Here is a 56,539-nt window from a genome sequence, read left to right on the forward strand (position 1 = left end):
CGGATGGCCCGGCGCATTCGGATAAGCCCAAGATGGCCCCTATGCTGCGCCTGCACAACGGATCCTTGCGGATTGCTGCCATGCAGCAACCGCATAAGAGCGACCGGCGTCCTATGGGGGTTCCGCATCGGTCATGACGGCGATGTGACAAGGATCTCGCGTGGATGCCTTGTGTTTGCATACGCGACGCCGGAAAAAAAGGCGCGGTCGGCCGGATGGGCGCCGCGATGCCGGTTTCCCTGGCAGACCCCGGACGATCGCCCTCGCCGACACTTGTTCTGGCGGTTCCGCGCCGCCGGCATGACATGTCCGTGAATCGGAAAGCTGCCCTTGGGGAAATCCTTTTCCCCGGTTCTTGCGGCGCAGAACAGCGCGTATAACCGCAACTTGACGTGACATGCCGTCCCGCCGGAATATGCTTCTCGGGTCAGGGGGCGAAGATCGGCATGGATGCTTTTTCATCGGATGTCCGGGCGGGCCGGATGATCGGCGCCGCCGCGCGGCGCGGCAGGCGTTGGCAGGGTCGGCTTGCCGCGGGATTTCTGGCGGGCCTTCTTGCCGCAGGGCAGGCTGCGGCGCAGGCCGGCGCACCTGTGGCAGGGACCGGGACAGGAATGCCGACGGCGCAGGAAATCTGGCGCCACCTGCCTGACCGTCCGGCCGAGGCCACCAAGCCGCCCGGGGCCGAGCCCGTGCCGGTCGCGGATCCCGCGCCCGCCGCCGTGCCCCGCCCGGCGCCGCTGTCGCGCGCGCGGGTGGTGATCCACCGTTCACGGTCGTCGGACCCTCGGGCATCGCGGGAGCTTGCCCGCCGCCTTCGCGAGGCGGGAGCGGGCCAGGTCGAAATCCGGGACGTTGGCTTTCGGATGGCGCGGCCCAGCATCCGCTATTTCCACGCCGGGGATCGGACGGTTTCCGACGCCGTAGGGGATCTTGTGGATCCGGGGCGCCGGGACAATGTGGCCGATTTCACCCATTTCAGACCGCTTCCCCGTCGCGGCACCATCGAGGTCTGGCTGCCCTGACCCGGATCAGCCCGGCGGACAGATGTTGACGGCCGTCCCCCATCCCTCGCAGCGGCGGACCAGGGCATCGGGCAAGGGCCGGTCGATGAAGATCGCGTCGATTTCCGCCAGGCTGGCGATGCGGGCGGGGGCGGACCGCAGCAGCTTGGAATGGTCGGTCACGACAAAGGATTGCCGCGCCTGGCGCAGGATCGCGCGGCTGACCCGCACCTCGGCCAGGTCATAGTCCAGAAGATCGCCGTCATCGTCCAGGGCCGATGTGCCGATGATCGCGTAATCGACCTTGAACTGTTCGATGAACTGGGTGGCCAGATCGCCGACCAGCCCGCCGTCCGACCGCCGCAGCGCGCCGCCCGTCACCATGATCTCGCATCCCGGATTGGCCAGCAGGATGTTGGCGACGTTCATGTTGTTGGTGACGACCGTGATGTTGGAGTGGTTCAAAAGAGCCTGCGCCACCGCCTCGGTCGTGGTGCCCAGGTTCAGGATCACGCTGGAGTTGTCGGGAATCGCGGCGGCGCAGGCGGCGCCGATGGCGGCCTTGGCGTCGGCATTCATGCGCCGCCGCGCCTCGTATCCCAGGTTGACCGTGCCCGGCCGGGGCACCGCGCCGCCATGCACCCGGTCCAGCAGCCCCGCCTCGGCCAGGTCGCCAAGGTCGCGGCGGATCGTCTGCAAGGTGACGGCAAAGCGGTTGGCCAGATCCTCGACCACGACCTTGCCGTCCGCGCGGGCCAGTTCCAGAATTTCGCTTTGCCGGATGTTCAGCGCCATCGTCGTTTTCCCCGGATCTGCCGCGGCGCCGACTTTACGCCCCCAAAACGCACATGCAAGCGCCGATCCTGGCTGCAATCGCAGCATTTTTTCATGCCACATGTGCGTAACATGCACGATGATGTTCGTTTGCCATCGATTTTGATGCAAAACGAAAGTTGGCGCTTGACCGATGCGACGGAACGGATACTGCTGTGTCTGGGAACGGCACGAGGGGGCGTGTGGTGGCATCGGGGGCAGCGGTCGATCTGTTCGTCGTGGGCGGCGGCATCAACGGCTGCGGCATCGCGCGCGATGCGGCGGGCCGGGGCCTGACCGTGACCCTTGCCGAACAGGGCGATCTGGCGCAGGGCACGTCATCCGCATCGACCAAGCTGTTCCATGGCGGGTTGCGATACCTGGAATTCTTCGAATTCCGCCTGGTGCGCGAGGCCTTGCGCGAACGGGAAACGCTGCTGCGGGCCATGCCGCATATCAGCTGGCCCATGCGTTTCGTTCTGCCGGTATCCCCCGACATGCGGTTCGAAAGCGATACCCCGACCTCGCGACTGCTGGGCGTGATGATGCCGTGGGCGCGCGGACGCAGGCCCGCCTGGCTGATCCGGCTGGGGCTGTTCCTGTACGACAATCTGGGCGGGCGCCGGATCCTGCCCGGCACGCGCAGGCTGGATCTGGCCACCGATCCGGCGGGGCGGCCGCTGCGGCAGGACTTGCGGCTGGCGTATGAATATTCCGACTGCTGGGTCCAGGATTCGCGGCTGGTGGTGCTGAACGCCCGCGACGCCCAGGCGCGCGGCGCGACGATCCTCACCCGCACCCGTGTCACCGACGCCCGGCGCGACGGCGATCTGTGGCGCGTCCAGACCGAAGGGCCGCAGGGCCGCGCCACGCATCTGGCCCGCGCCCTGGTGAATGCGGGCGGGCCGTGGGTCGGCGACGTTATCCGCGATGTCGCCCATATCGCCACGGCCCAGGGGGTTCGGCTGGTGCGCGGCAGCCATATCGTCACGCGCAGGCTGTATGACCACGACCGATGCTATTTCTTCCAGGGCGGCGACGGGCGGATCTGCTTTGCGATCCCCTATGAAGGCGATTTCACCCTGATCGGCACGACCGACAAGGACCATCGCGGCGCCCCGCAAGACGCGCGCTGCACCGAGGAGGAGCGCGATTACCTGTGCGCCTTTGCCAGCCAGTATTTCGCGCATCCCGTCACGCCGTCCGATGTGGTCTGGAGCTATTCCGGCGTGCGGCCGCTGTATGACGACGGCGCCACATCGGCGACGGCGGCCACGCGCGACTATGTGCTGGGGCTGGATGCGGCGGGGGCGCCGCTGCTGAACGTCTTTGGCGGCAAGATCACCACCTATCGCCGTCTGGCCGAAGGCGCGATGGCCAAGCTGGCGCCGCATTTCCCGCAGGCGGGCGGCGACTGGACGGCGGGCGCGTCGCTGCCCGGCGGCGATTTCCCGGTCGATGGCGCGGAGGCCCTGGGCGCCCGGCTGCGCGCGGCATATCCGTTCCTGGACGCGGGCTGGGCGGGGCGGCTGGTGCGCACCTATGGCACCGAAGCCTTTGCCGTGCTGGGCGACGCGCGCGCCGCCGCCGATCTGGGGGCGGATTTCGGCGCCACCCTGACCGCGGCCGAGGTCGACTGGCTGCGGGACAGGGAATATGCGCGGACCGCCGACGACATCCTGTGGCGCCGCACCAAGCTGGGGCTGCATCTGAAACCTGACCAGATCGCCGCGCTGAACGGCTATCTTGGGCAGGTGCGGGCGGATTCGGCCGCCGAATGACAAGGGGGGCCGCGCCGCCCGCGGGGGCCGGCGCCAGCCCGGAGGAGAACGAGGGACGATGACGCTGGAACTGCAAGGGGTATCGCGGGTGGTCGGGGGGCGGGTCCATATCCATCCCACCAGCCTGACATTGCAGAAGGGCACGATGAACGTGCTGCTGGGTCCGACGCTGTCGGGGAAAACCTCGTTGATGCGGCTGATGGCGGGGCTGGACCAGCCGACGACCGGGCATGTGCTGTGGGACGGGCGGGACGTGACGGGCGTGCGGGTGCAGGATCGGGGCGTCGCGATGGTCTATCAGCAGTTCATCAACTATCCCGGCCTGACGGTCTATGAAAACATCGCCTCGCCGCTGCGCATCCTGGGCCGCCCGCGGGCCGAGATCGACGAAAAGGTGCGCGCCACCGCCGAGATGCTGCGCCTGACGCCGATGTTGCAGCGCAAGCCGCTGGAACTGTCGGGCGGCCAGCAGCAGCGCTGCGCCCTGGCGCGTGCGCTTGTCAAGGGCGCGGGTCTCGTGCTGCTGGACGAGCCGCTGGCGAACCTCGACTACAAGCTGCGCGAGGAATTGCGGACCGAAATTCCGCGCATCTTCGAGGAATCGGGCGCGATCTTCGTGTACGCCACCACCGAACCCGAGGAGGCGCTGCTGCTGGGCGGCCATGCCGCCACCCTCAGCGAGGGACGGATCACGCAGTTCGGGCCGACGCCGCAGGTGTTCCGCAGGCCGATCGATGCGACCACGGCGCGGGTGTTCAGCGATCCGCCGATGAATTTCGCGCCGGTCGTCAAGGACGGGGCGCGGGTGATCTTTGGCCCGCAGGCCAGCGTTCCGGCGACCGGCGGTCTGGCCGGGCTGCCCGACGGCCGCTATCTGGCGGGCTTTCGTGCCAACCACCTGTCGCTGGACGCCCGGTCAGGCGGCGCCCTGCCCTTTTCGACCCGGATCGAGGGCACGGAAATCACCGGGTCCGAAACCTTCATCCATGTCACCCACGACGCCGACCGCTGGGTCGGCCTGGTCGAGGGCGTGCACCGGCTGGAAACGGGCGCCGACCTGACCGTCTGGCTGGATCCGGCCCATGTCTATCTGTTCGCCGGGGACGGCCGCCTTGCCGCCCCCGCCCCCTATGCGGAGGCCGCCTGACATGGCCCGCATCACGCTGCGAAACCTGGCCCACAGCTATCTGCCCACCCCCCAGGGCGACGGGGATTACGCGCTGAAGGAACTGGACCATGTCTGGCAGGACGGCGGCGCCTATGCGTTGCTGGGGGCGTCGGGCTGCGGCAAGACGACGCTGCTGAACATCATCTCGGGCCTTCTGCGGCCCAGCCACGGCCGCGTGCTGTTCGGCGACCGGGACGTGACCGACGAACCCACGGCGGCGCGCAACATCGCGCAGGTGTTCCAGTTCCCGGTGGTCTATGACACGATGACGGTGCGGGAAAACCTGGCCTTCCCGTTGCGCAACCGCGGCCGGGACGCGGCCTATATCAAGGCGCGGGTCCAGCAGATCGCCGCGATCATCGGCATGGAATCCGCCCTGGACCGCAAGGCGCAGGGCCTGACCGCGGATGCCAAGCAGAAGATCAGCCTGGGCCGCGGCATGGTGCGCGAGGACGTGAACGCGATCCTTTTCGACGAGCCGCTGACGGTCATCGACCCGCACATGAAATGGGGCCTGCGCACGCAGCTGAAGCAGTTGCACCGCGAATTCGGCCACACGATGATCTATGTCACCCATGACCAGACCGAGGCGCTGACATTCGCCGACAAGGTCGTGGTCATGCACGAAGGGCGCGTGGTGCAGATGGGCACCCCGCAGGATCTGTTCGAAACCCCGGCCCATACCTTCGTGGGCTATTTCATCGGATCGCCGGGGATGAATTTCATCGACGCGCAGGTCGCGGGCGACACCGCGACCCTGCCGGGCGGCGCGCAGGTCGGGCTGGGCGGGCATTACGCCCCGCTTTCGGGCAAGATCGGCATCCGGCCGGAACATGCGGCGCTGACCGGACAGGGCGGCCTGCCCGTCACCATCCGCCGCATCGAGGATGTCGGCCGACACCGGCTGATCCGCGCCGAACTGCAAGGCGTTCCCCTGAACATCGTCGCCCCCGAAGGCCAGCCGGTCGCCGGGCTGGACCGCGTGGTTTTCGATCCTCGCAGGATCAACGTCTATGCCGACGACTGGCGCGTCGCCCCGCAGGAGATCGCGTGATGGACAAGACCGTCAACAACAAGGCCTGGCTCCTGGTCCTGCCGGTGCTGGCGATCGTCGCCTTTTCGGCCGTGCTTCCACTGATGACGGTGGTGAACTATGCCTTCAACGACACCTTCGGCAACAACGAGTTCTTCTGGGCCGGGCTGGAATGGTTCGACGAGATGATCCATTCCGACCGCCTGCACGCCGCCCTGGGACGGCAGGCCCTGTTTTCCGCCATCATCCTGGCGATCGAGGTGCCGCTGGGCATCTTCGTGGCGCTGAACATGCCCAAGAAGGGCTTCTGGGCGTCGTTCTGCCTGGTGGCGATGGCCCTGCCGCTGCTGATCCCGTTCAACGTGGTCGGCACGATCTGGCAGATCTTCGGGCGCGTGGACATCGGCCTGCTGGGCCGCACGCTCAGCGGGCTGGGGCTGGACTATAATTATACCAACGATCCGATCGACGCCTGGGTCACGGTGATCGTGATGGATGTCTGGCACTGGACCAGCCTGGTCGCGCTGCTGTGCTATGCCGGGCTGCAATCGATCCCGCAGGCCTATTACCAGGCGGCCCGGATCGACCAGGCCAGCCGCTGGGCGGTGTTCCGCTACATCGAACTGCCCAAGATGAAGGGCGTGCTGCTGATCGCGGTCCTGCTGCGGTTCATGGACAGCTTCATGATCTATACCGAACCCTTCGTCGTCACCGGCGGCGGGCCGGGCAACGCCACCACCTTTCTGTCCATCGACCTTGTGAAGATGGCGGTCGGCCAATTCGACCTTGGCCCGGCGGCGGCCTTCAGCCTGATGTATTTCCTGGTGATCCTGCTGGTCAGCTGGGTCTTCTATACCGTCATGACAGGCATGGACCGCAGCCAGTCCGACATCCCGGAGGGCATGTGATGCGTTTGCGTCCCTCGGCCATCGTGATGACGCTGTACCTGCTGTTCCTGATGGTGCCGATCTATTGGCTGGTGAACATGAGCCTGAAGACCAACGCCGAGATCACCGGCGCCTTCAGCCTGTTTCCGCGCGACCCGACCTTGCGCAACTATGCGGTGATCCTGACCGATCCCAGCTGGTACATGGGTTATGTCAATTCGATCATCTATGTCGTGATGAACACCGTGATCTCGATCACGGTGGCGCTGCCGGCGGCCTATGCGTTCAGCCGCTACAGCTTCATGGGCGACAAGCACCTGTTCTTCTGGCTGCTGACCAACCGCATGTCGCCGCCCGCCGTCTTCGCCTTGCCGTTCTTTCAGCTTTATTCGTCGATCGGGCTGTTCGACACGCATATCGCCGTGGCCCTGGCGCACAGCCTGTTCAACGTGCCGCTGGCGGTCTGGATCCTGGAAGGCTTCATGCGCGGCGTGCCCAAGGAAATCGACGAAACCGCCTATATCGACGGCTACAGCTTTCCGCGCTTCTTCGTGCGCATCTTCATGCCGCTGATCGCCAGCGGGATCGGCGTCGCGGCGTTCTTTTGCTTCATGTTCAGCTGGGTGGAGCTGCTGCTGTCGCGCACGCTGACCAGCGTGAACGCCAAGCCCATCGCCGCCACCATGACCCGCACGGTCAGCGCGTCGGGAATGGACTGGGGCGTGCTGGCCGCCGCCGGTGTCCTGACCATCATACCGGGCGCCTTGGTGATCTGGTTCGTCCGCAACTACATCGCCAAGGGCTTTGCCCTGGGGAGGGTCTGATGAACGAAGCCGCGACACTGGCCCGGCGCAGCGCCAACTGGCCCGCGATCTATGTCGCCGCCCTGGCGGTGATGGGCGCGATCCTGGGGTTGCTGGTCTGGGCCACGCCCAGCCAGGACGGCGCGAAAGCCTGGACCGATCCCATGATCCCCGGCGGCTGGATGGCCTGGACCTTTCCGGTCGCGCTGTTCTTCTGGACCATCGCCAGTCTTCTGGTCTTGTTCACAATCCTGGCCATCCGGTTCCCCGAGGTGCCGCGGCGCGGCATCCTGCGGATCGAAACGACGCGCGGGGACCGCCTGTTCATCTCGCTGCTCGGCTCGGCCTTCATCTGCTTGGGCTGGCTGTTCTTTGCCGGGCCGCCCGTGTGGTTGGCCCTGGCGCTGTGCGCGATCTTTGCCGCAGCGGTGTTCCGCTGGGCCTGACACCATTCCCCGCCGTTGAAATCCGGCCGGGGCACTACGCCGTCTCATCAGGGAGGATAACATGAGACAGACGACCACAACCACCGCGCTTGCGTTGGCATTGACCTGGCTGGGCATCCCGGCCTGGGCCGACATCGAAGCCGCGCGCGCCTTTCTGGACGCCGAGATCGGAGAGCTGTCCTCGCTGACGCGCGAGGAGCAGGAACAGGAAATGCAATGGTTCATCGACGCCGCGCAGCCGCTGTCGGGGATGGAGATCAAGGTGGTGTCCGAAACCATCACCACCCATGAATACGAATCCAAGGTGCTGGCGCCAGCCTTTAGCGCGATCACCGGAATCAAGGTCACGCACGACCTGATCGGCGAAGGCGATGTCGTCGAAAAGCTGCAAACCCAGATGCAGACCGGCGAGAACATCTATGACGCCTATATCAACGACAGTGACCTGATCGGCACGCATTGGCGGTACCAGCAGGCGCGCAACCTGACCAAGTGGATGGCCGAGGAAGGCAAGGACTTCACCAACCCCGGCCTGGATCTGGACGATTTCATCGGAACGGAATTCACCACCGCCCCCGACGGCGACCTGTACCAGTTGCCCGACCAGCAGTTCGCGAACCTTTACTGGTTCCGGTACGACTGGTTCAACGATCAGAAGACCAAGGACGACTTCAAGGCCGAATACGGCTATGACCTGGGCGTCCCGGTGAACTGGTCCGCCTACGAGGATATCGCGGCCTTCTTCACCGGCCGCGACATGTCCTATATCGAGGGCGGCCCGGCCAAGGCCTGGGGCAACATGGACTATGGCAAGAAGGATCCCAGCCTGGGCTGGCGCTACACCGATGCCTGGATGTCCATGGCCGGGATGGGCGACAAGGGCGAACCGAACGGCCTGCCGGTGGACGAATGGGGCATCCGGGTCGATGAGAATTCGCGTCCCGTCGGATCCTGCGTGGCGCGGGGCGGTGCGACCAACGACGCGGCGGCGGTCTATGCGGTGACCAAGGCCATCGAATGGCTGCAAAACTATACCCCGCCGGAAGCCCAGGGCATGACCTTCGGCGAGGCCGGTCCCGTCCCCGCGCGCGGCGACATCGCCCAGCAGATGTTCTGGTACACCGCCTTCACCGCCGACATGGTCAAGGAAGGCACCCCGGTGATGAACGCGGACGGCACGCCGAAATGGCGCATGGCCCCCAGCCCCCACGGCGCCTATTGGAGCGAGGGCACCAAGATCGGCTATCAGGACGTGGGATCCTGGACGCTGATGAAATCGACGCCGGTGGACCGCGCGCAGGCCGCGTGGCTTTATGCGCAGTTCGTGACCTCGAAGACGGTCGATGTGAAGAAAAGCCATGTCGGCCTGACCTTCATCCGCGAATCGACGATCCAGGACGAATCCTTCACCGAACGCGCGCCGCAACTGGGCGGTCTGGTCGAATTCTACCGCTCGCCCGCGCGGGTGCAGTGGTCGCCCACCGGCACCAACATCCCCGATTATCCGAAGCTGGCGCAGCTGTGGTGGCAGAACATCGGCGACGCGATGGCTGGCGCCAAGACCCCGCAAGAGGCACTGGATTCCCTGTGCGCCGAACAGGAACGGGTGCTGGAACGTCTGGAACGCGCGGGCGTGCAGGGCGATCTTGGCCCGAAGATGAACGAGGAGAAGGATCCCCAGGAATGGCTGGACGCCGAAGGCGCGCCGGTCGCCAAGCTGGACAACGAAAAGCCGCAGGGCGAAACGGTGTCCTATGACGAGCTGATAAAGTCCTGGAACTGATCCGGACAGCAGGGGCGGGCGGCAGGATCCGCCCGCCCCTGTTCCCTTTCCGCTAATAGATCGGGGGCGAGACGATCCAGACCACCACGGCGGGTTCGTCGGCGTCGTTGCGCCAGGCATAGTCCCGTTGGGCGAACTGGAAGCTGTCGCCCGGTTCCAGAACCAGTTCCGCATCCCCGACGGTCAGCGTCAGCGTTCCCGACAGGACGACCCCGCCGTCTTCGCTGGGACGCGCCTTGCGCGGTCCCCCGCTGGACGAACGCGGCGCGAACGTGGACCGGATCATCTCGAAGGATCCGCCAAGGGTGGGCGACAGCAGTTCCTCGACCAGGCCGGTTTCGCTGGTGCCGATCGCGGTCCGGTCGGCCGCGCGCAGGACCAGGCCCTGTTCCTGGGGTGCGCGGCTGGCCGAACGGAAGAAGAAGCTGATGCCGACGCCCAGGTGATCGGCGATCTGGCCCAGATCCTGGACCGAAGGCGTGGTCCGCCCCCGTTCGATCTGGCTCAGCCAGCCCATGGACCGGCCGACGGCACGGGACAGGCCCTGGATCGTCATGCCGCGGGATTTGCGCAGCGACCGGATATCGCCGCCGATGTGATGACTCATGATCGTCTCGTGACCTGTGATGCCACGCTAGCCAAATGATCGTTACAGCACAATCATATTTCATCAAAAACGCTGCAATGCGGCATTCATTCACCAAAATGAAATTATGAATTGATTTTTCATTCAAGCGATGGCTTGCTGGCCTCGGGCCGGGCCTTGATCCCATGGCCGGTCTTCCATCATCGCACAGCGGAACCCTGTCATGCCCCCCATTCCCACCCATGCCCGCGTCGTCATCATCGGCGGCGGCATTTCCGGCTGTTCGGTCGCCTATCACCTTGCGAAACTGGGCTGGACCGATGTGGTGCTGTTGGAACGCAAGCAGTTGACCAGCGGCACGACCTGGCACGCGGCGGGGCTGATCGGGCAGTTGCGGGCCAGCCAGAACATGACGCGGCTGGCCAAGTATTCCGCCGATCTCTATGCGCGGCTGGAGGCCGAGACGGGCCTTGCCACCGGCCTTCGCCAATGCGGATCGATCACCGTGGCCCTGACCGGGGAACGGCACGAGGAGATCCTGCGCCAGGCGGCGCTTGCCCGCGCCTTCGGCGTTGATGCGAACGAACTGTCGCCGCATGAGGTGGCGCGGATGTATCCGCATCTGGAAACGCGTGACGTGGTGGGCGGCGTGCATCTGCCGCGGGACGGGCAGGCCGACCCCGGCAACATCGCGCTGGCGCTTGCCAAGGGCGCGCGAAGGGCGGGCGCCAGCATCGTCGAGGGGGCCAAGGTGACGCGCGTCACCACGGCGGACGGCCGCGTGTCCGGCGTCGAATGGGACGCGGACCATGAAACCGGCCATATCGCGGCGGATCATGTGGTAAACTGCGGCGGCATGTGGGGCCGCGACCTTGCGGCGCAGAACAACGTCACCCTGCCGCTCCACGCCTGCGAGCATTTCTATATCGTCACCGAGAACATCCCGGACCTCGCGCAACTGCCGGTGCTGCGGGTGCCCGACGAATGCGCCTATTACAAGGAGGACGCGGGCAAAATCCTGCTGGGCGCCTTTGAACCCGTGGCAAAGCCCTGGGGCATGAACGGCATCCCCGAGGATTTCTGCTTCGACCAGCTGCCCGAGGATTTCGACCATTTCGAGCCGATCCTTGAGAAGGCCGTGGCCCGGATGCCGCTGCTGGCAAATGCGGGCATCCACACCGTCTTCAACGGTCCCGAGAGCTTTACCCCCGACGACCGCTATTACCTGGGCGAGGCGCCGAACCTGCGGGGATACTGGGTGGCCGCGGGCTACAACTCCATTGGCATCGTATCCTCGGGCGGCGCGGGCATGGCCCTGGCGGAATGGATGAACGATGGCGAGCCGCCGTTCGATTTGTGGGAGGTGGACATCCGCCGCGCCCAGCCGTTCCAGAAGAACCGCCGCTATCTGCGCACCCGCGTCACCGAAACCCTGGGCCTGCTGTATGCCGACCATTTCCCCTATCGCCAGATGGCCACCGCGCGGGGCATCCGCCGATCGCCGCTGCACGAACACCTCAAGGCGCGCGGCGCGGTCTTTGGCGAAGTGGCAGGCTGGGAACGCGCCAACTGGTTCGCGAACGACGGCCAGGCGCGCGCATACGAATACAGTTGGAAACGCCAGAACTGGTTCGACAACCAGCGGGCCGAACACATGGCGCTGCGGACGGGCGTGGGCCTGCTGGACATGACCTCCTTCGGCAAGATCCGGGTCGAGGGGCGCGACGCCCTGCGCTTTCTGCAACGGCTGTGCGCGAACGACGTGGACGTGCCCACGGGCCGGATCGTCTATACCCCCATGCTGAACGCGCGCGGCGGCATCGAATGCGACCTGACGGTGACGCGGCTGTCGGAAACGGCCTTTTTCCTGGTCGTCCCCGGCGCCACCTTGCAACGCGATCTGGCCTGGTTGCGCCGCCATGTCGGCGAGGCCTTCGTGACCGTCACCGACCTGACCGCGGCCGAGGCGGTGATCCCCGTCATGGGGCCGCGTTCCCGCGATTTGCTGCGCCTCGTCTCGCCCGACGACCTGTCGAACGACGCCCATCCCTTTGGCACCGCGCGCGAGATCGAGATCGGCATGACTCTGGTCCGCGCCCATCGCGTCACCTATGTCGGCGAACTGGGGTGGGAGCTGTACGTTCCCACCGACCAGGCGGCGCATGTCTTTGAAACCCTGCTGGAAGCGGGCGGGCAGGTCGGGCTGACGCTGTGCGGGCTGCACGCGATGGATAGCTGCCGCATCGAAAAGGCCTATCGCCATTGGGGCCACGACATCACCGACGAGGATCACGTGCTGGAGGCGGGCCTGGGCTTTGCCGTCAGGACCGCCAAGGGCGATTTCATCGGTCGCGATGCGGTGCTGCGCAAGCGCGAGGCGGGGCTGACGCGCCGCCTGGTGCAGTTCCGCCTGACCGACCCCGAGCCGCTGCTGTTTCACAACGAACCGATCCTGCGCGACGGCAGGATCGTGGGCCACCTGACTTCGGGCAACTACGGCCATGCCCTGGGGGCTGCGATCGGGCTGGGCTATGTTCCCTGTAAGGATGGCGAAACCCCGGCCGCGATGCTGGCCTCGGATTACGCCATCGATGTCGCGGGCCGCATCGTTCCCGCCGAGGCCAGCCTGGCGCCGATGTACGACCCCAAATCCGCGCGCGTGCACGCCTGATCGCAGCATTGCCGAAACGGCGGCATCAGACCTCGCGCGCCTGCCGCAAGGCGGTCTGAAAGGCGCAGAACGCCGCGAAACGGGTATCGTGGATCCCCCCGGCCACGGCATCGGGCCGGTATTCCGCCGCAGGATGGGACATGGCCGACATGGCCCCCCCCATGTCGCCGAACCGGCCCGAGGCCACGGCGCCCAGGATGGCGGATCCCAGCAGCACCGGCTCGGCCGCCCTGCTGGACAGGACCGGCTTGCCCGTGCCGTCCGCCAGAAGCTGGCGCACCAGATCCAGTTGTCCCGCCCCGCCGGAAATCACGATCCGGTCCACCGGCGCACCGGCCCTGTCCTGCGCCGCGATGATCTGGCGCAGGCCATAGGCGACGCCGCACAGGCCCGCGACATACAGCGCCACAAGGGTGTCGATGTCGCGATCCATCCCCAGGCCCGCGATGACGGCGCGGGCGTGGGGATCGGCGAAGGGCGCGCGGTTGCCCAGGAATTCGGGCACGACATGCAGCCCCTTTGCCAGCGACACCGCGTCGGACAAGCGTGCAACCTTTTCGGCGGCCCGCACCGCCAGCCAGACCGGCAATGGCTGGCCCGCCGCCTTTGCCTCTGCCTCGGCCCGGTGCGCGGCGGGGTGAAAGGACAGAAGCTGGTCGATCGCGGCGCCGGCGGCGGACTGGCCGCCTTCGTTCAGCCACATGCCGGGCACCATCGCCTGGTAATACGGACCCCACACCCCGGACACGAACACCGGACCCTTGGTCGTCGTCATGGTGCAGGACGAGGTGCCGAAGACATAGGCCAGGTTGCTTTGCGCCCCGTCCGCCATGCCGACCGTGCCGATGCCGCCCGCGTGGGCGTCGATCAGCCCGGCCCCGACCGGAATGCCGGGGCGCAGGCCCAGGTCGGCGGCGGCGGCGGCGGTCAGCCCCGACCCCAGTGGCGTGCCGGGCGCCACGATCCGCTGGCCGATCCGGGCAAAGCCGTCATCGGCCAGATCGCCCAGGCCGATGCTGCGGAAATAATCGGGATCCCAGCGGTCCTCGTGCGCCAGATAGGTCCATTTGCAGGTGACGGTGCAACTGGACCGGGCCAGATCGCCCGTCGCCCGCCAGCCCAGGTAATCGGCAAGGTCGAAGAACTGCCACGCATCCGCATAGGTCCGGGCCATGTTCTCGCGCAGCCACAACAGCTTTGGCGTCTCCATCTCGGGCGAGATGACGTTGCCGACATAGCGCAGCACCGGATGGCCTTGGGCGTTGATCCGTTCGGCCTGATCCACGGCCCGGTGATCCATCCAGACGATGATGTTGCGCGCCGGATCGCCGGATGCGCTGACGGTCAGCGGCTGGCCGTTCGGCCCCAGCAGCACCAGCGAACAGGTGGCGTCGAATCCGATGCCCGCGACCCGCGCCGGGGCGATGCCCTCCATCGCCTCGCGCACGGCGGCGCAGATGGCCGACCAGATGTCGTCGCCGGACTGTTCCGCGATGTCGGCGCCGTCCCGCCACAGCGCGATGTCGCGTTTGGCACTGGACAGCATGTGCCCGTCGGCATCGAACAGGCCCGCCCGCGCGCTGCCCGTTCCCACGTCGATGCCCAGAAAGATCGGACCTTCCATCCCTGCCCCCTACAGATCGACGCTGTTGGGCAGGATCACCAGATCGCGGATCACCACGCCCCGTGGCCGCGTCAGCATGAACATCACGGCCTGGGCGACCTCGACCGGCTGCATCAGGGATCCGTTGGCCAGGGCTTCTTCCATCTTGGCCTTGGGCCAGTCGTCCAGCAGCGCCGTGACCACCGGGCCGGGCAGGACCGCGCCCATGCGGATGCCGTGCGGGGCCACCTGCCGCCGGGTCGCGTGCAGAAACGCCTGAACCGCGAATTTCGACGCGGTGTAGACGGGTTCCCATACGACGGGAACCACGCCCGCGACCGAGGATGTGAAGATCACGTCGCCGGTCTTGCGTTCGATCATGCCGGGCAGGACGGCCCGGACGCTGCGGAAGGCCGCGTTGACGTTCAGGTTCAGCATCCGGTCCCAGGCGTCGGGATCGCCCTCGGCCGCAGGGCCGCCGACATAGGCGCCCGCGTTGGCGTGCAGGATGTCCAGCGGCCCTGCGATGTCCGCGATCCGGTCGGCGATCCCGTCCACCTGCGGGCCGTCCAGCAGATCCACGACCAGGGGGCGGGCGTTCGGCCCGATCTCGGCGCACAGCGTCTCCAGCCGGTCGGCGGCGCGGTCGATCAGCACGACCGTGGCCCCCGCACGGGCCATCGCGCGGGCGCATTCCAGACCGATCCCCGAGGCCGCGCCCGTCACCGCCGCGACCTTGCCCTTCAGTTCGTCAGCCATGTTCTGTCCTTTCCTTACGCGCGGCCATGGCTTGCACGCGATTGCCGCGCCAGCGAATCGACGATCACCGCGATGGCCAGCACCCCGCCCGTAATCATGTAGCGCAGCGACGAGCTGAGGTTCAGCAGCGTCAGCCCGTTCGAGATCGCCTGGATCACGATCACCCCCAGCAGCGCCGACCAGGCCGACCCGCGCCCGCCGAACAGCGACGTCCCCCCGATCACGGCGGCGGCGATGGCGTTCAGGTTCACGTCGCCCGTCCCCGCCTGCTGGCTGGACGACGCCAGCCGCGAGGCCGCCAGCATCCCGCCAAGCGCCGCCAGCGTCGAACACAGCATGAAGGCCGACATGCGGATGCGGCGGACGTCGATGCCCGACCGGCGCGCGGCCTCGCGGTTGCCGCCGACCGCGAACATCGCGCGGCCCCATTGCGTGCGGGTCAGGGCATAGTTCATTGCCACCACCAGGGCCACGAACAGCCCGAACATCCACGGGATGCCGCGCCCGCCGTTCAGATAATGGACCGCGACCAGCAAAAGCACCGTCAGGATGCCGGATTTCGCCAGCAGCACCGACATGCCTCCGGGGTTGGACAGGTTGACGGCGGTGCGCCTGCGCATCCGGTCGATGCCCAGCCACAGCATCAGCGCGCCGGGCGCGATGGCCAGCAGATAGCTGAACCAAGCGGGCATCACGTGGATCTGCCCGAACCGCACCATGAAGGACGCATAGGGCAGGTTGATCGACCCGGTCGATCCCAGCAGGTACAGCTGCAACCCCAGCATCGCCAGCAGGCCCGCCAGCGTGGACACGAAGCTGGGCATTCCGAAGCGGTTCAGCAGCGTGGCATAGACCAGGCCCATGAAGGCCCCCGCCGCCAGGGCCACAAGGATCGCCAGCGGCACCGGCAGGCCCATCTGCACCCAGATCACCCCCAGGATGGCCGATGCCAGCCCGCTCATCGATCCGACGGACAGGTCGATCTCGCCCAGGATCAGGACGCAGACGATGCCCAGCGAAATGCAGCCCACGGCGGCGGCGTCGAACAGCAGGTTCGCCAGGTTGTTCGGCGCCAGGAAGACCGGGTTCAGGGACCAGAACACGGTCGCGATCAGCACCAGGCCGACGATCACCGGCAGCATCCCCAGGTCGCCGGACCGCACCCGGTCGACAAAGCCCCGGATCGCGCCGGAAATGCCTTCGTCGTGGCGCACGCGGCTGTCGGACCGGTCAAGCGCCGTCTGGCTTTTCAAATCGCTCATGTCGGTTCCCCCACGTCTTCCAGCTTGCGGGCCTGCCGGCGCGACACGGCGTTTTCGGTGGCCCCGGTGATGGCGGCGATCAGGTCGGAATTCGAATCGGCGGCGGTGAAGACGCCGTTGTTGCGGCCCAGGCGCAGCACGACGATGCGGTCGGCCACCGCGCGCACGTCCTCCATGTTGTGCGAGATCAGGATGACCCCCAGGCCCCGGTCGCGCACCCGTTCGATCAGGTTCAGCACCTCGGCGGTCTGGGCCACGCCCAGGGCGGCGGTGGGTTCGTCCAGCATGATGATGCGCGGATCGGTCAGCAGCGACCGGGCGATGGCCACGGTCTGGCGCTGCCCGCCCGACAGGGACGCGATGGGTTCGCGGACCGACGGGATGCGCGCGGACAGTTCCCGCAGCAGGGTCCAGGCCTGCACCTCCATCTGCACCTCGTCCAAGGCCCAGGGGGACAGTTCCTGGCCCAGGAACAGGTTCGCCACCACGTCCAGGTTCTCGCACAGGGCCAGATCCTGGAACACCGTGGCGATGCCCAGTTCGATGGCCTTGCCGGGGCTGTCCATCGCCACCGGCTGGCCCATGAATTCGATGGTGCCGCCGGTCGGCTGATGAACGCCTGCCAGAACCTTGACCAGGGTAGACTTGCCCGCGCCGTTGTCGCCCACCAGGGCCACGACCTCGCCGGGGTGGATGTCCAGCTCGATGTCCTCCAGGGCCTTGACGGCGCCGAACTGCTTGGAAACGCCGCGCAACCTCAGGATCGGCTGCGACGCACTGTGGCCGTCGTCCATATGTGCCTCCTTCTGGAAAGGCGCGCGCGTGGGGACGCGCGCGACGCGTCGGGGTTACTGGACGATGCCCAGTTCGCGGCAGGCTTCGGCGTAATCGGCCGTGCAGATCTCCTCGGGGGTCTGGATGCCCTTGTCGAAGATCTCGGATTTGATGTTCTCGCGCGTGACCACGGCGGGAACGAATAATTCCGAGGGCGTGTCGTACAGCGTGGTCTTGGCCTCGGGCGTTTCGCCCCTGAGGAACGCCACGGCGATCTCGGCCGCAGCGCGGGCCACGATTTCCGACGGTTTCGAGATGGTGTTGTACTGGTCGCCCGCAATAATCAGTTGCAGCGCGGCAATGGTCGCGTCATTGCCCGTCACCGGCGGCAGCGGATCGACGCCCGCGGCCTTCAGCGCGGCGATGGCGCCGCCCGCCGTGCCGTCGTTGGCCGCGACGATGCCCTTGATGTCGGCGCCGAAACGGTTGATCTGCCCGGCGGTGAATTCCTGCGCCTTGGGCGGCGCCCAGTCGGGCGTATCGTATTCGGCCAGGGTTTCGTATTCGGACCCGTCAAGCGCCGCGTCGATGCCGTCCCGGATCAGCCCCGCCGCCGCGTCGGTGGGCGATCCGTTGATCTGCAAGACCCCGGCACCGGCCTCGACCCCCTGGGCCGTCATGTGATCGACCAGCGACTGCGCGATCGCCTGCCCGATGCCCTTGTTGTCGAACGAGACGTAATAATCCGCCGGCACGTCCGGGATCGGGCGGTCATAGGCGATGATCTTGACGTCCTGGGACTGCGCCATCTGGACCAGTCCCGCCGCCGCCGCCGAATCCACCGGGTCCAGCACCACGACCTTTGCGCCCTGCGCGATGACGGAATTGAACTGCTGCTGTTGCAGCGACACGTCGGCGTTGGCGTTCTGATAGATCACCGTGCAATCGGGGCACAGTTCCTCCAGGGCGGCCTTGAAGCCGGGGAAATCATGCTGCTCGTAACGGGTCGAGGCCTGGTCGGGCATCAGAAAGGCGACGGTCGCGGCCTCCTGGGCCAGGGCCGTGCCCCCCATCAGCGTCGTCATGGCAAGCGATGCTGCCGCCAGCGGGAATCTGGATGTCATTCTTGCTTCCTCCTCAGGGCGGGACGCGTTCGCCGGCGCGCGCGGGACACCGTGAACATCACGGCCTTCATCCGGCACGACAGGCAGCCTCCCCCGAATGCTAGGGCGCCTTCCCCCCGGATTGCGCCATCGATGCAGCATGTATGCTCAATCGATGAAGCATCATTGTGACGGGAACAGATTCGTGTCAAGCTGGATTGCAAGGCCGGTCACGCTGCGCCCCATTTTTCCGCCGGGAACCCATGGCCGCAATCAACCAGACCCCGCAGAAACGGCCCACGATCTATGATCTGGCCCAGATCGCCGGCACCAGCCCAAGCGCGGTCAGCGCGATCCTGAACGGCACCTGGAAAAAGCGCCGCATCAGCGCGGCCCTGGCCGAACGCGTCGGCCGCATCGCCGAGGAACAGGGCTATGCCGTCAACCTTCAGGCCAGCCTGCTGCGGCGGGAACGGTCGCGGATCATCGGCATGATTATCCCGAAATACGACAACCGCTATTTCGGCGCCATTGCCGAACAGTTCGAGGCCATGGCCCGCGAACGCGGCCTGTTCCCGGTCATCACCTGCACGCAGCGCGATCCCGCGCTGGAGGTCGAGGCCGCGCGCGAGATGATGTCCTATCAGGCGGAATGCCTGATCGCGACGGGCGCCACCAATCCCGACCGCATCGCGGCCATCTGCGCCCCCGCGGGGGTCCGCAGCATCAACCTGGATCTGCCTGGGACCGCCATGCCGTCCGTCGTGTCGGACAATTTCGGCGGCGCGCGGGATCTGACCCGGTTGATCCTGGACCGGATCGAACGCGATTTCGGGATCCTCGGGCCGCTGTATTTCATCGGCGGGCGGGCGCAGGACCACAACACCACAGAACGCCTTCGCGGGTTTCGGGCGGCCCATGCCGAACGCGGCCTGTCCGTCCTTTCCGACCGCTGCATCATGCACGGCTATTCCGCCGCGAAATCCGAAGCGGCCCTCGCCGCGGCCGAGATCGATGGAACCGTCGGGTTTTTCGTCAACTCGACCATCGCCCTGGAAGGCGTTGTGCGGTGGATCCATGGCGGGCCGGAACGACCCGGCTTGCGGTTCGGCTGTTTCGACTGGGATCCCTTCGCCCGGTTTCTTCCCCAGAACATCGGGATGATGCGCCAGGACATCGGCGCCATGCTGGCCAAGGTGTTCGAGTTTGTCGAACATCCCCCGCCCGGCGCGCCCCGGATCGAAACACCCTGCATCTTCGAGCCCGCGAACTGAGCACAGGCCCGGCCCGCGCGGGTCGGGATCGCTGCGGATCCTCAGCCGTCCCCCTCGGTCAGTCCCCGCCGCCGGCCTGGACGATATAGGCGATGACGGCGGTGATTTCCTCGGGCTTGCGCAGGCCGGCAAAGGCCATCTTGGTGCCCGGCACGCTGTCGCGGGGCTTTGTCAGATAGGGAACCAGGGTTTCCTCGGTCCAGACCAGGCCGCCCTGTCCCGCCTCGACCATCGCGGTGCTGTAGGCATAGCCGTCCAGCGACCCGGCGGTCCGGCCGATCAGGGCGTTCAACTGGGGCCCGACCTTGTTCTGGGCATCCGGCCCGACCTCGTGGCAGGCCGAGCAGCGGCGAAACACCTTTTCGCCATCCGCCGCCATGTCCTGTGCCTGCACGGGCGCCGCCAGGCCAAGCCCCAGACAGGTCGCCAGGATCGTCCGCCCGCACAGGGCCAAGACCGATATGTCCGTCATCATTGTTCCTTCCCCGCCGTTCCGAAAAACCGAATTCTGAATTCAGTAAGCCGATGGACGGGGATTCCGTCAAGGGGTGGCGAGGGATCCGGGCAGCCGGCAGGCCCGCGCCTAGTCGTCCAGGTCCGGCACCGGGATTTCCGCCCGGAGGATCGCGTCTTCCGCACCCTCGATATGATCGGTGACCAGGGCGACGCCCCGTTCGACCTGGCCGGCCGCAATGGTGCGGTGAATGTCGCGGTGCTGCTGCCACACCAGGGAACCCCGGTCGGCATAGGTGATGACGGTAATCATTACCCGCCGCAGGTAATGCCACAACGGTTCGGCGGTGGCAGCGATCATCGGATTGCCGGATCGTTCGTACAGAAAGGAATGGAATTCGACGTCCATCGCCACGGCGTCGCGATGGATGCCCGAGGCAAGGGCACGTTCGCCCGCCTCCAGGATGCGATTGCCGTCCGCCAGGAATTCGGCCCGGAACGCGGGGTCGTGGACCGCCCGCTGGGCGCACAAACGCGCGGCAAGCTGGTCCAGGCCCAGCCGGATCTGATAGCGGTGAACGGTGGCGGCGGCATCCACGGGGGCGACGTAAAGGCCCCGGCTGCCGCGTTCCAGCACCAGCCCGTCGTTGCGCAGCAGCGCCATCGCCTGCTGGACGGGCTGGCGGGACACGCCCAGCCGCGCGGCCAGACGTTCCTGCACCAGATGGGTGCCTGGCGTCAGCGTGCCTTCGCAGATGCTGTCCCTTATCGAGATATACACCTGTTCGGCACGGTTGGGGATTTCGACGATAGGTTTCATTCGTGACCCGTAAGCTACCGCAAGAATTGGTGGGCTTAGGGCAATCGTCAATATGCACACGTCGAACTTTGTGCATCCCCGGCACGGATTGTCGCGCCGGGGGCACAGATTGCCGTGTCAGGTCTGGATGTAGGCAAGATGGGTTTCGGTGTATTCCAGCATCCCGTGCCTGCCGTCGGCGCCGCCCAGCCCGGATTTGCCCCGCCCGGCATGGAAGCCCTGCATCGCCTCGAAGTTCTCGCGGTTGACATAGGTTTCGCCGAAGCGCAGCTCGTGGCAGGCGCGCATCGTCGTGGCCAGATCCTTGGTATAGATCGACGATGTCAGGCCATAGGTCGTGTCGTTGGCATAGCCGATGGCCTCATCCAGGTCGGCAAAGGTGACGACCGGCAGGACCGGGCCAAAGGTTTCGTGCCGGATGACATCCATGTCCTGGCGGACATTGACCAGCACCGTCGGTTCGTAATGGTTGCCCTGGCCCAGGTCGGCCACCTTGCCGCCGGTGATGGCCTCGGCCCCCGCGGCCAGGGCGCTGTCCACCAGGGCCGCCATCTTGCCGACCTGCGTCTTGTTGATGACAGGCCCCATGTCCAGTTCGTCGTTGCCCAGCGGATCGCCATAGCGGGTGGCCTTCATTTCCCGCGCCAGCTTTTCGACGAATTCGTCGCTGACCTTCCTGTCCACATAGATCCGTTCGGGGGCGTTGCAGGCGGCGCCGGTGTTCAGGACGCGCCCGGCCTTGATGCGGCTGGCCGCAAGGTCCAGGTCGGCATCCGCGCAGACGATGGCCGGCGCCTTGCCGCCCAGTTCCAGGTTGACCTTGGTGATGTTCCGGGCGGCGTCCGCCATGATCTTGGACCCGGTTTCCACGCTGCCGGTGAAGCTGACCATCTTCACGTCCTCGTGCAGCGTCAGCGCGCGCCCCGTTGTGGCGCCCCGGCCATAGACGATGTTGAAGACACCCTGCGGCAGGTCGGTTTCGGTGACAAGGCGCGCGAACAGCGCGGCGTTGTTGGGGGTTTCCTCGCTGGGCTTGATGACGATGGTGTTGCCCGTAATCAGCGCGGGGGCCATTTTCCGGGCGATCAGGAAGAACGGAAAGTTCCAGGGCAGGATTCCGCCCACCACGCCCAGGGGCTGGCGGAACACGAAGATGGTTTCGCCGGGACGGTCGCTTTGCAGGATCTCGCCTTCGATGCGGCGCGCCCATTCGGCCATGTAGTCGATGTAGTTGGCGGTGAAATGCGCCTCGACCGTCGCCAGAGGCATGACCTTGCCCTGCTCCTCGGCGATGACGCGGGCGATCTCGTCGGCATTTTCGCGGATGCGGGCCGAAATCTGGCGCAGCATGGTCGCCCGTTCGATCGCGGGGCGCTTTTCCCAGGCGGGCTGCGCGGCCTTGGCGGCGGCGACCGCCTGACCGACCGCATCGGCGGACGAATCGGGTATTTCCGAAATCACGGTGTCCCGAGCCGGGTTCATCACCGGGATGGCATCCGCCTTGACGGTCTCGAAGCGGCCATTGATGAAGTTCTGGTGCATCGCCATGCGCTTTTCTCCCTCTGCGAAAATTCTTCCTGGATGGCAGCGACACAGTGCCGCCCCATGCTGTCCCAAGGCCCCGATAGCATAGTTTCTGTTGACTTGGAACTCTGAATTCAGAATGCTGATTCCCTATGTGGTGTGACCGGGGCAGAGGAGCTGGACGTGGCCCGGTTGTCCGCGAGAGGCCCGGCATATCGCCCGCTTGGGAGGAGCGTTGTCATGACGAAAGGCACCTGGGTCCATGCCCTTGCCGGATTGTGCTGCCTGGCGGGCAGCCTGCTTCCGGCGGGCATGGCCCTGTCGCAGGAAGCCCCGCAACCGGCGGCCGCGCCCGGCGCGGCGGCGGCACCCCCCGAAACCCCGTCCGAAACCCCGGCCGACGCTGGCGGCGACCCGCAACTGGCCACTGCGATGGATGCGGGCCAAGCGGGCTATCTGGCCAACTGCCGCCCCTGCCACGGATCCAGGGGCACGGCGGGCGTGCCGCTGGTCGGCAATGAAAAGGTCTCGGCGGGCCCCGATTACCTGGGCTGGGCCATCCTGACGGGGCCGGGCTACATGCCCGAATTCGACGAGGCCCTGGACGACCAGCAGATCGCCGACATTTCCACCTTCATCCTGAACAGCTGGGGCAATTCCTATGGCCTGGTCCTTGCCGAGGACATCCAGGCCCTTCGCTGACGGACGAATCCGGACAAACCCTTACCACCACGGAGACGAAAGATGAGACGGACCCCGTTACTTGTGTCGTCGTCGGTTCTGGTGCTTCTGGCCGCGACATCCCTGTCGGCCCAGGGCATCGAAAGCTACAGCCCGGTGACGCCGGAACGACTGGCCAGCCCCGAACCGGGCAACTGGCTGTCGATCCGCCGCACCTATGACGGCCAGGGCCACAGCCCGCTGAACCAGATCACCCCCGAGAACGTCGCCGGCCTGAAAGAGGTCTGGAGCGCGCCGACCGGCCCCTATCAGCAGATGACGGCCTTTGCGGCGCTTCCGGCCGATCCCGCCCACGAGGCGCCGGTGCTGATGAACGACGGCGTGATGGTCGTGGCGACGCCCGACAACCAGGTGGTCGCCTACAACGCCGCCGACGGCAAGGAACTCTGGCGCTATGCGCATTCCCTTCCGGCAGGGCTGATCCCCGTCCATCCGACCAACCGGGGCGTCGCCCTGCTTGGGGACAAGGTGTTCTTCGCCACGCTGGACGCGCGCCTGGTCGCGCTTGACGCCAAGACCGGCGAAAAGGTCTGGGACCGCGCCCTGGCCGATTGGCAGCAGGGCTATTACTTCACGATGGCGCCGCTGGCGGCCGACGGCAAGATCATGGTCGGCGTGTCGGGCGGCGAATTCGGCATCCGCGGCTTTGTCGAGGCGTCGGATCCCGAAACCGGCGAATCGGTCTGGAAGACCTATACCATTCCCGAACCGGGCCAGCCCGGCAGCGAAACCTGGCCGGGCGACGCCTGGAAGACGGGCGGCGGTCCGGTCTGGATCACCGGCACCTACGATCCCGAACGGAACATCGCCTATTGGGGCGTGGGAAATGCGGCCCCCTGGCCGGGCGTCCTGCGGCCGGGCGACAATCTCTACACGGCCTCGACCATCGGCCTGGACGCCGAGACGGGCGAGATCGTGACCCATTTCCAATATCATCCGAACGACACCTGGGACTGGGACGAGACCGTGCCGCCGACGCTGATGGAACTGGACGGTGAAAACCTGGCCGTCAAGTTCGCCCGCAATGGCTATGTCTACAAGCTGCGGCGCGACGACGCCGGGTCGCTGTCCTTTGTCGAGGGCACGAACTATGTGTTCCAGAACGCCTTCGACGGGCTGGACCCGGAAACCGGCCGCGCCATCGTCAACGAGGAGAACCGCCCAAAGCTGGGCGAGCGTGCCGAATTCTGCCCCTCGGCCTGGGGCGGGCGCGATTATCCCTATGACGCCTACAACCCCGATCTGGGCTATATCTTCGTCCCGGTGAACGAAAACCACTGCGGCGCGATGGAGGCTGCCGAGGTCGAGTACGAACCGGGCGTGCTGTTCCTGGGATCGGGTCTGGAAATGACGCCGACCGAGGCCGCCAAGGACCACATCGGCGCGGTGCAGGCCTGGGACGTGCGCACGATGGAGAAGGTCTGGCAGACCAACTTCAAGTCGCCGATGTGGGGGCCGATGCTGTCCACCGGGGGCGGGGTGATCTTCTCGGGCGGGACGAACGACGCCGAATTCCGCGCCTTCGACGCCAAGACCGGAGAGATCCTGTGGAACAAGCGTCTGGATGGCGGGATCATGTCGCCCCCCATCAGCTTCGAGATGGACGGCAAGCAGCACATCGCCGTGCTGACCGGCTGGGGCGTCGACGGCGGACGCTTCCAGGGTTTCATCGACGCGGCCTGGGGGACCGAAACGGTGACGCCGCAGGGTGGGACGCTGTATGTCTTTGCCCTGGAATGATCGGCGTGGCGGATGGCCGGCGGCCTTGCGCCGGGCGTCCGTCCTCGCCGCGGCGAGCCTTGTCCTGGCAGGCCCTGCCGGGGCGGGGTCTTGGGAACTGCGGGTCTGCGCCGATTCCGACGGCCTGCCCTTTTCCAACAGCGCGGGCGAAGGCTTCGACAACCGCATCGCCGCCATCCTGGCCGAGGAGCTGGACGCCGACCTGACCTGGGTGTGGCTGTCCGACACGCGGGGGCGCATCCGCCAGCGGATGATCCAGGCTGGCGAATGCGACATGATTATGGGGGTGATCGATGGCCAGCCGGGCTATCTGACCAGCCATGCCTATTATCGGACGGGATATGTGTTCCTGTATCCCCAGGATGCGCCGTTCCGGGTCGCCAGCCTGGACGATCCGGCCTTGCGCGATCTGACGATCGGCGTGTCGGGCGACAGCACGCGGATGGTGCCGCCCAGCCTTGCGCTTGCCAATCGCGGCATCCTGACCAACCAGATCCATTTCAGCCACAAGCCCATCGACGGCGCGCCCTTTCCCCCGGTGCTGGAGGCACTGGAAAAGGGCGAGGTCGATCTGGCGATCGTCTGGGGTCCGGTCGCGGGGGCCTATGCCGCGCAGAAGGGCGGGCTGACGCTGGCGCCGGTCACGCCGGAAATCGACATGCCCTTCATTCCCATGGTCGCGTCCATCGCCATCGGGTTCCGGCCCGAGGACGAGGGGCTGCGCGACGATGTGGACCGGGCGCTGGCGCAAAGCTGGGACCGGACGCGCGCCGTGCTTCGGGATGCGAACGTTCCGCTGACCGACCTGCCCCGGCCGCAGGCCGCGCCGGCCGAGGCCATGGCGCCGGGCGCAGAGCGGGGCGGCTGATGGCCTGGCGACCGACCCGCCGCCGCATGCTGCTGGCCGGGGCCGCGTTGGCCGGGATGCCGGGCGCCCTGGCCGCCGCCCCGGCCCGGCCGCTGCACATCGGGGCGGTGCTGCCCATCGCGGGCACGGCCCTGCCGCCGGGCCGGATCAATCTGCGCCCCGTGGCTGAAGCCGCCCGGATGGGCCTGATCCTGGCCGAGGAGGACATGACCCGCAATGGCACGCTGCTGGGCCTGCCTCTGGCGCTGACCGTCACCAACGCCCCCGGCGCCGACGCGGTGGCCCGCGCGGCCCGCCGCCTGGTGTCGCGGTCGGGGGCCACCGTCCTGATCGGCGGCTTTACCCGCGACGAGGCCGAGATCCTGTCGCAGGTGGCCGACGAAACCGGCGCCCTGTTCCTGAACATCGCCGCGCCCAGCGACGCCCTCCGCCACGCCTGCCGTCCCGGCACTTTCCATGTCGAGGCAAGCGCCGCGATGTATCTGGACGAACTTTTGGGCTGGTTCGTGCGCGCGGGCCACCGGCGGTGGTTTCTGGTCCATGACGACGGCGCCGAAGGCCGGGCCATGCTGGACCGCATGACGGCCAGCCTGACGGCCCGTCACTGGGGGGCCGAGGTCGCCGGAACAGCGGCGCTGCGCGTGGACGACGCGCGCGGCTTTGCCCCCGCGCTGTCGGCCATCGCCGGGTCGGACGCCGATGTGGTCCTGCTGCTGACCGACTGGTGGACGCAGCTTGAATTCCTGTCGCGCTACGAAGCCTCGGGTCTGCCCGCGCCCGTCACCGGCTTTCCCGAACCGGCGACCCAGACGCGCGACTTCTATTTCGCCGCGCGCAGGGCCGCGCCGGTCGCGGGCTGCGGGCACCGGGCGGTGCTGTGGGAAGCGACGCTGGACGCTTATGGCGCACGCGAACTGAACGCCCGTTTCGACGGCCGCTGGGGCAGGCCCATGGATCCCACGGCCTGGGCCGCCTATCAGGCCGTCAAGATCGCCTTCGAGGCCTCTCTGGCGACGGGCGCGACCCAGGGGGCCGTCCTTGCCGGCCACTTGGCGGGGGACCGCGGCCTGTTCGATGTCAGCAAGGGCATTGGCGTCACCTTCCGCCCCTGGGACCATCAGTTGCGCCAATCGCTGTTTCTGGCCCGCATCAACCCCGACGCCACCGGATCCATGGCGCTTGGCGACATGCTGGCCCGCGCCTCCCTGGTGGGGGAACTGCCCGCGATCTACATGCCTGGAACCGATCCCGTCGAACGGCTGGACCAGCTTGGCGACATCGACCCTGCCCGAACCTGCACCAGGAACCTGCCATGACGCGCCACGCCGTCCTGTCCTGTCTTGCCGCTGCGATCCTGGCCACGGGAACCGCGCAGGCCAAGCCCTATCGGATTTACGTCGCCAACGAATACGATGCCAACATCAGCGTCATCGACCCCGAGGCCGGGCTTGCGACCGGCACGATCACGATCTCGGGCCGTCCCGGCGACGTGCGCCCGCGCGGCATGGCGGTCAGCCCCGACGGGCGGACGGTCTATGTCTCGGTCAGCGATTTCCTGCCCCTGACCGAAACGCCCGAAGACGCCATCGTCGCCATCGACGTGGCGACCAATGCCGTCAAGCGCCGCTATCGCGCGGGCGGCAACCCGGAACGGGTGGCGGTCAGCCCGGACGGCACCCAGATCTGGGCCGCGTTGGAGGCGACCGCCCAGGCCGTCGGCATCGACGCCGAAACCGGCGAACAACTGGGGCTTTTCCCGACGGGGGTGGAAACCGAAGGCGTGGCGGTCAGCCCCGACGGGCAATGGGTCTATGTCACGGCCGAAACCAGCCACACGGTGACGGTGATCGACGCGCGGGCGCTGAAGGTCGTGACGCATCTGCTGGTCGGCAACCGCCCGCGCGACGTGATCTTTTCCCAGGACGGCGCGCGGGCCTATGTCTCGGCCGAAATCGGGGGAACCGTGTCCGTCATCGACACGGCCACGCACAAGGTGGCGGGCACCATCAGCCTGGGCCTTGATTCGCGGCCCGTGGAACTTGCGCTGTCCCCGGATGGCGGGCGATTGTATGTGGCCGGGGGCGGAACAAGCGCGGTCTATGTGATCGACACGGCCACCCGGCAGGTCGCGCAGGTCGTCAAGGAGCGCATGGGCCGAAGGCCGTGGGGCGTGACGGTCAGCCCGGACGGCGCGCGCGTCTTTACCGCCAACGGCCTGTCCGACAGCGTCGGCGTCATCGACACCGATTGCCTGTGCGTGACCGGAGAGTTTGCGGCGGGACGCGGCGCCCATTCGGTCGAGGTGGGGGCCGTCGATGCCCAGGATTAGCCTGTCCTGCGCTTTCCTGGTGCTGGGGCCGGGAATCGCCGGCGCGGACGGCTATGCCCACGCGCCGTTTCGGGACGATCCGGTCGGTCTGGCGCAGGCGGCGGCCCTGGAACGGATCGCCCTGGCCGCGCAGGTCGCCGCCGTCGCCGGTCCGTCCGGCGCGGCCGAGGATGACGAACGCGAGGAGGACGAGGCCGAGGGCCCGCCTCATGACCTGTCGCTGATCCGCGCCACCCTTGCCGCAACCGCGCCCGAGGTGGCGCAGGCCCTGGTCGCGGCCTTCGGGGGCGGGGGTCCGCCCGCAGGCCCCGACCTGACCGCCCTGGTCGAACAGGCCCGCGCCGCGATGCCCTTGCCCAGGGCGCCCGGCCACCGGGCCGCGCTGATTGCGCAGCTGCTGCTGGAGGAAGGCGGTGTCGCCGAATCCTATGAGAAAGCGGCGGAAGGCGACGGTGGGGCCTATCTGACCGGATGGTTCGCGCTGGCCCGCGTCAAGGCGCTGTGGGACGGTCTTGCCCCGCAGGCCGCCCCCGCCCAGGCGGCGGATGTCCAGGCAATGCTGGCGATGCTGGACCGCCTGTATCCGGGCCAGGACCGGCCCGCACGCCTGTCGCCCAACCCCGAGGACGCCGAAAGCATCGCCCAGCAGACGGTCGGCCTGCTGGAACAGGCGACCGATGCGGACCTGTATCCCGGCCGCGATCCGGGTGCCGCCGCGGGTCTGGTTCACCGCATCGCCAGCGAGGGCTGTGCCCGGCTGGACGCGGATCCCGAACGCGGCGCCGAGGATCTGGCCGTCGCCGCCGCCTATCACGCGGCCATCGTGCAGGACACGCTGTCGCTGCTGGCCCCCGGCCGGGCCGCCGCCGTGGCTGCGGGATTCGAGACCGGCGATTGCGGACCGTTGCTGGATGCGCTGTCTGCCGGACAACAGGCGCTGTCGCCATGACCGTGGTCGAATGCCTGGACCTCGGCCGGTCTTTCGGCGATCTGGCGGCGGTCGAAGCCGTCAGCTTCACCATGGAGGAGGGCGATTTCTTCGCCCTGCTGGGGCCGAACGGCGCGGGCAAGTCCACGCTGCTGGCGATGCTGACCACGCTGGTCGCGCCCAGCCGCGGCACCGCGCGGGTGGCGGGCGCCGACATCCGCACCGACCCGGCCCGCGTGCGCCAGGCCATCGGCGCGGTGTTCCAGGAACCCGCCCTGGACGAACGGCTGACGGCGCGCGAAAACCTGGCGATTCACGCGGCCCTGCACGGAATGCCCCGCCGTACCGCCCGCCAGTCCATCGCCGAGGCCCTGTCCTGGGCGCAGCTTGACCTGGCGGCCGAACGGCCCCTGCGCAGCTTTTCGGGCGGGATGAAACGGCGGCTGGAACTGGCGCGTGCGCTGATGCACCGCCCGCGCCTGATCGTGCTGGACGAACCGACGCTGGGCCTGGACCCGCAGGGGCGGCGCGACCTGTGGGACCGCATCGCACGGCTGCGCGCCGGTGGCATGTCCGTGCTGATGACCACCCATGCCACCCACGAGGCCGAGGCCTGCACCCGTGTCGGCATCATCGACCGCGGCCGCCTGGTGGCGCTTGGCACACCCGCCGATCTCAGCCGCCGCGCCTTTGGCGGCCCCGGAATGCCGCTGGAGGAGGTCTTCGTCCAGATCGCCGGGCGGGCTTTGCGCGATACCGAAGCCTCGCCCCGCGACCGGATCGTGGCATTTCACAAGCGCGGCGGAGAACACACGCGATGACCGATGTGCCGGCCCCCGTTCCCGCCCGCCGCTCTGCCCTGCTGGACCTGCGGGTCGTGGGCGCGATGTGGTGGCGCGAACTGGTCCGGTTCCGCCGCGACCGGTCGCAACTGTTCGGCGCGCTGTCGCGCACCGTCCTGTGGCTGCTGATTCTGGGTTTCGGCCTGGGCGCCACGCTGCGGGAAATCGAGGGGTACACCTATGCCCAATACATCCTGCCCGGTGTGGTCACGCTGAACGTGCTGTTCGCGTCGCTGCAATCGGCTATCGCGCTTGTCTGGGACCGGCAGGTCGGACTGATGCGGCAGGTGCTGGTGTCGCCCGCGCCGATGCTGTCGGTGGCGCTTGGCAAGATCTGCGGCGGCGCCAGCATCGCGGTGATCCAGGGCACCATCCCGCTGGCCATGGCGCCGCTGCTGGGCGTGCGCATGGGTGCGGCGGATCTGCTGCTGGCCTGGGCCGTGATGTTCGCGATGGGCGTCGCCATTACCGCGACCGGCGTGATCCTGGCCTGCCGGATGCGCACCTTCGAAGGCTTCGGCAGCATTTCGAACGGGGTGATCCAGCCGCTGTATTTCCTGTCCGGCGCGATCTTTCCGCTGAAGGGTATCGTCGGCGGCGTCGGTTTTCTGGACATCCCCCAGGCCCTGCGCGACGATCTGGCCCGGTACGGCGTCTATGCCCTGGGGGGCGGCTGGGTCGTCGAACTGCCGCAATGGCTCAGGGTGATGGTCTATGCCAATCCGGTCAGCTACCTGCTGGACCTGCTGCGTCTGGTCTTGCTGGGGTTCAGCCAGATGCCGCTTTGGGCCAGCCTGGGGACGGTCGCCCTGCTGCCGCCTGCCGCGGTTGTGCTGGCCGCCTGGTCGATGTCGCGGTTGCGCCACGCTTGACGGCGCCCTTTGCCCACGATATTGAATTCAGAGTTCAGAATCCAATACTGACTTATTATGCCCGATTCTCTCAAACGTCCGGCAATTCCGGAGGCAGGATGAGACAAGAGCTTCTGACCCTGGGCCAGATGGTCGCCACGCAGGCCCGCCTGCGGCCCCGCGGCCTTGGCGCGCGCGACCTGGAACGGTCGATGAGCTTTCTGGACTGGAACCGCCGCGCTTGCCGCCTGGCCAACGCCCTGCTGGGCCTGGGCCTGCAAAAGGGCGATCGGGTCGCCATCCTGGCCTATAATTGCGTGGAATGGGCCGAAATCCTTGTGGCCTGCGCCAAGGCCGGGCTGATCGCGGTGCCCGTCAACTTCCGTCTCAGCCCGCCCGAGGTCGCCTTTATCGTCCGCGACAGTGGTGCGGTTGCCGTGATCGCCCAGGACGCGCTGCACGGCGCGATCGAGGAATCGCGCGCGGGCCTGACGGTGCCGTCCGGGGGATACATCCATTTCGGCGCCGCCGCGGCGCCTGCGGGCTGGCAGTCCTATGAAACCCTGATGGACCGTGCCAGCGACCGCGAACCCGGCCTGGACATCGCCCCCGAGGATCCCTGGACGCTGATGTACACGTCCGGCACCACCGGCAACCCCAAGGGGGTGATCCGCGACCATCGGTCGAACGCGCTGCTGGCCCTGATGACGGATATCGAGCTGGGCGTTCACCGCGACGACGACGCGCTGCTGGTCATGCCGATGTGCCACGCGAATTCCGTCAACTTCTTCATGGCCTTCGCCTATTGCGGGGCGGCGGCCTCGATCTATTCGCGCGCCAGCTTCGATCCCGAACATTGCCTGCGCGTGCTGGGCCGGTCGGGCGTCACCTTCACGTCGCTGGTGCCCACGCATTACATCATGATGCTGGGCCTGCCCGAGGCCAGCCGCAGCAGACTGGACCTGGGCCGGGTATCCAAGCTGATGATCTCGTCCGCCCCCGCCCGCGCCGACACCAAGCGCGCGGTGATGGAGATGTTCCCGAATTCCGGCCTGTTCGAACTGTACGGATCCAGCGAATGCGGCTGGGTGACGATGCTGCGCCCGCAGGAACAGTTCACCCACCTGGGATCGGTCGGGCGCGAATGCGCGGGGTCGGCCCCCATCCGCCTTCTGGACGAATCCGGGTCCGAGGTTCCCGACGGCAGCCCCGGAGAACTGTATTCCTGCAATCCCTGGACCTTTCAGGGATACTGGAACCAGCCCGAAAAGACCGCCGAGGCGTTCCGGGGTGCCTATTGCACCGTGGGCGACATGGCGGTGCGCGATCCGGACGGATACATCAGGCTGATCGACCGCAAGAAGAACATGATCATTTCCGGCGGAGAGAACATCTATCCGTCCGAGGTCGAGGCCGCGCTGGGCGCCTGTCCCAAGGTCAAGGACGTGGCCGTCATCGGCCTGCCCGACGAAAAATGGGGCGAACGCGTCCACGGCGTCGTGGTCCTGCACGACGGCGTGTCCGCGACCGAGGCCGAGATGATCGACTGGTGCAAGGGCAGGATCGCCGCCTTCAAGCGCCCGCGTTCGGTGTCGTTCCTGTCCGAATCCGACATGCCGCGCACCGCCACGGGCAAGATCCTGCACCGCGTCCTGCGCACGCGACTGACACCGGCCACGGCCGACCACTGAGGGGAGGAAACGGGATGAACCTTCAGACCGGACAGGCGCCGGGATCCGTGCAGGATCTGAACGGCGATCCGCATTCCTGCGCGGCCTGGGTGGCGCAGTTCCTGAAGGCGCGCGGCATCGACCGGATCTTCGGCCTGCAAGGCGGCCATATCCAGCCCATCTGGGACCATTGCGCGCGGCTGGGCATCCGCATCGTCGATTGCCGCCACGAGGGCGCCGCCGTCCACATGGCCCATGCCCATGCGGAACTGGCCGGCACCCTGGGGGTCGCCGTGGTGACGGCCGGGCCGGGGGTCACGAACACGGTCACTGCCATCGCCAACGCGTCCCTGGCGCGCGTGCCGGTGCTGGTCATCGGCGGCTGCACGTCGCGCCCGCAGGCCAATATGGGCCCGTTGCAGGACATTCCCCATGTGGACATCATCCGTCCGGTCGCACGCTATTGCCGCACCGCCCGCGTGGCCGACCAGGTGATCCGCGAATTGGACGAGGCGGTGGCCCGCGCCATGGGCGACCTGGGCGAGCCGGGACCGTCCTATATCGAGATTCCGACCGACGTGCTGCGCACCCATGTCGCGCCCGATCTGGTGCTGGACGACTGGATGGCGCCCAAGCCCGCGCGCCGCATTCCGCCCGATCCCGGCGCGGTGGCCCAGGCCGTTCAGGCAATCCTTGCGGCGAAACGACCGCTGGTCGTCACCGGACGCGGGGCGCGCGGGGCGGCGCCCGAACTGCTGCGGCTGCTGGACGCGACCGGCGCGCTGTATCTGGACACGCAGGAAAGCCGGGGGCTGGTGCCGCCGGATCACCCGTCGGGCGTGGGGGCCATGCGCGGCGTGGTGCTGGGCGAGGCCGATCTGGTGATCGTTGTGGGCCGCAAGCTGGATTATCAGCTGGGCTATGGCTCGCCCGCCGTCTATCCTCGCGCCCGCTTCATCCGCATCAGCGACAATGCCGGCGAATTGATCGACAACCGCCGCGGCGCGCCCGAAATCCTGGCCGATCCCGCCCTGGCGCTGGCGGCCGTCACGGACGCCCTGGGCAACCAGGCCACCGCCCTGGACCGTCCCTGGGCCGAGGGGCTGCGCGCCAGGCACCTGTCGCGGTCGTCCCCCGACACGCGCCGCGAGACGCCGGGCCGGAGCGAGGACGGCAAGGTCCATCCGGCGGCGATCTTTGACGCGATCCGCGACGTGGCTGATCCCGATTACATCGCCATCGCGGACGGGGGCGACCTGCTGTCCTTTGCCCGCGTGGGGCTGGAGGCCAAGACCTATCTGGACGCGGGGGCGTTCGGCTGCCTGGGTGTGGGCGTGCCCTTCGCGGTCGCGGCCTCGCTGGCCTGTCCCGACCGGCAGGTCATCTCGATCAGCGGGGACGGCGCCTTTGGGTTGAACGCGATGGAGATCGACACCGCCGTCCGCCATGGCGCGAAGGCCGTGTTCATCGTGTCGAACAACGCCGCCTGGAACATCGAGCGTCACGACCAGGCGGAAAACTATGGCGGCCGCGTGGTGGGCACGCTGTTGCGCCATTCCGACTATGCCGCGATGGCGCGCGCCCTGGGCCTGCACGCCGAGCGGGTCGAGGATCCGGCGGATCTGCCGGGCGCCCTGCGGCGGGCATTGGACAATGCGCCGGCGCTGATCGATGTTGTGACATCGCAATCCGCCGTGTCGTCGGACGCGCGCAAGGGGCTGGGCTTTGTGCCGGACTATCAGCCGCTGACCGCGTGGGACGACGCCGAACGCCGTCGCCGAGGTCTGCCTTGAACAAAGAATCGCCTGCCCTGCCCGATACGATCGGTTTTGCCCTGCCCCCCGGCATCGAGGATCTGCGCCTGCGGGTCCGCGCCTTTGTGGACGACCATGTCCTGCCGGTCGAGGCGGATCGCGCCAACTGGGACGACCACGGCAACATCCGGCTGGATATTCTGGAAACGCTGCGCGCCAGGGCCAGGGCGCAGGGGCTGTGGTCCCCGCAGGCGCCCGCGGCGCGGGGCGGCATGGGGCTGTCAGTCGTGGCGCGGGCAGTGATGTACGAGGAAGCCAACCGGTCGATCTTCGGTCCCGTCTGCTTCAACTGCGCGGCGCCCGACGACGGCAACATCGACGTGCTGTCGCGGCTGGCCACGCCCGGACAGCAGGACGAATGGCTGCAACCGCTGATCGACGGCAAGGTCCGTTCCGCGTTCGCCATGACCGAACCCGCGCCCGGCGGCGGGTCGGATCCCGGCATGATCCAGACCCGCGCCGAACGCGTGGGCGACGGCTGGCGGATCACCGGGGGCAAGTGGTTCATCACCGGCGCCGCCGAGGCCGCCCATTTCATCCTGATCGCCCGCACCGATCCGACCCCGGCCGAGACGCGCAGGCACCTGACCGCGTTCCTGTTCCACCGCGACCAGCCGGGATGGGAAATCGTGCGCCGCATCCCGATCATGGGACCGGAAGAACATGGCGGGCATTGCGAGTTGCGCTTTGATGGGCTGGAAATCCCGGACCGCAACCGCCTGCTGAGCGTGGGCGACGGGCTGAAGGTCACGCAGATCCGCCTTGGCACCGCGCGGCTGACCCATTGCATGAGATGGCTGGGCCTAGCCAAGCGCGCCATGGGCATCGCCCAGGATTACATCGACGAGCGCACCGGTTTCGGCGTCCGGCTGGCGGACCGGGAATCGGTGCGGCTGATGCTGGGGCAAGTGGCCCATGACATCCAGATCGGGCGGCTGCTGACGATGCACGCGGCCTGGACGCTGGACGGGGGCGGCTTTGCCCGCAAAGAGGTCTCGATGGCGAAACTGCATGTCGCCGACGCGCTGCACCGGGCGGCCGACACGGCGATGCAGCTGTGCGGCGCCAAGGGGTATTCGACCGATCTGATCCTGGAATGGATCTATCGCTATGCCCGCCAGGCGCGGCTGGTGGACGGCGCGTCCGAGGTGCATCGGATGGTGCTGGCCGATACCTATGCGCGCGAACGGGACGATTTCTGGCAGTGGGGAACATGAACGCATTTCTGGGAAATCCCGCGCTTGACGCCTGGCTCTCTGACGCCCTGAAGGTCGGGCAGGCCACGGTCGAACGCGCGGAAAAGCTGTCGGGCGGGGCCATCCAGGAAAGCTGGAGCCTCGAGGTGCGGGCCGACGGTTCGCCCCGCGCCCTGGTCCTGCGCCGCGATGCCCAGGACACGATCACGGCCAGCCTGTCGCGGCTGGAGGAATTCGAGGTGCTGAAGGCCGCATGGGCCGCGGGCGTCGCGGTTCCCCGGCCGGTCGCCTTCTGCCGGGACGAAACGGTCGCCGGCAAGCCTTTTGCCCTGGCCGAACGGATGCCTGGCGTGGGCTATGGGCCAAGGATCGTCCGCGATCTGAAACTGGGTGGCGACCGCAGCGCGCTGGGTCGGGAAATCGGCCGGCAACTGGCGCGCATCCACGCCATCGCGCCCGATGCCGGGCTGGCCCGCGTCCTGGGGCCAAAGCCCGCCGATCCCGCCCTTGCCGAAGTCGCGCTGCAACGCCAGCGGCTGGACGCCATGGGCGAACGCCGCCCCGGTCTTGAATGGGCGCTCCGCTGGGCCGAACGCAATGCCCCGCCCCCGTCCGAGGTGGTGCTGACCCATCAGGATTACCGGACCGGCAACATTCTGGTGGACGACAAGGGCCTGACCGCGATCCTGGACTGGGAATTCGCGTCGTGGTCCGACCCGATGTCCGATCTGGGCTGGTTCTGCGCAGAATGCTGGCGCTTTTCCCGGCCCGACCTGGAAGCCGGGGGCCTGTGCGACCGCGATGCCTTCTATGACGGCTATACCACCGAAAGCGGCCGCGCGATCGACCCCCGCCGCGTCCGGTGGTGGGAGGTGATGGCCCATCTGCGGTGGGCGGTGATCGCGCTTCAGCAGGGCCGCCGCAGGGCGGCGGGATCGGAATCGCTGAACCTGATCCTGACGGGCCGCATCGCCGAACCTCTGGAACTGGCGGTGCTGCGGATGACCGGGCCGCAGGACGCGGGGCCGCTGACCGCGCGCCCCCCCGCCCCCGCCGGGCCGTCGGGCGATGCCGACATGCTGGCCCTGCTGGACGGCGCCGCGTCCCTGCTGCGCGAAACAGCGCCGGATCTGCCGGGCGACGGCCGCTATGTCGCGCTGCTGTCGGCCAATGCCGTGGCGATGGCCCGCCGCGGCATGGCGATGGGGGACCGGATCCGTGCCGCCCGCGCCGCCGTCGACGCGGATGCCGGGGCGATCCGCGCGGGGGACCATGACGGCGATGCGCCGCTTTATGGTCGCCTGGTCGCGGATGCCGCCTTGCGCGCCTTTGTGACCGACCCCGGCGCCGTGACGCCGGCCGAAAGCGCCGCCTTTGTGGAGGGGTGGAAATGACCCCCGCCCTGGCGGAACGCTTTTCGCTGGACGGTCGCACCGCGCTTGTCACCGGGGCCTCGGGCGCCCTGGGCGCGCGGTTCACCGAAACCCTGGCCGGGGCGGGCGCTGCCGTGGTCCTAGCCGCCCGCCGCACCGGCCCGATGGAGGCGCTGCGCGACCGGCTGACGGCTCAGGGCGCCCGTGCCGCCGTGGTGGCGATGGATGTGACGGATGCCGCGTCCGTCGACGCCGCCCTGGCGCAGGCCGAAGCCGCGCTTGGCCCCATCGACCTGATCGTCAACAACAGCGGGATCGCCGAACCCGCAGCCTCGCTGGATCAGCCCGACGCCGACTGGAACAGGGTTTTCGCCATCAACGTGGACGGGGCCCGCCGCCTGTCGATCGCCGCCGTCCGGCGCCTGGTCGCCCTGGGACGGCCGGGGTCCATCGTCAACGTCGCCTCGATCCTGGGGCTGCGGCAGGGGGCGGGCGTCACCGCCTATGCCGCGTCCAAGGCGGCGCTTGTGCAGATGACCCGCCAGCACGCCCTGGAATGGGCGCGCCACGGCATCCGCGTCAACGCGCTTGCCCCCGGCTATATCGAAACGGGCATCAACCACGATTTCTTTGCGACCGACGCCGGTCAGGCGCAGATCCGCCGCATCCCGCAGCGCCGCCTTGGCCTGCCCGAGGAACTGGACGGCGCGCTTCTGCTGCTGGCATCCGACGCGGGGTCGTTCATCACCGGATCGGTGCTTGTCGTGGACGGCGGGCATCTGGTTTCGCCGCTGTAACCAAGGGAGAACCGCCATGGGAGTGATCTACAAGACATCGGCCACCGCCAGCCACGAGGGGCGCAACGGCAAGGCCCGCAGCGACGACGGCCTGCTGGACCTGTCCCTGGCCTTTCCCAGGGAACTGGGCGGGGCGGGCGGGGCCACCAATCCCGAACAGCTGTTCGCGGCGGGTTATGCCGCCTGCTTCACAAGCGCCATCCAACTGGTCGCGCGGGAAAACAAGATGTCGCTGGGCAGCCCCGAAGTCACCTGCAACGCCGGGCTGGAATCCGCCCCCGATGGCAAGTTCCGGCTGTTCGCCGGTCTGGACGTGTCCCTGCCGGGCGCCAGCCGCGATGACGCCGAAACGGCCTTGCGCGAGGCCCATGCGATCTGCCCCTATTCGCGCGCCGTTCGCGGCAATGTCGATGTGACGCTGCGCCTGACGCGGTGGAAGGACCATGACGGTTCGGACGCGCCCCTGGAACTGAGCCAATCCTGATACGCCATGGACAAGGGCCGCCCCACCCCCGCCGATCCGTTCCAGGCCTGGATGAACGTGTTCGTCCCCGGCGCCCGGATGCCCGACCTTGGCGACGCCGCGGCCCAGATGGCGGACGCCTGGACCAAGGTGTGGCAGGCCACGCTGAAGGGCCGGGTTCTGCCCGCCATGGAACTGATGAACCCCTTTGTCTGGACCGAGGGGGAACGGGTCGCCCATGCGTTGGAAAGCGCGTTCGGAACGCCGCAATGGTCCGACATGCCGTCGCTTGACGCGGCGACGCTGCACCGCCTTGCCCCGGCGGTCGAATTGGCGCAGGTCGGCCAGCTTTATGCCGCATCCATCGCCCAGGTCTGCTATGATATCTGCGCCACATTCCAGGCCCGCACCGCCGGCACAGGCTCGGGGCTGGACGGATCGGGCGACGCCCTGGATTTGTGGAACGCCACGGTTGACGAAAAGCTGATCGCCTTCAACCGGTCCGACACTTTCGCGGGCCTGCAACGCCGGTTTCTGCGGTCGCTGATGGCATGGCGGCTGGAACAGCGGCGGATGGGGGCCGCCATGGCCGAACAGTTCCAGCTTCCCACCCGCGACGAGGTGGACGAGCTGGCCCGCCGTGTCCATGCCCTCGAACGCGAAAACCGCAAGCTGCGCCGCGCCGTCGCGGCCCGGCCGCCGCGGACGAACGCCCCGTCCGCGCCGCCCCGGAAACCCAAGGAGCAAAGCCCCGCATGACGCGCAACCCCCCCGGCCCCGAAACCGCGGGCGCCGATCCGGTCAGCGGACTGCACCGCCTGATCGAGACGCAGCGCCGTCTGGCCGAAACCGCCTCCAGGATGGCCGTCACGCGCGACCGCGACGTGCGGCTGGCGACCACCCCCAAGACCGAGGTGATGCGCGTCGGCGACAAGATCCTGTACCGCTGCGACGCGCCCCCCATGGCCACAGGCGGCCGCCCGGCCGTGCTGGTCCTTTATGCCCTGGTCGGCAGCTATGCCGTGCTGGACCTGCAACCCGACCGGTCCTTTATCGGCAGCCTGGTCGAGGCCGGGCTGGACGTGTTCGTCGTCGACTGGGGCCATCCGAACCGCGCCTGCCAGCATGACGACCTGGGCGACTACGTCGAGGGCTATCTCGATGCTTTTGTGGATGCGGCCTGCGACGCGTCGGGCACAGACCGGATCAACCTGTTCGGGCTGTGCCAGGGCGGCGTCCTGTCGCTGTGCTATTCGGCGCTGTTCCCCGACAAGGTGCGCAACCTCATCACCGTTGCCGCCCCCGTCGATTTCCATGCCGACAAGCAGGATCTGCGTCCCGACCGTGGCTTCATGAACCACTGGGCGCGCAGCCTCGAGAAATCCGACATCGAGCTGCTGGTTGATACGCTGGGCAACATCCCCGGCGACATCGGCGGCATCGCCTTCACCCTGATGACGCCGATGCGGAGCCTTGCCAAATACAACCTGACCCTGATCGAGGCGAGCCAGGACGAGGGCAGGCTGCTGAACTTCCTGCGGATGGAGAAATGGCTGGCCGACCGCCCCGCCCATCCCGGCGCCGCCGCCCGGCAATGGCTGAACGACCTGTACCGCGAAAACCGCCTGGTCCGGGGCGAGTTGGAGATGGCGGGCGAAAAGGTCGATCTGGGCCGCGTGACCATGCCGGTCCTGAACATCTATACCGAAACCGACCATATCATCCCCCCGGCGATGACCAGGGCGCTGAAACACCATGTCGGCAGCCGCGATTACAGCGAATGGGCGGCCAAGGGCGGCCATATCGGCATCATGGTCGCGGGCGGCGTCAACCGCCGTGCGATGCAGAACAAGATCGCAGACTGGCTGAGCGCCCGCCAGTAAGGCCGGTGTGGTGGAACGGCAGCGCCCGCGGGCGGCACGAGACCGCGCCCGCGGCGCTGCCCCGAGTTCATTTCCCGATGATCCATCGCTGGCAGGGGGCGAACAGTGACCCGGACGGATTTCCGGGCCTGATCGTTTCGCCTGTGGCCGACGTCCGATCCCACGGGGCATAAGCCGGCTTTCGGACGAGGGGTCTGAGACGCTGCCGCCCGACGCCTTGCGCCGGCTCGTTGCCGATCGGGCGCAGCCGCGGGGCGCGGGTGGCCGACGTGGGAAACCGGCTCGAAGACGCCGAAAACAGCCCACGCTGCCTTGCAGGCCGAGAACCACGATCGGCGCGACGCCGATCGCCCGGCTGAAGAGCTTGGCCCCCTGCCGCCGCCGCCCAAAGCCGTCCGGCGCGGACAAGGTTGCGGAACGGGATATTCGCAAGAGCGGCGGTCCACGGCGGCGGCGTGGCCCGAAATGCGATACGGACCGTGTCGGCCGCGAACAGGTCTGACCGCCGAGGCGCCAACCGGCTCGCGCTGCGAGGGCGGCGGGACCATCCTGGTTCGTGACCGGGCATCCCGGCCGAGCTTGTCCGCCAGCGGCGCGAACGCTGGCGGACCCCGGCAGGCGCAAGGGTCATCGCGCCCTTGCCGGGGGGATTGCCCGGCGGCTTTGGGGCCAACCTGCGCCGGTTCTGCCTTGTGCTTCAGGGTCAGGGGCAGGTCGTGACTGAACGGCTGAGCGCGATCCTGAACGGGGCCGGCAGAGTGATCTCCGTGCTGCACACCTAAAGCGATCGCCTCCAGATCGCAGGGGGCAGACCGGATCCTCGGCGCCGGAAATCGCCAGCACTGGATCGGCGATTTTGGCAAGCCCGACCCGAAGATCGGCTTTGGCAAGCGCGGCACAGCATCCACCATAGCCATCGGCCGACGTTGCGGCAAAACCATCGAGGGTCATGGCCGCACGAGTTGGCTCGGCTGCGCGGAATTCCGGTGTGAACCGGCGTTCCGCGGTCGCGGGAACAAGAGCGCGCAAGCCGTTCGCCCTGACATCGTCGATGCGGGCGCTCCAGCCTTGGGCAGTCCCGATCCGGGCAGTGGTCGCGCAGACGACGATCCGGTCGAAGCGTGCTCCAGCGTGCATCCCCAGCCATTGTCTTGTCAGCCCCCTATGGACAAACCACAGAAATGCGTGCGCTCGATCTTCAGAGAGTCAAGCAGCCCGAGGACGTCGCCTCCCAAATCGGCCAGATCATAGGGGGGCTTTGGCGCGGATGACTTGCCGTGGCCGCGGCGGTCATAGCGCAAGATGCGAAAGGCGCCGGAAAGATCCGCGATCTGGGCGTCCCGCATGGGCAGGTTGGCGCCAAGAGAGTTGCAGAAGGTCAGCCACGGCTTTTCCCCTGCCCTCCGTCTATGCGGTAATGAAGGCGATGGCTGGGCAGATCCAGATAGGTCATGGTCGGGCTTTCGCAACCGGTACGACGCGCGCGGTCCGCGCCGCGCGCACAGGGGCTGTGATTCTCAGGCGGCGGCAAGTCCGCGCCAATCGGGGGCACAGCCGTCCCTGAAAGCAAAGACCATCATCGCCAGGGCCGAGATGGCAGCAGGGACCGCAAAGATCAGAAAATTCTGACTCAGCGGCAGTTCCCGCCCCAGCAACACCCCGCCCCGCGTCGGCCCGACGATCGCCCCGATCCGTTCAACGCCTGAGGCCCAGCCCAATCCAGTCGAGCGGACGGACAAGTTGTAAAGCTGTGCCGTGCTGGCATACAGCAGGATCTGCGTGCCGATTGTGGTGGCGCCCGCCACAAAGACCAACAGGAACAGCATCCCCGTGCCCGGATTCGACCCGATCAGCGCGATCGACAGCGCCGCTGCCGGGAAATAGCCCACGACGACCTTGGGCAGCCCGAAGCGTTCGCCCAGACGGCCGCCCGCGATCGCGCCCGCCATGCCGCCGAAATGCAGCGAGAACAGCGACAGAAGGCGGGCGCGTTCGGCGTATCCCGCCTCTTGCAGAACCTTGGGCATCCAGGACGACAGCACATAGACCAGCAGCAGACAGCAAAGAAGGACAGCCACAGCATCAACGCGCGCAGCGCACGGCCATGCGGAACAGTTCGGCAACCGATGCCGAGCCACCCTTGGCCTCGCTGAACACCAGTTGATCGCCGGGCGCCAGCCGGGTTTCGGGCGCAATTCTGGTGAAGATGCGGCGGGCTTCGTCCAGGCGGCCCTGCTTGATGAGAAAGCCCAGCGATCCAGGCAGCCGCCACAGGATCGGCGGCAGCAGCGCCAGCGGGATGGCGGCGATGAAGAACATCGGCTGCCAGCCGAACGCGGGAATGATGCCGATGCCCAGGCCCGCCGCGATCATGCTGCCTTACCTCTTTTCAATGCGCCCCGGTCGGTGGGAAGCTGCTTGGGCCCAGGCGATGCGGGTATGGCTGTCATGCTGGCTGTTCCCGATGGCTCGGAGGGCTGGGCCGCCCGCATCGCCGCCCTTGATCGACCGCTGATTGCGCGGTGCCCCTGATGGCTTTGTAAGGCGATGCCGGCGAGACGGGGCATGCGGGTCCGGGGCAACGAGGGAGGATCGCCATGCGGATTTCTGTGGGAATGGATGTCGCCAAGGCGATCCACTGGGCCTGCGCCGTCGACGAGGCGGGCCGGACGCTGCTCGACCGGGCGGTGGAGAACACGCCGGAGGGGATCGCATCTTTCGCGGCCGATCTGCGCGCGCTTGGCGGCGAGCCGGTCATCGGCCTCGACGTGGTGGGCTCCTTCGCCCATTTCCTCGGGGCGTCGCTTCTGGCCGAGGGCTTTCGCCTCGTCCATGCGCCGGGCATCGCCGTCAATCGGGCGGGCCAGGGCTTTGCCGGGGGCGAGAGCAAGTCCGATCCGCGCCTGCCCCGCCCCCGACCGCCCGCCGGTGGACAGCTGCACGATCAGGCCGGGGCAGTGCGTCTCCAGCCCCTCCTTCAGGCGGGCGAAGCGGTCGGGGTCGCTGGTCGGCCTGCCGTCGTCGTCGCGGACATGGCAGTGGGCGATGGTCGCGCCCGCCTCGAAGGCCTCGTGGGTGGATTCGATCTGTTCGGAAATCGTGATCGGCACCGCCGGGTTGTTGTCCTTGGTCGGCAGCGATCCGGTGATCGCCACGCAGATTATGCAGGGAGTGGTCATGATGGGGCCTCCCTGATGAAGACAATATCACACCCAATCCAGAGTACTGGGGGTACGATGGTCACGGAATAAATCCTAGGCCCTCCGAAAGACATAAATTTCATGCGTATCTCGACCTTTGTGCGCGATGCGGTTCATCCTGTGCGCATGGCGAACAAGGACATCATCGGATTGCTTGGCAAGGGTTTGCGCGTGATCGAGGCGTTTCGCACCGAACGGCCTCGGAGGTCGATCACGGACGTTGCCGAGGCGACAAGTCTGGACCGCGCCACCACGCGACGCTGCCTATTGACGCTTCATGACCTAGGCTAAGGCCGCAGTCTTGGATGCCTCGGTTCTTCTTTGCCTTCTGAATGGAGAGCCGGGCAGCGAGCGCGTTCTTGAAGCGCTGCCTGCAGCGGTGATCGGCTCCGCCAACCTTGCGGAGGTCGTATCCAAGCTGCTCGAGCATGACCTGGGCGTCGAAGAGGTGGAGGATGTACTCGAAAGCCTTCTTTTGGATGTCCGGCTCTCACCCCTGCCCAGGCGGTATGCCCTTGGTCATCTGCGCCCGGCAACCCAGAGCCTTGGGCTGTCGCTTGGAGATGGGGTGCGTCTTTCCCTGGCGGCCGACCTCGGCGCGCCCGTCCTGACCGCAGGCCAAACTTGGGGCGGTCTGGAGATCGGCGTGCAGGTGGAACTGATCCAAGGCTGACAGGCAGGGGAAGGAGGGTGTCGTCGTGTGCCCTGCCCTGTCTGGGGCCGGCCGGCAGGCAGACACGTCTAGACCGATACCAAGGAGGGTATCCCGAACATCTGATTTCCTGACTCGGTTTTCAAACAGAAGCCAAGCCTATGGCAACAGTCAGGCACCTGGCAGCAGCCATGCCCAGCAAACGAACATTTTGTAGACACCGATAATATGAGAAATGTGAGTTCCGGTCGACAGCCGCCGGTCACTAAATTTGGGCAAGGTCTGTTTTGCGTTTAGTTAGCAAGGCATTATAATAGTCTCCATATTCGGAGACCGGCTGTGCCTTAGAATTATGCAGCTCAGATCATGGCACTGCCGACCGACAGGCTTGAAGACTTCGTCAGCGGCTGGCTTCACTTCCGGGTCAAGGTTTACACTGGTCATGAGTTATGGCGCGGGCGACATCTCAGGCATTAGAAAACACGGTTTTTCGACGCCGTCGCATTCGAGCGTTTCTATAGCGATTCGACACCGGAAGATTACTGATGACTTTTAAGGATGAAATCTTCTTTGGAATCGTCGATGTCCTTGGCGAAGCTCACGCCGATGGCTTAACGCACGTCGCGCAAGTCATGAAACAAGCTGCGGTCCTGCGACCGTCGGGTGGGCCAGATGACCGAATGGCCCATAGAAATACTTGGCCGCATGATCTGCGTGTGATAGCCTCGCTCGGTTTCAAGCGGCATCGGTTCGCCCAGCATCTTCGACATCCGGCCCGTATGGGCGCCGGCGCACAAGACCACCTCATCAGCGGCAAGGCTGCGCCCATCTGTCAGGCGAAGGGCGGTGATGCGGTCCGAACGATCAAAGCCCACAACCTCGCCGCGTTCGATGCGGCCGCCCAGGGCCTGGAAGGCCTCTGCCAGCCTCACCACCAGCCGGTGCGGGTCGCGCAAGCTGCGGTTCTGCGGGAACAGCACGGCCAGGCCGATGCTGTCCGACAGTTCGGGTTCCAGATCTCGCGCCTCGGCCCCTGTCAGGCGGTAATGCGGGAAGCCGAAGCGTTCGAGGATCTCAATATGCTCGCGATCGGCGCGGAACTCGGCCTCGTCCTTGTACAGCGACAGGCAGCCTTCCTTGGTCAGTTCGCCCTCCCGCCCCGTTCGTGCAGAGGCGGCAGCAGATCATCATAGACAGGGCTGCATAGTGCGGCGCCCTGCGCCTCAAGCGCGCGCAACCTGGACAGGCGCGATGCAGCGACAAAGCGGGCGAACCACGGGATCAGCCGGGGCATGTAGGACGGGCGCACCCGCACCGGCCTTCGGGGTCCGGCATCCAGCCGGGGATCTGCCGCCAGACCGACGGACGGGACGCAGGCATGAATTCGGTTACGGCAATGGACGCCATGTTGCCGAAAGATGCGCCCCGCCCGACATCGCCTTTGTCCAGCAGGACCACCTGCCGCCCGCGCTTTTGCAGATCATGGGCGATGGCGGTTCCGATAATGCCTGCGCCGACAACCACGGTGGTCATGCTGTGTCTTTCCTTGAAAGAGTTTCATGAGGCCGGGCAGGCACTTTGCCCGGCCGAGGATCATTACCAAGCTAGAATCGGTTCCATGGCCTTGCGGAAATCGGCCTTTTCATCGTCGGTCAGCGGTCCCAGTGGCGCGCGGCATTCGCCGACCGGGGTGCCCTGGATCACGCAGCCGTATTTCAGCTTTTGCACGAACTTGCCCGATTCCAGGATGTTCATGCCGATATATAGCGTCGCCATCTTGTTCTTGGCACCCGCCAGGCCGCCCGCCTTGAAGGTGCGGTCCAGGTCGCAGACGGCCTTGGCCATGCAGTTGGCCGGGCCGCAGATCCAGCTTTCCGCCCCCCACAGCATAAAGTCCAATGCGATGTCGTCGGACCCCGACACCAGTTGGATGCGGCCCGGATAGCGCGTGGCGATGCCGATGGCCCGTTGCAAGGAACACGGATTCGGTTTGGGAGGCGAGCGCCGCAAAGCCCTTGCGCATGTCGGTGACGCCCACCGCCAGCCAGACTCGCGTGTTGGCCGGGAGGGGGATCACGACGTCAGGCCCCGGACAACCGCGCCAGCGCCTCGGGAGCATAGGGGTAGCGTCGCCATCGGTGGTCATCAGCAGCGCATCGTCGCGCTAAGCCAGATCCATTGCCAGCCGGCGGGCACGGGCGATGGCTGCGGTGTCGTCGGTGCAGTTATTGGCCAGCACCAGGGCCGTGGCCAGGCAGGGACTGCGTTCGGCGGCGACAGTCAGGACGGACAGCACCCGGTCCAGACGTTCGGCTTCGCCCCGAACGGGGATTGCGACAGAGACATGGCTGGGCAGGAGGCGCTGCGGCCCTGCCGCTGCCAGATCGATCGTGCCGACCATCCGCGCCTCCGCCATCCCACGGGCTGAACAAACCCCTGGACGCTTGCGCTCCGGCAACAAAAATCAAGCAGAGAACCGGGCAACCGCTGAGCTGTTCAGATCCTGTAACAGGATCGGAAGCGGTCATGGCACCCAAGGCGCATCGGAACGGGTTCTTGTCGATCAGAAAAGCCAACTGTCCAGGCGCCGTGTATACGGCGGCCTCATCCTCCGACCAGATCGCGCGTCATGCGTTAAACGACAAGACTGGCCACTATTTTCCGCAGCGTCGTCATGTACGACGACCACTACAGTCTCTGTGCGACTTCCAGTGAAGGTGATCGCCCTCCGATCCTTCCCAGCGGCTGACACGCGGCACCGGGCCACGGCATCAGCGAAAACGACGGTCTGCGTCTGGAATACGCCGCCGCTGCCGATCGCGGTGGTCCTGCAACTGCAACCCGTCCGGCCAGATCGACAATCGCGAACCCTGGGTCATGGCGCTATCCATCATTGAAATGAACCTGCGGACAAACGCCCCGAAACGGCCTTCCGGTTCCGGCAGAGGGGGTCAAGGCTGTTGAGTTTGCTGGATTTTCGGCGGTTCGTCATCGTCGCTGCCGGCATGCCACAGGATGCGGCCCACGAACAGCGCCAGGGTGGTGGGCGGCGATCGCGACCACCGCCATGCCGACGCGGCCAAGGCGTCTGGAACCGGGCCTTGGCGCGCGGGTCATCGCGACATGGCCCAGACAGCACCCACAATGACCAGCAGCACCATCAACACCGGCCAGATCAGCACTTGCAGCGCCAGCCGGTTGCGCACCGGTGCGGTGGCGCGGACATAATCCACATCGGCCGCTTCGCCTGCCGATCCGGCGGACCGGTCGACCGGCCCGGCATCGGTGGTCTTGTCGCCGTCGTGTTCGGGCATCGCCTCAGACCCCTTTCGCGGCGCCGGGCGTCAGGACGACCTTGGTCCATTCGTCCTGCTTGCCATGGAAATTCCTGTAGCCAGTCGGCGCATCCTCCAGCGACAGGCGGTGAGAGATCAGGAACGTCGTGTCGATCTCGCCTTCCAGGATGCGGTCCAGCAGTTCTCGGGTGTATTTCTGCACATGGGTCTGGCCGGTGCGGATTTGCAGGCCCTTTTCCATCAGCGCGCCCAATGGAAACTTGTCGGCCAGCCCGCCATAGACGCCGGGAATTGACACCCGGCCCCCCTTGCGCACCGCCAGCAGCGCCATGCGCAAGGCATGCGCCCGGTCCGCGCCGATGCCGACCTTCTGCTTCAGCGCGTCCATCAGATTGTCGGGCGCAAAGCCGTGGCTTTCCATCCCAACCGCGTCGATCACCGCATCGGGACCGATGCCGCCGGTCATCTCCATCAAGGCTTCCAGAACATGGGTCTGCTTGAAGTCGATGACCTTGGCGCCCAGGCCGCGCGCCAGATCCAGCCGATGCGGATAATGGTCGATGGCGATGACCTGTTCCGCGCCCATCAGCAGCGCCGACTGGATGGCGAACAGCCCGACCGGGCCGCAGCCCCAGACGGCCACGGTGTCACCGTCCTGGATGTCGGCGTTTTCGGCGGCCATCCAGCCGGTGGGCAGGATGTCGGACAAAAACAGCACTTGTTCGTCGGGCACCCCGTCGGGGATCACGATGGGTCCAACGTCGGAAAACGGCACGCGGACATAGTCCGCTTGTCCGCCCGGATAGCCGCCCGTCATGTGGGAATATCCGAAAAGCCCGCTCATCGGATGGCCATACATCAGTTCGGACGCTTCCTGCTTTTCCACGGGGTTGGAATTGTCGCAGGCCGAGAACTGACCCTGCGTGCAAAAGAAGCAGGCCCCGCAGGATATGGTAAAGGGCACCACCACCCGGTCGCCCTTTTTCAGGGTCGATTTCGGCCCCGTTTCCACGACGCGGCCCATGAATTCGTGGCCCAGGATGTCGCCGGGCAACAGGCCGGGGATCACCGCGTCATACAGATGCAGGTCGGATCCGCAGATCGCGGTGGCCGTCACCTCGATGATGGCGTCGCGGGGATTGACAATCTGCGGGTCGGGAACGGTGTCCACGCGAACGTCATGCTTGCCGTGCCAGGTGAGTGCGCGCATCAGAGTGCCTTTCCGCTGTCTTTGGGCCGGTTGTCCGACGTCGCGATTTCGCCGGTTTCCAGAAGCATCTTCAACCGCTTGAGTTCCTGCTTGCCGCGCATGCCGGGGTCGGCGCCGCGCAACGTCGCGGCCCATTGGCCGACGATGCCCGCCGCAGGGCGCCAAGCCACATGCGCCTCGACCTCGGTTCCCCGTCCGGCGGTGGAGTCGCGCAATTGGACCTTGGCCTCGATGTCGATGTCGGCGCCGTCGACGGATCGCCAGGCCAGGGCCTCGTTCTCGCGATCCTCGACCAGGCGAGTTTCCACGGCAAAGCGGCCGGATGGCCCGTCGATCACCCATGTCACCTGATCGCCGCTGACCTGAACGTCCGACAGATCCTGCATGAAGTCGGCCAGCCTTTGAGGATCCCGCCACATCTGGAAGATGCGGGACCGCGGCGCCTTGATCGTGACGGTGCGGCCGGCAACCTGATAGCTGCCGAAACGGGACCGCCGCGCGGTGCGTCCCGGCGCGCTGTCGGGCGGGCGCCTGGGACCGGGCCTCAGGATGGCCCCGGCGGCCAAGCCCGCGCCCACGGTCAGGGCCAGCACGACGGCGGCAACGGTCAGGTGGTCGGTACGACGACGTGGCATCAAAGCCTCCTTGAACCACACGAACCGTCAGGGTGGACGTCCGCTGTTTCGCTTGTTTCGTTCTACGACGGCAAAACGACACGCGGTCGCTGATGCCATGGTCTTCGGGTTCGGGCGCCGATGGACAGACAATCGACCGACTGCGCGTTACGGAAACGCCGTCCCGACCGGCGGCATGTCAGAAAACCCGGCCATAAGCCAAATGTTCCCAGGCGACATCAGAACAAAGGTTAATACCTTGGGGTGATCTTGTAGTCGGGGGTTCGGGCGAGGGGTTCGGCGAGCCAGGCGTGGGGATCGACGGCGTTGAGCTTGGCTGTTTCGATCAGGGTGTAGGCGATGGGGGCGGCCTTGCCGCCCGCTTCGGAGCCGACGAAGAGGTAGTTCTTGCGGCCGAGGGCGATGGCGCGCATGCCGCGTTCAGCGGCGTTGTTATCGAGCATATTGTTCTCGGCGCCTCTCAACCATTCGGCATATTCTATCCTGTCATGTTAGAGTTGTCATGTCGGGACAGGGGCGCAGGCGTTCCATGCGGTTGAGGGCATAGCCGCTTCGTCCTGCGAACCAAAACCCGCTCCGAAGTGTCCACCATCCAAAGCGGACACTATCCGTCACTCCCAACGCGCGGCTGGGCAGTCAGACCGGACGGTTACAAGAAGCTGAGCATCCCGGCCCTGAAGTTCGAGATGGGGGGCGTGAGTCCACTCGACGTCCTTCTTGGCCTCCGTCCGCTATGGCTCTCGAAGCATGGCTTGACCGCAAAGGGCTATTGCACAGCCCGCCCAATCCCTATCCATCGACTTTAGGGAGCAAGCCTCCAGGTGGGCTGGATCATATGGAGCATGCACAGCAATCAATGTCGATCAGGCTTACCAGTTTGGCCCGACGCTCGGTTTCTTCTCGATAGAACTATCCATCTGATTTGCCAGTTCCTTCGGCAATGTCGCCAGAAACGTTGCGTCGATGGGCAGTTGAGGCATCCTGTCTTTGAGAAGGGAAATCACCGCTAGCGCCTGCGCTAAGTCGCGGCCCTTTTTGACCGGCTCCCTGTCGTTGCGCTGCGACAACCAAAGCTTATGGGCCGTCCAATGGCGCGGGTCCGGGCAGGTCATTGGCGCGGGAAATCCACGCTCATCGACGACGATTGCGTCAACTGACGGTGCGTTCACGAGTCATTGCAAGCCCATGATGGGAACTCCTACCAGGTCGCCTTCGATGGGCGGTTCGGTTCCAGCCATTTTCTTCCAAGCGGGCCGAGGTTCAGGCCTAATCAATTCAACCATATAGCCGTTGTTGTTGGTCAGTCGACAATCCCGCTTGTTGCGCGCCTGAAAACTGCGATCCACCTTGTCCTGTATAAGCTTTGCCAGCCCAGTGAAGGTCTTGTCTTCGGTAAGAAGTCTTAGTCGCCGCCGATCATTCTGCAAAAGGTGGATGTCCCCCGTGGCAGTGGCGCCTTCCTCGAAGACGACGCTGGCCAGCGCTTCGTAGGCATAGAGCGCGTTGGTGCCTATGACGCGCAGGCCGGTTTGTCTGCCATGAATGCGGAGTTCGCGCAGGATTCTGGCTGGTATGATCGGCATCCGCCCAGCACCCAGACTGCGCAGAATGGCTGCTTGGGTGTTCAGATTTTCAGATAGCTTTTGCAGGCGCGTCTTGTTCTGATCACGGGAGGCTTTGAATCGATATAACATCTGCTCGGAGTCGACGGACCTTGGGCCTAAGCTCTTTCCGACGGACCCAATTCTGCGGTATAGATAGTCCGTGCCATCACGCTGCTCAAACGCCATTGTGCCGAGAAAGCTGTGCCGACGGGGGTCTTCGGCCTCAATCCATGCGTTCCAGACCTGTGAGAGATTGATGCGCCCTCGTGCAATTCTGTGATCTAACTACTTGAAAATCATTCGTTTGTTGTCCTTCTAGGGTGATATTTCCGCATAGACACAACAAATATAGCATTTTCAGTTGATTATGGATAAATTTCTAGCTTCGAGACTAACGCTCACCAAGTTTTGGTCGATTTGCGTATCACGCCATGCAGCGGCCCTGCCAACCATAGCGAAATCGACTTAGAACGCCTAACAAACCCCCTGTTCATGCATTGAAGGATCATGAGCAAGCCCCTTGTATCTGATGATCTATGGGAAGTCATTGTGCCGCTTCAGCCAAGGCAGCGGCCAAAGCCCAAAGGTGGCCGCCCTCGATGCGATGACCGGCTGGCCTTGGTTGGCATCATCCTTGTCCTACGATCCGGCATTCCTTGAGAGATGCTGCCGCGCGAGTTCGACTGCTCAGGCAGGACCTGCTGGCGCAGGCTGCGTGACTGGCAGACAGCCGGCGTTTGGACCAAGCTCCACCGCGTGCTACTCGAGCGGCTGTCGGGCACCGGGCAGCTCAACGTGATGGGAAGCCTGATCGGCCTGAGCGAACGTCGGCGTGCGGAGCAAACACCGTGACTGGCGGATGCACTCGATGCCCTCAAAGACTGCTCTGGAAAAAGACTATGGCCCTAACGCACGAAGATTCTGCCATTTGTTGGCAACTGCTCGCGGATCACCGTTCGCCACATTCACCATACGCAACAGAAAGCAGCCGGTTTTCAGGGTTTCGCAAAAAGACGCCGATGCTGATGCACCGACACCTCCCAGGTTTCCTGGCAGGACAGTTACGGCTGGGGTTCCGCACCTTCCCAGGCACGCTGAAGCAGCGCACGCAGAGGTTTTGCTTCGATCGGGCGCGGGTTCCAATACGGATTGGACAGGGCAATCTCACAGGCCCGGTCAAGATCGGCCTCTTTGACGCCAAGATCCCGCAGGGCTGTGGGAAGGCCAAGCTTGACAGCCATATGGTGCAGGCCGACCGCTGCGTCCGGCGCCCCGATGGCTGATGCGATCCTGCCCATGGCCTCGGAAGCCGCCGGGCTGTTGTAGGCCAAAGCATGGGGAAGCACGATGGTGTGGGTTTCCGCATGCGGCAGGTTGAAGCTGCCGCCCAAGGTGTGGCACAGCTTGTGGTGGAGCGCCATGCCGACATGGCCCAGAACCGTTCCGCACAGCCAGGCCCCATAAAGACACTGCGCGCGCGCTTCCTTGTCCTGGGGCGCATCGACCAGAAGCGGCATGCCCTGGGCCAAGGCCCGGATTCCCTCTTCGGCCATCAGCGACATCACAGGATTGCCATCCTTGGCGTACATGCCCTCGGCCGCATGAGCGATGGCGTTCATGCCACTGACCAGGGACATCTCAAGCGGCAGGCTCATCGTCAGGTCCGGATCGTAGATCACGGCGCGCGGCAGGACGCGAACATCCTTGCCAGTGCGTTTCACTCCGTCCTCGGTGATGCCATAAACCGGGGTCATTTCCGAGCCGGCATAGGTCGTGGGAATGGCCAGGATCGGAATGGACGATTCAAGGGCAATGGCTTTTCCAAGCCCGATGGTCGATCCGCCGCCGATCGCCACCGCGCAGTCGGCGTTGAGTTCGGAGGCCAGTTCACGCGCCTTGCGGGCGCTTGCAATGGGCACATGCATCTCGGCACCATCGTGGATGCCGGCGAGCGACGGTCCAAGCAGCTCTGCCACCTGTTCTGCCTGCTCACGCTGCGCAGCCGTGCACAGAACCAAGGCCCGAGACGCCCCGATTGCCTCAACCTCGTCGCGAACCGATGCCAGCTTTCCGGCACCGAAGGTGACGCGTGCCGGCAGGGCTGTGTAGGTGAAGTCCTTCATGAGGCCGTTCCTTTGCTGCAAGTCCAGAGTTTTTGAGCCTTAAAGAGCATAATCGACCTGGAACCGTGCGATGCGCGATTGGCCCAATTCATCCTTGACCCGCAGATGCGCGGGATGCGTTGAATAGGCATCCAGTGCTTCCTGGCTTTCGAATTCGGAGTAGAGGACGACATCGCAGGCGTAATCAACGCGGCTGTGATCGAACCCGACCTCCAGGTGCAACAATCCCGGCACCTCGTCCCGCAGCTTTTCAAAGCGCGATTTCAGGAATTCGGCCGCTTGCCGGCGGTCCTCTTCCGTTTCGCCGGCCATGTTCCACATGACGATATGCTTAATCATGATTTGCTCCGAAGATGTGGGTAAGCATTCAGGCCCTGCATGTGCAGGCCTGGTAGTTTCGAGATTGGCCAGCCGCGGATGCGGTTTCACCGGCTGAGCGTGATGTCGTGGTCGCGGGTTTGGGTGCCCGGCGTCATAGGAGGGTTTATGACGCTGGACAGACGGTTAGAGCTGGACCTCTGCTCCGTCCTGGGCCGAGGATTGGAACAGCGCCTCAAGGATCAGGTTGATGTTGTGGGCTTGTTGCGCCGGGACATTCGAGGGGACGCCAGTCCGAAGCGAATTCACGAACGTGGCGGCTTCCCGGTCGAAGTACACCGGATTTCCGATCTCCGCGATCTCCGGCGAATAGACCGTTTTGCGCACGGCCCAGATTTCCGGGAAGCTGGTTTCGTTCCACTCGGTCCACCCGGCCTGATGCCCGTTCTTGCCGCTGTTGTAGATCTTGTAGGAGGCGGGCATCGGGCGCGAACTCATCACACCTTCCGTTCCATAGGCAGTGATGTCCCAGCTTTCCGTCCACGGCAGGGGATCCCAGGACATGAAGTCGATGGTGATGATCTTGTCATCATAGTTCAGGATCGCCCCGACCGCATCTTCGCGCGCCGTGGGCTCCATCAAGCCCGGAAACTTCGTGATCCGCGCGTTGACCGATTTCGGCTTTCCAAAATGCAGCAGCAGCCGGTCGATCGTGTGACAGCCGATCACATAGAACGCGCCGCCGATATCACCAGGCTGACGCATGTGATCGGTATCGGCCTCGTTGTGCGAGCATCCGGCATGGGCGCGCACCTGCAGCACGCGGCCAAGCTGACCGGATTGAAGCACCTCCTGCATCTTGTCGACCGAAGGGGCATAGCGCCAGCAATAGCCAACCTGGAACAGTTGCCCGGTACGCTCGACGGTTTCGACAAGCCGAACGGTGTCCGACGAACCACGCCCGGCTGGTTTTTCACACAGAACCGCCTTGCCCGCTTCCATCGCCTCGATCGCCCAATCGGCCATCAGGTAACTTTTGGGGTGGATCATCACCGCATGGACATCGGGATCGGCCAGGATGTCCTCTTTGCTTCGGGCCTCAAGGCCAAGCGCATCGCAGAACGGGGTCAGCAGATCGCTCTTGTCATAGGCCCCCATCAGGCGCGTGTTGGGCATTCGCTGGAATGCCTTGACGCGGCCCGAGGTGTGGGGATGGGTGATCCCGAGGCAGGCGATGCCAAGGGTCTTGTCGTCTCCGATTGCGTAGCTCATTGCTCCTCCCTTTCGTGTCTCAGACCGTAACGGCGCGGCCGGTGCGCACCGACTCGACCGCACATTCCGCCAGGCGCAGCGCCTTGACGCCATCGCGCACGGTGGTCGGCATTTCCGTATCGTCACTCAGGGCGTCCACGAACGCATCGAGTTCCGCCCGGTAGGCTTGGGTATAGCGTTCGAGGAAGAAATTGAGCAGCGGCTCGCGGGCGTCGGTAGCCTCGGCGGTCCACACGCGCATGGTGGTCGGGCGCAGGTTGTCCTGAACCAGCATGCCCGTCGCGCCAAAGACCTCGATCCGCTGGTCATAGCCGTAAACCGCCTCGCGGCAGTTGTTGATATGGGCCTGACGCCCGCTGGCGGTCTGCAGGATGACCATGGCGGTGTCGTAGTCGTCGTACTGTCTCAGCGAGGGGTCGATCAGGCGGCTGCCAACGGCCGTGACCGTGACCGGCTCTTCGCCAAGCAGCCAGCGGGCGATGTCCAGGTCGTGGATCGTCATGTCGCGAAAGATCCCGCCGGAGGTTTTGACATAGCTTTCGGGCGGCATGCCGGGATCGCGGCTGGATATGATCACCTGACGCACATCGCCGATCCGCCCCGCATCGATGGCCTTGCGCATCTCGGCAAAGGTGCTGTCAAAGCGGCGGTTGAAGGCCAGCATCACGCGCCCGTTCTGGCGTTCGACCTCGGCCGCGGCTTCCTCGCTCTTGGCCATGTCGAGATCGATGGGCTTTTCGCACAGAACCGCCTTGCCCAGCTTCACCGCGTGCAGAAGCAGGCTGACATGGGTGTCGGTCGGGGTTCCGATCACCACCGCGTCCACATCGGGGCGCTCGATGGCAGCCATGCAATCGCTCATCGCCTCGGTGCCCAGCCGTTCCGCCAGGGGGTTCACGGCATCCGCAAAGGGGTCTGCGATCGCTACCAGCTTGGCTTTCGGATTCGCGGCCACGTTGGCTGCGTGGATTTTCCCAATCCGGCCCGCGCCGAGAACTGCAATACCAATCATCTGTCTGTTCCTTGTCTTATCGGTGCCTGACAAAGTCAGGCTGCCTCGTCTGCGGGGAAAGTAACGGGTTCAAAAGCGGCCATGCTGGTGTCGAAGGCGCGCTGCGCGGCGATCTCCAGCGGCAGCTTGCGGTGCACGGCCGAGATGACTTCGACACCCCAATAGCCGCGATAGCCGACATCCAGGATCGCCTGGATCTGGGACGCGATGTCTATGCAGCCTTCCCCGCAGAGCGCCCGGTGATGGGTCGAGTCGTTGAAGAAGTCGCCAGTAATTTCATGGGCGGCATCGTTGAGTTCGACCGCGCGCAGAAACTGCTTGGGCATCTTGCGGATGTCCGCCCCACTCATGCCGCCGCGCTCGATATGCCAAGTATCGACCAGCAGGCCGCCGTTGGTCACACCCAGACCCTCGAACACCTGAAGCCCACGCTCGATGGTGTTGATGCTGGCGAAGGGCAGAAACTCGATCACGAGATCGATGCCCAGGGGGGCGGCTTTTTCGCACAGCCTGGCCATGGCGGCCCGCATGGCCGGAATATCGGGTTCGCCGGTCTCGAATACCCCGCCGCCCAGCTTGATCTTGGGAACGGGCAGGTCGGCCGCGACCTCCAGCATGCGGTCGAAGGCGACGTCCGATGCCTGGCGGCGCTCGCCGTCGAGGTGCCAATCGACCAGAAATTCCAGCTCGACATGGCGAATGCCATTGTCGGCAAAGATGCTGCGGACGGTCGGCATGCCCAGATCGGCAATCGCCGCGTTGATGTCGTCCATCACGAAGCCCATGGCGCGCCAGCCCACGCGGCCGCAGACCTCGGCCCGGTCGCGCAGCGGAAAAGGGCTGATCTCGCTGGGCGCACCCGGATAGGTGTCGCCGCTGACCGTCCAGTAGGATGCACAGAGTTCGATATCTTTGATATTCATGGTATCCTCGCGCTTTCGCGCCGTTAGTGACCGTTCAGGCTCGCGCCAGGACAAAATCCCAATCCGTCAGCAGGAAGGGAGAAGGCATGCCGTACTGCGCGGCCAGTTCGGGATTGTCGATCATGTTGAATTCGGCCACCAAATCTCCTTTCACGCCAAAGACTGTATCCTCCTTGAGATAGGGGCAGTCCGGCGTGAAGATATGCGTGATGACCTGATCATAGCCGGGCGCGGTGACAATGAAGTGCATGT

The 56,539-nt window shown here is 66.2% G+C and carries 52 protein-coding genes and 8 pseudogenes (1 of these 60 cut by a window edge); 30 read left to right on the forward strand and 30 right to left on the reverse strand.

Annotated features, from left to right (window positions below; translation table 11 throughout):
* The first annotated feature begins 446 nt into the window (after positions 1-446).
* The gene (locus CHB77_RS16410) at positions 447-1,025 is read left to right on the forward strand and encodes a hypothetical protein (RefSeq protein ID WP_089389269.1); all 579 of its coding nucleotides are present in this window, start codon (positions 447-449) and stop codon (positions 1,023-1,025) included.
* Between the two features lie 6 nt (positions 1,026-1,031).
* On the opposite strand, the gene CHB77_RS16415 is transcribed toward CHB77_RS16410, so the two are convergent.
* Positions 1,032-1,799: a DeoR/GlpR family DNA-binding transcription regulator gene (locus tag CHB77_RS16415; protein WP_089389270.1), complete on the reverse strand. Its 768-nt coding sequence runs from the start codon at positions 1,797-1,799 to the stop codon at positions 1,032-1,034.
* A gap of 224 nt (positions 1,800-2,023) precedes the next feature.
* Here CHB77_RS16415 and glpD point away from each other — a divergent pair, with 224 nt between their 5' ends.
* The 7 genes from glpD (at position 2,024) to CHB77_RS16450 (ending at position 9,718) form a co-directional block, all read left to right on the forward strand.
* Positions 2,024-3,598, forward strand: coding sequence for a glycerol-3-phosphate dehydrogenase (glpD, locus tag CHB77_RS16420; protein ID WP_242626687.1), 1,575 nt, complete (start codon positions 2,024-2,026; stop codon positions 3,596-3,598).
* A gap of 58 nt (positions 3,599-3,656) precedes the next feature.
* Positions 3,657-4,745: an ABC transporter ATP-binding protein gene (locus tag CHB77_RS16425; protein WP_089389272.1), complete on the forward strand. Its 1,089-nt coding sequence runs from the start codon at positions 3,657-3,659 to the stop codon at positions 4,743-4,745.
* 1 nt (position 4,746) lies between these two features.
* Positions 4,747-5,820 carry an ABC transporter ATP-binding protein gene (locus CHB77_RS16430; protein WP_089389273.1) on the forward strand — a complete coding sequence of 358 codons (1,074 nt, stop codon included), beginning with the start codon at positions 4,747-4,749 and terminating at the stop codon, positions 5,818-5,820.
* The gene (locus CHB77_RS16435; RefSeq protein WP_089389274.1) at positions 5,820-6,707 is read left to right on the forward strand and encodes a carbohydrate ABC transporter permease; all 888 of its coding nucleotides are present in this window, start codon (positions 5,820-5,822) and stop codon (positions 6,705-6,707) included. The genes CHB77_RS16430 and CHB77_RS16435 overlap by 1 nt, the downstream gene beginning before the upstream one ends.
* A complete protein-coding gene (locus CHB77_RS16440) occupies positions 6,707-7,510 on the forward strand; it encodes a carbohydrate ABC transporter permease (RefSeq protein ID WP_089389275.1) in 804 nt (267 codons plus the stop codon). Before CHB77_RS16435 ends, CHB77_RS16440 begins: the two co-directional genes overlap by 1 nt.
* Positions 7,511-7,653: 143 nt before the next feature.
* Positions 7,654-7,935 carry a DUF2160 domain-containing protein gene (locus CHB77_RS16445; protein WP_089389316.1) on the forward strand — a complete coding sequence of 94 codons (282 nt, stop codon included), beginning with the start codon at positions 7,654-7,656 and terminating at the stop codon, positions 7,933-7,935.
* A 61-nt stretch (positions 7,936-7,996) separates the two neighbouring features.
* Positions 7,997-9,718: an ABC transporter substrate-binding protein gene (locus tag CHB77_RS16450; RefSeq protein ID WP_089389276.1), complete on the forward strand. Its 1,722-nt coding sequence runs from the start codon at positions 7,997-7,999 to the stop codon at positions 9,716-9,718.
* A gap of 52 nt (positions 9,719-9,770) precedes the next feature.
* Here the strand turns inward: CHB77_RS16450 and CHB77_RS16455 are convergent, their stop codons facing one another.
* The gene (locus tag CHB77_RS16455) at positions 9,771-10,325 is read right to left on the reverse strand and encodes a helix-turn-helix domain-containing protein (protein ID WP_089389277.1); all 555 of its coding nucleotides are present in this window, start codon (positions 10,323-10,325) and stop codon (positions 9,771-9,773) included.
* Between the two features lie 202 nt (positions 10,326-10,527).
* Between CHB77_RS16455 and CHB77_RS16460 the strand changes: the two genes are divergently transcribed.
* Complete coding sequence (locus tag CHB77_RS16460; RefSeq protein WP_089389278.1) at positions 10,528-12,975, forward strand: GcvT family protein; 2,448 nt, start codon at positions 10,528-10,530, stop codon at positions 12,973-12,975.
* Positions 12,976-13,000: 25 nt separating this feature from the next.
* Here CHB77_RS16460 and CHB77_RS16465 read toward each other — a convergent pair whose 3' ends face one another.
* Genes CHB77_RS16465 through CHB77_RS16485 form a run of 5 tightly spaced genes read right to left on the reverse strand, consistent with a single transcriptional unit; the run spans position 13,001 to position 18,497 of the window.
* Positions 13,001-14,599 (reverse strand): FGGY-family carbohydrate kinase, encoded by a 1,599-nt coding sequence (locus CHB77_RS16465; protein ID WP_089389279.1) that lies wholly within the window; start codon positions 14,597-14,599, stop codon positions 13,001-13,003.
* Between the two features lie 9 nt (positions 14,600-14,608).
* A complete protein-coding gene (locus CHB77_RS16470; RefSeq protein WP_089389280.1) occupies positions 14,609-15,337 on the reverse strand; it encodes an SDR family oxidoreductase in 729 nt (242 codons plus the stop codon).
* Positions 15,338-15,351: 14 nt separating this feature from the next.
* Positions 15,352-16,599 carry a sugar ABC transporter permease gene (locus CHB77_RS16475; protein ID WP_089389281.1) on the reverse strand — a complete coding sequence of 416 codons (1,248 nt, stop codon included), beginning with the start codon at positions 16,597-16,599 and terminating at the stop codon, positions 15,352-15,354.
* Positions 16,596-17,393, reverse strand: a complete 798-nt coding sequence (locus CHB77_RS16480; protein WP_089389282.1) for an ATP-binding cassette domain-containing protein — start codon at positions 17,391-17,393, stop codon at positions 16,596-16,598. Before CHB77_RS16480 ends, CHB77_RS16475 begins: the two co-directional genes overlap by 4 nt.
* A 54-nt stretch (positions 17,394-17,447) precedes the next feature.
* Positions 17,448-18,497, reverse strand: coding sequence for an ABC transporter substrate-binding protein (locus tag CHB77_RS16485; protein WP_089389283.1), 1,050 nt, complete (start codon positions 18,495-18,497; stop codon positions 17,448-17,450).
* Positions 18,498-18,739: 242 nt separating this feature from the next.
* Here CHB77_RS16485 and CHB77_RS16490 point away from each other — a divergent pair, with 242 nt between their 5' ends.
* Entirely contained in the window at positions 18,740-19,750 is a 1,011-nt protein-coding gene (locus tag CHB77_RS16490; protein ID WP_089389284.1) for a substrate-binding domain-containing protein, read from the forward strand.
* A 58-nt stretch (positions 19,751-19,808) separates the two neighbouring features.
* Here the strand turns inward: CHB77_RS16490 and CHB77_RS16495 are convergent, their stop codons facing one another.
* The 3 genes from CHB77_RS16495 to aldA all read right to left on the reverse strand — a co-directional run bounded on the left by CHB77_RS16495 (position 19,809) and on the right by aldA (position 22,571).
* Complete coding sequence (locus tag CHB77_RS16495) at positions 19,809-20,222, reverse strand: c-type cytochrome (RefSeq protein ID WP_089389317.1); 414 nt, start codon at positions 20,220-20,222, stop codon at positions 19,809-19,811.
* Between the two features lie 111 nt (positions 20,223-20,333).
* Positions 20,334-21,023, reverse strand: a complete 690-nt coding sequence (locus CHB77_RS16500) for a GntR family transcriptional regulator (protein WP_089389285.1) — start codon at positions 21,021-21,023, stop codon at positions 20,334-20,336.
* Positions 21,024-21,140: 117 nt separating this feature from the next.
* Complete coding sequence (gene aldA / locus CHB77_RS16505; protein WP_089389286.1) at positions 21,141-22,571, reverse strand: aldehyde dehydrogenase; 1,431 nt, start codon at positions 22,569-22,571, stop codon at positions 21,141-21,143.
* A gap of 216 nt (positions 22,572-22,787) precedes the next feature.
* Between aldA and CHB77_RS16510 the strand changes: the two genes are divergently transcribed.
* The 16 genes from CHB77_RS16510 to CHB77_RS16585 all read left to right on the forward strand — a co-directional run bounded on the left by CHB77_RS16510 (position 22,788) and on the right by CHB77_RS16585 (position 40,042).
* Positions 22,788-23,249 carry a c-type cytochrome gene (locus CHB77_RS16510; RefSeq protein ID WP_089389287.1) on the forward strand — a complete coding sequence of 154 codons (462 nt, stop codon included), beginning with the start codon at positions 22,788-22,790 and terminating at the stop codon, positions 23,247-23,249.
* Positions 23,250-23,291: 42 nt separating this feature from the next.
* Positions 23,292-25,028, forward strand: a complete 1,737-nt coding sequence (locus CHB77_RS16515; RefSeq protein ID WP_089389288.1) for a PQQ-dependent dehydrogenase, methanol/ethanol family — start codon at positions 23,292-23,294, stop codon at positions 25,026-25,028.
* Positions 25,029-25,053: 25 nt separating this feature from the next.
* The gene (locus CHB77_RS16520) at positions 25,054-25,896 is read left to right on the forward strand and encodes a transporter substrate-binding domain-containing protein (protein WP_165456309.1); all 843 of its coding nucleotides are present in this window, start codon (positions 25,054-25,056) and stop codon (positions 25,894-25,896) included.
* A complete protein-coding gene (locus CHB77_RS16525) occupies positions 25,896-27,212 on the forward strand; it encodes an ABC transporter substrate-binding protein (protein ID WP_089389290.1) in 1,317 nt (438 codons plus the stop codon). The genes CHB77_RS16520 and CHB77_RS16525 overlap by 1 nt, the downstream gene beginning before the upstream one ends.
* Positions 27,209-28,225, forward strand: a complete 1,017-nt coding sequence (locus tag CHB77_RS16530) for a beta-propeller fold lactonase family protein (RefSeq protein WP_089389291.1) — start codon at positions 27,209-27,211, stop codon at positions 28,223-28,225. The genes CHB77_RS16525 and CHB77_RS16530 overlap by 4 nt, the downstream gene beginning before the upstream one ends.
* A complete protein-coding gene (locus CHB77_RS16535) occupies positions 28,212-29,174 on the forward strand; it encodes a hypothetical protein (protein ID WP_131023392.1) in 963 nt (320 codons plus the stop codon). The genes CHB77_RS16530 and CHB77_RS16535 overlap by 14 nt, the downstream gene beginning before the upstream one ends.
* Positions 29,171-29,974 (forward strand): ABC transporter ATP-binding protein, encoded by an 804-nt coding sequence (locus CHB77_RS16540; protein ID WP_089389293.1) that lies wholly within the window; start codon positions 29,171-29,173, stop codon positions 29,972-29,974. The genes CHB77_RS16535 and CHB77_RS16540 overlap by 4 nt, the downstream gene beginning before the upstream one ends.
* Positions 29,971-30,867: an ABC transporter permease gene (locus tag CHB77_RS16545; protein ID WP_089389294.1), complete on the forward strand. Its 897-nt coding sequence runs from the start codon at positions 29,971-29,973 to the stop codon at positions 30,865-30,867. The genes CHB77_RS16540 and CHB77_RS16545 overlap by 4 nt, the downstream gene beginning before the upstream one ends.
* 98 nt (positions 30,868-30,965) lie before the next feature.
* The gene (locus CHB77_RS16550; protein ID WP_089389295.1) at positions 30,966-32,537 is read left to right on the forward strand and encodes an AMP-binding protein; all 1,572 of its coding nucleotides are present in this window, start codon (positions 30,966-30,968) and stop codon (positions 32,535-32,537) included.
* Positions 32,538-32,551: 14 nt separating this feature from the next.
* Positions 32,552-34,309, forward strand: a complete 1,758-nt coding sequence (locus tag CHB77_RS16555; RefSeq protein WP_176430364.1) for a thiamine pyrophosphate-binding protein — start codon at positions 32,552-32,554, stop codon at positions 34,307-34,309.
* Positions 34,306-35,547, forward strand: coding sequence for an acyl-CoA dehydrogenase family protein (locus CHB77_RS16560; RefSeq protein WP_242626688.1), 1,242 nt, complete (start codon positions 34,306-34,308; stop codon positions 35,545-35,547). Before CHB77_RS16555 ends, CHB77_RS16560 begins: the two co-directional genes overlap by 4 nt.
* Positions 35,544-36,920 (forward strand): phosphotransferase family protein, encoded by a 1,377-nt coding sequence (locus CHB77_RS16565; RefSeq protein ID WP_089389296.1) that lies wholly within the window; start codon positions 35,544-35,546, stop codon positions 36,918-36,920. The genes CHB77_RS16560 and CHB77_RS16565 overlap by 4 nt, the downstream gene beginning before the upstream one ends.
* Positions 36,917-37,696, forward strand: a complete 780-nt coding sequence (locus tag CHB77_RS16570) for an SDR family NAD(P)-dependent oxidoreductase (protein WP_089389297.1) — start codon at positions 36,917-36,919, stop codon at positions 37,694-37,696. The genes CHB77_RS16565 and CHB77_RS16570 overlap by 4 nt, the downstream gene beginning before the upstream one ends.
* A gap of 16 nt (positions 37,697-37,712) precedes the next feature.
* Positions 37,713-38,180: an organic hydroperoxide resistance protein gene (locus CHB77_RS16575; RefSeq protein WP_089389298.1), complete on the forward strand. Its 468-nt coding sequence runs from the start codon at positions 37,713-37,715 to the stop codon at positions 38,178-38,180.
* Between the two features lie 6 nt (positions 38,181-38,186).
* A complete protein-coding gene (locus CHB77_RS16580; RefSeq protein WP_089389299.1) occupies positions 38,187-38,918 on the forward strand; it encodes a poly(R)-hydroxyalkanoic acid synthase subunit PhaE in 732 nt (243 codons plus the stop codon).
* Positions 38,915-40,042, forward strand: a complete 1,128-nt coding sequence (locus tag CHB77_RS16585; RefSeq protein WP_089389300.1) for an alpha/beta fold hydrolase — start codon at positions 38,915-38,917, stop codon at positions 40,040-40,042. Before CHB77_RS16580 ends, CHB77_RS16585 begins: the two co-directional genes overlap by 4 nt.
* A 1,154-nt stretch (positions 40,043-41,196) precedes the next feature.
* On the opposite strand, the gene CHB77_RS18905 is transcribed toward CHB77_RS16585, so the two are convergent.
* From CHB77_RS18905 to CHB77_RS18515, 3 genes are all read right to left on the reverse strand, one after another.
* Complete coding sequence (locus CHB77_RS18905) at positions 41,197-41,388, reverse strand: alpha/beta fold hydrolase (RefSeq protein ID WP_207303064.1); 192 nt, start codon at positions 41,386-41,388, stop codon at positions 41,197-41,199.
* Between the two features lie 171 nt (positions 41,389-41,559).
* A complete protein-coding gene (locus CHB77_RS16595; RefSeq protein WP_207303065.1) occupies positions 41,560-42,120 on the reverse strand; it encodes an MFS transporter in 561 nt (186 codons plus the stop codon).
* A gap of 4 nt (positions 42,121-42,124) precedes the next feature.
* A complete protein-coding gene (locus CHB77_RS18515; protein WP_207303066.1) occupies positions 42,125-42,415 on the reverse strand; it encodes an MFS transporter in 291 nt (96 codons plus the stop codon).
* Between the two features lie 242 nt (positions 42,416-42,657).
* Between CHB77_RS18515 and CHB77_RS18910 the strand changes: the two are divergent.
* A pseudogene (locus CHB77_RS18910) lies at positions 42,658-42,882 on the forward strand (IS110 family transposase); the annotation flags it as partial.
* A 27-nt stretch (positions 42,883-42,909) separates the two neighbouring features.
* Here the strand turns inward: CHB77_RS18910 and CHB77_RS18915 are convergent.
* A pseudogene (locus CHB77_RS18915) lies at positions 42,910-43,221 on the reverse strand (3-keto-5-aminohexanoate cleavage protein); the annotation flags it as partial.
* A 147-nt stretch (positions 43,222-43,368) separates the two neighbouring features.
* Here CHB77_RS18915 and CHB77_RS16605 point away from each other — a divergent pair.
* Together CHB77_RS16605 and CHB77_RS16610 are read left to right on the forward strand one after the other, a co-directional pair.
* Positions 43,369-43,530: pseudogene (locus CHB77_RS16605) on the forward strand (helix-turn-helix domain-containing protein); the annotation flags it as partial.
* 13 nt (positions 43,531-43,543) lie between these two features.
* The gene (locus tag CHB77_RS16610) at positions 43,544-43,915 is read left to right on the forward strand and encodes a type II toxin-antitoxin system VapC family toxin (protein WP_089389302.1); all 372 of its coding nucleotides are present in this window, start codon (positions 43,544-43,546) and stop codon (positions 43,913-43,915) included.
* Positions 43,916-44,505: 590 nt separating this feature from the next.
* Here CHB77_RS16610 and CHB77_RS18520 read toward each other — a convergent pair.
* The 10 genes and pseudogenes from CHB77_RS18520 to CHB77_RS18725 all read right to left on the reverse strand — a co-directional run.
* Positions 44,506-45,054, reverse strand: a pseudogene (locus tag CHB77_RS18520) (NAD(P)/FAD-dependent oxidoreductase); the annotation flags it as partial.
* Positions 45,055-45,175: 121 nt separating this feature from the next.
* A complete protein-coding gene (locus tag CHB77_RS18525; protein WP_207303067.1) occupies positions 45,176-45,427 on the reverse strand; it encodes an FAD-dependent oxidoreductase in 252 nt (83 codons plus the stop codon).
* 63 nt (positions 45,428-45,490) lie between these two features.
* A complete protein-coding gene (locus CHB77_RS16620) occupies positions 45,491-45,868 on the reverse strand; it encodes a dihydrodipicolinate synthase family protein (protein ID WP_207303068.1) in 378 nt (125 codons plus the stop codon).
* A gap of 4 nt (positions 45,869-45,872) precedes the next feature.
* A pseudogene (locus CHB77_RS18720) lies at positions 45,873-45,971 on the reverse strand (IS66 family insertion sequence element accessory protein TnpB); the annotation flags it as partial.
* Between the two features lie 87 nt (positions 45,972-46,058).
* Positions 46,059-46,295, reverse strand: coding sequence for a hypothetical protein (locus CHB77_RS16630; RefSeq protein ID WP_131023393.1), 237 nt, complete (start codon positions 46,293-46,295; stop codon positions 46,059-46,061).
* A gap of 712 nt (positions 46,296-47,007) precedes the next feature.
* Positions 47,008-47,208, reverse strand: a complete 201-nt coding sequence (locus tag CHB77_RS16635) for a hypothetical protein (RefSeq protein WP_089389304.1) — start codon at positions 47,206-47,208, stop codon at positions 47,008-47,010.
* A gap of 4 nt (positions 47,209-47,212) precedes the next feature.
* Positions 47,213-48,400, reverse strand: coding sequence for a zinc-dependent alcohol dehydrogenase (locus CHB77_RS16640; protein ID WP_089389305.1), 1,188 nt, complete (start codon positions 48,398-48,400; stop codon positions 47,213-47,215).
* Positions 48,400-49,035: an SRPBCC family protein gene (locus CHB77_RS16645; protein WP_089389306.1), complete on the reverse strand. Its 636-nt coding sequence runs from the start codon at positions 49,033-49,035 to the stop codon at positions 48,400-48,402. Before CHB77_RS16645 ends, CHB77_RS16640 begins: the two co-directional genes overlap by 1 nt.
* 230 nt (positions 49,036-49,265) lie before the next feature.
* A pseudogene (locus CHB77_RS16650) lies at positions 49,266-49,475 on the reverse strand (transposase domain-containing protein); the annotation flags it as partial.
* A gap of 429 nt (positions 49,476-49,904) precedes the next feature.
* Positions 49,905-50,825, reverse strand: a pseudogene (locus tag CHB77_RS18725) (GSU2403 family nucleotidyltransferase fold protein).
* Positions 50,826-51,146: 321 nt separating this feature from the next.
* Between CHB77_RS18725 and CHB77_RS18730 the strand changes: the two are divergent.
* Positions 51,147-51,434: pseudogene (locus CHB77_RS18730) on the forward strand (transposase); the annotation flags it as partial.
* A 266-nt stretch (positions 51,435-51,700) separates the two neighbouring features.
* Here the strand turns inward: CHB77_RS18730 and CHB77_RS16675 are convergent.
* From CHB77_RS16675 to CHB77_RS16700, 6 genes are all read right to left on the reverse strand, one after another.
* On the reverse strand, positions 51,701-52,762 hold the full coding sequence (locus CHB77_RS16675; RefSeq protein WP_089389311.1) for a maleylacetate reductase: 1,062 nt from the start codon (positions 52,760-52,762) through the stop codon (positions 51,701-51,703).
* Positions 52,763-52,801: 39 nt separating this feature from the next.
* Complete coding sequence (locus tag CHB77_RS16680) at positions 52,802-53,101, reverse strand: Dabb family protein (protein WP_089389312.1); 300 nt, start codon at positions 53,099-53,101, stop codon at positions 52,802-52,804.
* 165 nt (positions 53,102-53,266) lie between these two features.
* The gene (locus CHB77_RS16685) at positions 53,267-54,445 is read right to left on the reverse strand and encodes a Gfo/Idh/MocA family protein (protein ID WP_341273568.1); all 1,179 of its coding nucleotides are present in this window, start codon (positions 54,443-54,445) and stop codon (positions 53,267-53,269) included.
* Entirely contained in the window at positions 54,372-55,364 is a 993-nt protein-coding gene (iolG, locus tag CHB77_RS16690) for an inositol 2-dehydrogenase (protein WP_089389314.1), read from the reverse strand. The genes CHB77_RS16685 and iolG overlap by 74 nt, the downstream gene beginning before the upstream one ends.
* Positions 55,365-55,399: 35 nt before the next feature.
* Complete coding sequence (locus tag CHB77_RS16695; protein WP_207303070.1) at positions 55,400-56,341, reverse strand: sugar phosphate isomerase/epimerase family protein; 942 nt, start codon at positions 56,339-56,341, stop codon at positions 55,400-55,402.
* Positions 56,322-56,539 carry part of the coding region annotated (locus CHB77_RS16700) for a dioxygenase family protein (protein WP_483406823.1) on the reverse strand (this coding region is incomplete at its 5' end). Its footprint extends 255 nt past the window's final position, so 218 of the 473 annotated nt are shown. The genes CHB77_RS16695 and CHB77_RS16700, both read right to left, overlap by 20 nt.

This window comes from Paracoccus sediminis, assembly GCF_900188295.1.
GTDB lineage: Bacteria > Pseudomonadota > Alphaproteobacteria > Rhodobacterales > Rhodobacteraceae > Paracoccus > Paracoccus sediminis.

Coding starts and splice junctions, on each gene's coding strand:
- CHB77_RS16675 (WP_089389311.1), bottom strand. CDS start 52,762: ATGAAGGACTTCACCTACACAGCCCTGCCGGCACGCGTCACCTTCGGT.
- CHB77_RS16500 (WP_089389285.1), bottom strand. CDS start 21,023: ATGAAACCTATCGTCGAAATCCCCAACCGTGCCGAACAGGTGTATATC.
- CHB77_RS16410 (WP_089389269.1), top strand. CDS start 447: ATGGATGCTTTTTCATCGGATGTCCGGGCGGGCCGGATGATCGGCGCC.
- CHB77_RS16555 (WP_176430364.1), top strand. CDS start 32,552: ATGAACCTTCAGACCGGACAGGCGCCGGGATCCGTGCAGGATCTGAAC.
- CHB77_RS16510 (WP_089389287.1), top strand. CDS start 22,788: ATGACGAAAGGCACCTGGGTCCATGCCCTTGCCGGATTGTGCTGCCTG.
- CHB77_RS16475 (WP_089389281.1), bottom strand. CDS start 16,599: ATGAGCGATTTGAAAAGCCAGACGGCGCTTGACCGGTCCGACAGCCGC.
- CHB77_RS16485 (WP_089389283.1), bottom strand. CDS start 18,497: ATGACATCCAGATTCCCGCTGGCGGCAGCATCGCTTGCCATGACGACG.
- CHB77_RS16430 (WP_089389273.1), top strand. CDS start 4,747: ATGGCCCGCATCACGCTGCGAAACCTGGCCCACAGCTATCTGCCCACC.
- CHB77_RS16465 (WP_089389279.1), bottom strand. CDS start 14,599: ATGGAAGGTCCGATCTTTCTGGGCATCGACGTGGGAACGGGCAGCGCG.
- CHB77_RS16570 (WP_089389297.1), top strand. CDS start 36,917: ATGACCCCCGCCCTGGCGGAACGCTTTTCGCTGGACGGTCGCACCGCG.
- CHB77_RS16635 (WP_089389304.1), bottom strand. CDS start 47,208: ATGCCCGAACACGACGGCGACAAGACCACCGATGCCGGGCCGGTCGAC.
- CHB77_RS16565 (WP_089389296.1), top strand. CDS start 35,544: ATGAACGCATTTCTGGGAAATCCCGCGCTTGACGCCTGGCTCTCTGAC.
- CHB77_RS16640 (WP_089389305.1), bottom strand. CDS start 48,400: ATGCGCGCACTCACCTGGCACGGCAAGCATGACGTTCGCGTGGACACC.
- CHB77_RS16490 (WP_089389284.1), top strand. CDS start 18,740: ATGGCCGCAATCAACCAGACCCCGCAGAAACGGCCCACGATCTATGAT.
- CHB77_RS16530 (WP_089389291.1), top strand. CDS start 27,209: ATGACGCGCCACGCCGTCCTGTCCTGTCTTGCCGCTGCGATCCTGGCC.
- CHB77_RS18515 (WP_207303066.1), bottom strand. CDS start 42,415: ATGATCGCGGCGGGCCTGGGCATCGGCATCATTCCCGCGTTCGGCTGG.
- CHB77_RS16450 (WP_089389276.1), top strand. CDS start 7,997: ATGAGACAGACGACCACAACCACCGCGCTTGCGTTGGCATTGACCTGG.
- CHB77_RS16525 (WP_089389290.1), top strand. CDS start 25,896: ATGGCCTGGCGACCGACCCGCCGCCGCATGCTGCTGGCCGGGGCCGCG.
- CHB77_RS16460 (WP_089389278.1), top strand. CDS start 10,528: ATGCCCCCCATTCCCACCCATGCCCGCGTCGTCATCATCGGCGGCGGC.
- iolG (WP_089389314.1), bottom strand. CDS start 55,364: ATGATTGGTATTGCAGTTCTCGGCGCGGGCCGGATTGGGAAAATCCAC.
- CHB77_RS16580 (WP_089389299.1), top strand. CDS start 38,187: ATGGACAAGGGCCGCCCCACCCCCGCCGATCCGTTCCAGGCCTGGATG.
- CHB77_RS16680 (WP_089389312.1), bottom strand. CDS start 53,101: ATGATTAAGCATATCGTCATGTGGAACATGGCCGGCGAAACGGAAGAG.
- CHB77_RS16425 (WP_089389272.1), top strand. CDS start 3,657: ATGACGCTGGAACTGCAAGGGGTATCGCGGGTGGTCGGGGGGCGGGTC.
- CHB77_RS16455 (WP_089389277.1), bottom strand. CDS start 10,325: ATGAGTCATCACATCGGCGGCGATATCCGGTCGCTGCGCAAATCCCGC.
- CHB77_RS16480 (WP_089389282.1), bottom strand. CDS start 17,393: ATGGACGACGGCCACAGTGCGTCGCAGCCGATCCTGAGGTTGCGCGGC.
- CHB77_RS16575 (WP_089389298.1), top strand. CDS start 37,713: ATGGGAGTGATCTACAAGACATCGGCCACCGCCAGCCACGAGGGGCGC.
- CHB77_RS16585 (WP_089389300.1), top strand. CDS start 38,915: ATGACGCGCAACCCCCCCGGCCCCGAAACCGCGGGCGCCGATCCGGTC.
- CHB77_RS16630 (WP_131023393.1), bottom strand. CDS start 46,295: ATGGTCGGCACGATCGATCTGGCAGCGGCAGGGCCGCAGCGCCTCCTG.
- CHB77_RS16540 (WP_089389293.1), top strand. CDS start 29,171: ATGACCGTGGTCGAATGCCTGGACCTCGGCCGGTCTTTCGGCGATCTG.
- CHB77_RS16415 (WP_089389270.1), bottom strand. CDS start 1,799: ATGGCGCTGAACATCCGGCAAAGCGAAATTCTGGAACTGGCCCGCGCG.
- CHB77_RS18905 (WP_207303064.1), bottom strand. CDS start 41,388: ATGCGGGACGCCCAGATCGCGGATCTTTCCGGCGCCTTTCGCATCTTG.
- aldA (WP_089389286.1), bottom strand. CDS start 22,571: ATGGCGATGCACCAGAACTTCATCAATGGCCGCTTCGAGACCGTCAAG.
- CHB77_RS16445 (WP_089389316.1), top strand. CDS start 7,654: ATGATCCCCGGCGGCTGGATGGCCTGGACCTTTCCGGTCGCGCTGTTC.
- CHB77_RS16435 (WP_089389274.1), top strand. CDS start 5,820: ATGGACAAGACCGTCAACAACAAGGCCTGGCTCCTGGTCCTGCCGGTG.
- CHB77_RS16545 (WP_089389294.1), top strand. CDS start 29,971: ATGACCGATGTGCCGGCCCCCGTTCCCGCCCGCCGCTCTGCCCTGCTG.
- CHB77_RS16535 (WP_131023392.1), top strand. CDS start 28,212: ATGCCCAGGATTAGCCTGTCCTGCGCTTTCCTGGTGCTGGGGCCGGGA.
- CHB77_RS16550 (WP_089389295.1), top strand. CDS start 30,966: ATGAGACAAGAGCTTCTGACCCTGGGCCAGATGGTCGCCACGCAGGCC.
- CHB77_RS16685 (WP_341273568.1), bottom strand. CDS start 54,445: ATGGCGTCAAGGCGCTGCGCCTGGCGGAATGTGCGGTCGAGTCGGTGC.
- CHB77_RS16440 (WP_089389275.1), top strand. CDS start 6,707: ATGCGTTTGCGTCCCTCGGCCATCGTGATGACGCTGTACCTGCTGTTC.
- CHB77_RS16645 (WP_089389306.1), bottom strand. CDS start 49,035: ATGCCACGTCGTCGTACCGACCACCTGACCGTTGCCGCCGTCGTGCTG.
- CHB77_RS18525 (WP_207303067.1), bottom strand. CDS start 45,427: ATGACCACCGTGGTTGTCGGCGCAGGCATTATCGGAACCGCCATCGCC.
- CHB77_RS16495 (WP_089389317.1), bottom strand. CDS start 20,222: ATGACGGACATATCGGTCTTGGCCCTGTGCGGGCGGACGATCCTGGCG.
- CHB77_RS16470 (WP_089389280.1), bottom strand. CDS start 15,337: ATGGCTGACGAACTGAAGGGCAAGGTCGCGGCGGTGACGGGCGCGGCC.
- CHB77_RS16515 (WP_089389288.1), top strand. CDS start 23,292: ATGAGACGGACCCCGTTACTTGTGTCGTCGTCGGTTCTGGTGCTTCTG.